The sequence below is a fragment of the Nonomuraea sp. B19D2 genome (assembly GCF_040137845.1).
Lineage (GTDB): Bacteria > Actinomycetota > Actinomycetes > Streptosporangiales > Streptosporangiaceae > Nonomuraea.
Window position 1 is genome coordinate 1 of record NZ_JBEFAK010000043.1, and the last position, 55,619, is coordinate 55,619.

General features: G+C 70.0%; 55 protein-coding genes and 1 pseudogene (1 of these 56 running past the window's edge). 28 read left to right on the top strand and 28 right to left on the bottom strand.

The genetic code is table 11. The features are described 5' to 3' along the window. Positions 1-109 precede the first annotated feature (109 nt). On the bottom strand, positions 110-541 hold the full coding sequence (tnpA, locus tag ABN273_RS46315; protein WP_349455971.1) for an IS200/IS605 family transposase: 432 nt from the start codon (positions 539-541) through the stop codon (positions 110-112). 150 nt (positions 542-691) lie between these two features. Here tnpA and ABN273_RS46320 point away from each other — a divergent pair, with 150 nt between their 5' ends. After that, entirely contained in the window at positions 692-949 is a 258-nt protein-coding gene (locus ABN273_RS46320; RefSeq protein WP_349455972.1) for an SbtR family transcriptional regulator, read from the top strand. Here the strand turns inward: ABN273_RS46320 and ABN273_RS46325 are convergent. The 5 genes from ABN273_RS46325 to ABN273_RS46345 form a co-directional block, all read right to left on the bottom strand. After that, entirely contained in the window at positions 937-1,851 is a 915-nt protein-coding gene (locus tag ABN273_RS46325) for a CU044_5270 family protein (RefSeq protein WP_349455973.1), read from the bottom strand. The genes ABN273_RS46320 and ABN273_RS46325 overlap by 13 nt on opposite strands. 3 nt (positions 1,852-1,854) lie before the next feature. Next, entirely contained in the window at positions 1,855-2,469 is a 615-nt protein-coding gene (locus tag ABN273_RS46330) for an RNA polymerase sigma factor (RefSeq protein ID WP_349455974.1), read from the bottom strand. Between the two features lie 151 nt (positions 2,470-2,620). Further along, the gene (locus ABN273_RS46335; protein WP_349455975.1) at positions 2,621-3,373 is read right to left on the bottom strand and encodes an AraC family transcriptional regulator; all 753 of its coding nucleotides are present in this window, start codon (positions 3,371-3,373) and stop codon (positions 2,621-2,623) included. Between the two features lie 46 nt (positions 3,374-3,419). Beyond that, positions 3,420-3,722 (bottom strand): putative quinol monooxygenase, encoded by a 303-nt coding sequence (locus tag ABN273_RS46340; protein WP_349455976.1) that lies wholly within the window; start codon positions 3,720-3,722, stop codon positions 3,420-3,422. A gap of 440 nt (positions 3,723-4,162) precedes the next feature. Beyond that, positions 4,163-5,242 carry a serine hydrolase domain-containing protein gene (locus ABN273_RS46345; protein WP_349455977.1) on the bottom strand — a complete coding sequence of 360 codons (1,080 nt, stop codon included), beginning with the start codon at positions 5,240-5,242 and terminating at the stop codon, positions 4,163-4,165. A gap of 531 nt (positions 5,243-5,773) precedes the next feature. Between ABN273_RS46345 and ABN273_RS46350 the strand changes: the two genes are divergently transcribed. The 3 genes from ABN273_RS46350 to ABN273_RS46360 all read left to right on the top strand — a co-directional run bounded on the left by ABN273_RS46350 (position 5,774) and on the right by ABN273_RS46360 (position 7,817). After that, a complete protein-coding gene (locus ABN273_RS46350) occupies positions 5,774-6,376 on the top strand; it encodes a hypothetical protein (protein WP_349455978.1) in 603 nt (200 codons plus the stop codon). 263 nt (positions 6,377-6,639) lie between these two features. Beyond that, positions 6,640-6,852, top strand: coding sequence for a hypothetical protein (locus tag ABN273_RS46355; protein WP_349455979.1), 213 nt, complete (start codon positions 6,640-6,642; stop codon positions 6,850-6,852). A gap of 266 nt (positions 6,853-7,118) precedes the next feature. After that, a complete protein-coding gene (locus tag ABN273_RS46360; protein WP_349455980.1) occupies positions 7,119-7,817 on the top strand; it encodes an alpha/beta hydrolase in 699 nt (232 codons plus the stop codon). 303 nt (positions 7,818-8,120) lie between these two features. On the opposite strand, the gene ABN273_RS46365 is transcribed toward ABN273_RS46360, so the two are convergent. Together ABN273_RS46365 and ABN273_RS46370 are read right to left on the bottom strand one after the other, a co-directional pair. Next, positions 8,121-8,591 carry an MFS transporter gene (locus tag ABN273_RS46365; RefSeq protein WP_349455981.1) on the bottom strand — a complete coding sequence of 157 codons (471 nt, stop codon included), beginning with the start codon at positions 8,589-8,591 and terminating at the stop codon, positions 8,121-8,123. Positions 8,592-8,705: 114 nt separating this feature from the next. Continuing rightward, positions 8,706-9,395, bottom strand: a complete 690-nt coding sequence (locus ABN273_RS46370) for a 2'-5' RNA ligase family protein (RefSeq protein WP_349455982.1) — start codon at positions 9,393-9,395, stop codon at positions 8,706-8,708. A 221-nt stretch (positions 9,396-9,616) separates the two neighbouring features. Here ABN273_RS46370 and ABN273_RS46375 point away from each other — a divergent pair. Both ABN273_RS46375 and ABN273_RS46380 read left to right on the top strand, forming a co-directional pair. Then, positions 9,617-9,940 (top strand): annotated as a pseudogene (locus ABN273_RS46375) (transposase); the annotation flags it as partial. 183 nt (positions 9,941-10,123) lie between these two features. Beyond that, on the top strand, positions 10,124-10,639 hold the full coding sequence (locus tag ABN273_RS46380; RefSeq protein WP_349456058.1) for a DesA/ISL3 alpha bundle tail domain-containing protein: 516 nt from the start codon (positions 10,124-10,126) through the stop codon (positions 10,637-10,639). 309 nt (positions 10,640-10,948) lie between these two features. Here ABN273_RS46380 and ABN273_RS46385 read toward each other — a convergent pair whose 3' ends face one another. Together ABN273_RS46385 and ABN273_RS46390 are read right to left on the bottom strand one after the other, a co-directional pair. Then, positions 10,949-11,806 (bottom strand): protein kinase family protein, encoded by an 858-nt coding sequence (locus ABN273_RS46385; protein ID WP_349455983.1) that lies wholly within the window; start codon positions 11,804-11,806, stop codon positions 10,949-10,951. A 581-nt stretch (positions 11,807-12,387) separates the two neighbouring features. Further along, positions 12,388-13,743, bottom strand: coding sequence for a dipeptidase (locus ABN273_RS46390; RefSeq protein WP_349455984.1), 1,356 nt, complete (start codon positions 13,741-13,743; stop codon positions 12,388-12,390). Positions 13,744-14,026: 283 nt separating this feature from the next. Between ABN273_RS46390 and ABN273_RS46395 the strand changes: the two genes are divergently transcribed. After that, complete coding sequence (locus ABN273_RS46395; protein WP_349455985.1) at positions 14,027-15,409, top strand: aspartate aminotransferase family protein; 1,383 nt, start codon at positions 14,027-14,029, stop codon at positions 15,407-15,409. A 72-nt stretch (positions 15,410-15,481) separates the two neighbouring features. Beyond that, entirely contained in the window at positions 15,482-16,591 is a 1,110-nt protein-coding gene (gene ald / locus ABN273_RS46400; RefSeq protein ID WP_349455986.1) for an alanine dehydrogenase, read from the top strand. Between the two features lie 30 nt (positions 16,592-16,621). On the opposite strand, the gene ABN273_RS46405 is transcribed toward ald, so the two are convergent. Both ABN273_RS46405 and ABN273_RS46410 read right to left on the bottom strand, forming a co-directional pair. Beyond that, positions 16,622-18,007 carry a tetratricopeptide repeat protein gene (locus ABN273_RS46405; protein WP_349455987.1) on the bottom strand — a complete coding sequence of 462 codons (1,386 nt, stop codon included), beginning with the start codon at positions 18,005-18,007 and terminating at the stop codon, positions 16,622-16,624. Positions 18,008-18,133: 126 nt separating this feature from the next. Further along, positions 18,134-19,102 (bottom strand): Lrp/AsnC family transcriptional regulator, encoded by a 969-nt coding sequence (locus ABN273_RS46410; RefSeq protein WP_349455988.1) that lies wholly within the window; start codon positions 19,100-19,102, stop codon positions 18,134-18,136. A gap of 86 nt (positions 19,103-19,188) precedes the next feature. Here ABN273_RS46410 and ABN273_RS46415 point away from each other — a divergent pair, with 86 nt between their 5' ends. Continuing rightward, complete coding sequence (locus tag ABN273_RS46415; RefSeq protein ID WP_349455989.1) at positions 19,189-20,019, top strand: NAD(P)H-binding protein; 831 nt, start codon at positions 19,189-19,191, stop codon at positions 20,017-20,019. On the opposite strand, the gene ggt is transcribed toward ABN273_RS46415, so the two are convergent. Beyond that, the gene (ggt, locus tag ABN273_RS46420; RefSeq protein ID WP_349455990.1) at positions 20,016-21,737 is read right to left on the bottom strand and encodes a gamma-glutamyltransferase; all 1,722 of its coding nucleotides are present in this window, start codon (positions 21,735-21,737) and stop codon (positions 20,016-20,018) included. The genes ABN273_RS46415 and ggt overlap by 4 nt on opposite strands. Before the next feature lie 94 nt (positions 21,738-21,831). Between ggt and ABN273_RS46425 the strand changes: the two genes are divergently transcribed. Then, positions 21,832-22,938: a sensor histidine kinase gene (locus tag ABN273_RS46425; protein WP_349455991.1), complete on the top strand. Its 1,107-nt coding sequence runs from the start codon at positions 21,832-21,834 to the stop codon at positions 22,936-22,938. Further along, positions 22,935-23,582: a response regulator gene (locus ABN273_RS46430; RefSeq protein ID WP_349455992.1), complete on the top strand. Its 648-nt coding sequence runs from the start codon at positions 22,935-22,937 to the stop codon at positions 23,580-23,582. The genes ABN273_RS46425 and ABN273_RS46430 overlap by 4 nt, the downstream gene beginning before the upstream one ends. A 1-nt stretch (position 23,583) precedes the next feature. Here the strand turns inward: ABN273_RS46430 and ABN273_RS46435 are convergent, their stop codons facing one another. Further along, on the bottom strand, positions 23,584-25,038 hold the full coding sequence (locus ABN273_RS46435; RefSeq protein WP_349455993.1) for an FAD-dependent monooxygenase: 1,455 nt from the start codon (positions 25,036-25,038) through the stop codon (positions 23,584-23,586). A 52-nt stretch (positions 25,039-25,090) separates the two neighbouring features. On the opposite strand from ABN273_RS46435, the gene ABN273_RS46440 reads away from it, so the two are divergent. Genes ABN273_RS46440 through ABN273_RS46450 form a run of 3 tightly spaced genes read left to right on the top strand, consistent with a single transcriptional unit; the run spans position 25,091 to position 26,566 of the window. Continuing rightward, positions 25,091-25,294 carry a hypothetical protein gene (locus ABN273_RS46440; protein ID WP_502911239.1) on the top strand — a complete coding sequence of 68 codons (204 nt, stop codon included), beginning with the start codon at positions 25,091-25,093 and terminating at the stop codon, positions 25,292-25,294. 10 nt (positions 25,295-25,304) lie between these two features. Beyond that, a complete protein-coding gene (locus ABN273_RS46445) occupies positions 25,305-25,760 on the top strand; it encodes a Clp protease N-terminal domain-containing protein (protein ID WP_349455994.1) in 456 nt (151 codons plus the stop codon). Between the two features lie 47 nt (positions 25,761-25,807). Further along, positions 25,808-26,566 carry a class I SAM-dependent methyltransferase gene (locus ABN273_RS46450; protein ID WP_349455995.1) on the top strand — a complete coding sequence of 253 codons (759 nt, stop codon included), beginning with the start codon at positions 25,808-25,810 and terminating at the stop codon, positions 26,564-26,566. Here ABN273_RS46450 and ABN273_RS46455 read toward each other — a convergent pair. Beyond that, positions 26,560-28,008, bottom strand: a complete 1,449-nt coding sequence (locus ABN273_RS46455) for a flavin-containing monooxygenase (RefSeq protein ID WP_349455996.1) — start codon at positions 28,006-28,008, stop codon at positions 26,560-26,562. The genes ABN273_RS46450 and ABN273_RS46455 overlap by 7 nt on opposite strands. A 162-nt stretch (positions 28,009-28,170) precedes the next feature. Then, positions 28,171-28,344: a hypothetical protein gene (locus ABN273_RS46460; protein WP_349455997.1), complete on the bottom strand. Its 174-nt coding sequence runs from the start codon at positions 28,342-28,344 to the stop codon at positions 28,171-28,173. Between the two features lie 103 nt (positions 28,345-28,447). Here ABN273_RS46460 and ABN273_RS46465 point away from each other — a divergent pair, with 103 nt between their 5' ends. Then, positions 28,448-29,230: an SURF1 family protein gene (locus tag ABN273_RS46465; RefSeq protein WP_349455998.1), complete on the top strand. Its 783-nt coding sequence runs from the start codon at positions 28,448-28,450 to the stop codon at positions 29,228-29,230. 2 nt (positions 29,231-29,232) lie between these two features. Then, positions 29,233-29,550: a DUF3817 domain-containing protein gene (locus tag ABN273_RS46470; RefSeq protein ID WP_349455999.1), complete on the top strand. Its 318-nt coding sequence runs from the start codon at positions 29,233-29,235 to the stop codon at positions 29,548-29,550. A 40-nt stretch (positions 29,551-29,590) separates the two neighbouring features. On the opposite strand, the gene ABN273_RS46475 is transcribed toward ABN273_RS46470, so the two are convergent. The 3 genes from ABN273_RS46475 to ABN273_RS46485 form a co-directional block, all read right to left on the bottom strand. After that, positions 29,591-29,785, bottom strand: a complete 195-nt coding sequence (locus tag ABN273_RS46475; protein ID WP_349456000.1) for a tail-anchor membrane protein — start codon at positions 29,783-29,785, stop codon at positions 29,591-29,593. Between the two features lie 104 nt (positions 29,786-29,889). Further along, positions 29,890-30,960: a protein kinase domain-containing protein gene (locus ABN273_RS46480; RefSeq protein ID WP_349456001.1), complete on the bottom strand. Its 1,071-nt coding sequence runs from the start codon at positions 30,958-30,960 to the stop codon at positions 29,890-29,892. Between the two features lie 27 nt (positions 30,961-30,987). Continuing rightward, positions 30,988-31,842 (bottom strand): arylamine N-acetyltransferase family protein, encoded by an 855-nt coding sequence (locus ABN273_RS46485; RefSeq protein WP_349456002.1) that lies wholly within the window; start codon positions 31,840-31,842, stop codon positions 30,988-30,990. A 72-nt stretch (positions 31,843-31,914) separates the two neighbouring features. Here ABN273_RS46485 and ABN273_RS46490 point away from each other — a divergent pair, with 72 nt between their 5' ends. Genes ABN273_RS46490 through ABN273_RS46515 form a run of 6 tightly spaced genes read left to right on the top strand, consistent with a single transcriptional unit; the run spans position 31,915 to position 40,235 of the window. After that, on the top strand, positions 31,915-32,598 hold the full coding sequence (locus tag ABN273_RS46490; RefSeq protein WP_349456003.1) for a response regulator transcription factor: 684 nt from the start codon (positions 31,915-31,917) through the stop codon (positions 32,596-32,598). Then, entirely contained in the window at positions 32,595-35,927 is a 3,333-nt protein-coding gene (locus tag ABN273_RS46495; RefSeq protein WP_349456004.1) for a DUF4153 domain-containing protein, read from the top strand. The genes ABN273_RS46490 and ABN273_RS46495 overlap by 4 nt, the downstream gene beginning before the upstream one ends. 8 nt (positions 35,928-35,935) lie before the next feature. Continuing rightward, on the top strand, positions 35,936-37,522 hold the full coding sequence (locus ABN273_RS46500) for an N-acyl-D-amino-acid deacylase family protein (protein WP_349456005.1): 1,587 nt from the start codon (positions 35,936-35,938) through the stop codon (positions 37,520-37,522). Between the two features lie 48 nt (positions 37,523-37,570). Next, the gene (locus tag ABN273_RS46505) at positions 37,571-38,650 is read left to right on the top strand and encodes an alanine racemase (RefSeq protein WP_349456006.1); all 1,080 of its coding nucleotides are present in this window, start codon (positions 37,571-37,573) and stop codon (positions 38,648-38,650) included. 10 nt (positions 38,651-38,660) lie between these two features. Continuing rightward, complete coding sequence (locus ABN273_RS46510; protein WP_502911240.1) at positions 38,661-39,041, top strand: RidA family protein; 381 nt, start codon at positions 38,661-38,663, stop codon at positions 39,039-39,041. 9 nt (positions 39,042-39,050) lie between these two features. Next, the gene (locus tag ABN273_RS46515) at positions 39,051-40,235 is read left to right on the top strand and encodes a hypothetical protein (RefSeq protein WP_349456008.1); all 1,185 of its coding nucleotides are present in this window, start codon (positions 39,051-39,053) and stop codon (positions 40,233-40,235) included. A 4-nt stretch (positions 40,236-40,239) separates the two neighbouring features. On the opposite strand, the gene ABN273_RS46520 is transcribed toward ABN273_RS46515, so the two are convergent. Both ABN273_RS46520 and ABN273_RS46525 read right to left on the bottom strand, forming a co-directional pair. Next, positions 40,240-40,779, bottom strand: coding sequence for a TetR/AcrR family transcriptional regulator (locus ABN273_RS46520; RefSeq protein WP_349456009.1), 540 nt, complete (start codon positions 40,777-40,779; stop codon positions 40,240-40,242). Positions 40,780-40,783: 4 nt separating this feature from the next. Beyond that, positions 40,784-41,398 carry a LysE family translocator gene (locus ABN273_RS46525; protein WP_349456010.1) on the bottom strand — a complete coding sequence of 205 codons (615 nt, stop codon included), beginning with the start codon at positions 41,396-41,398 and terminating at the stop codon, positions 40,784-40,786. 102 nt (positions 41,399-41,500) lie between these two features. Here ABN273_RS46525 and ABN273_RS46530 point away from each other — a divergent pair, with 102 nt between their 5' ends. Then, positions 41,501-44,239, top strand: coding sequence for an ATP-binding protein (locus ABN273_RS46530; protein WP_349456011.1), 2,739 nt, complete (start codon positions 41,501-41,503; stop codon positions 44,237-44,239). Between the two features lie 134 nt (positions 44,240-44,373). Here ABN273_RS46530 and ABN273_RS46535 read toward each other — a convergent pair whose 3' ends face one another. Together ABN273_RS46535 and ABN273_RS46540 are read right to left on the bottom strand one after the other, a co-directional pair. After that, a complete protein-coding gene (locus ABN273_RS46535; RefSeq protein WP_349456012.1) occupies positions 44,374-45,174 on the bottom strand; it encodes a hypothetical protein in 801 nt (266 codons plus the stop codon). 364 nt (positions 45,175-45,538) lie between these two features. Further along, the gene (locus ABN273_RS46540) at positions 45,539-46,474 is read right to left on the bottom strand and encodes an AraC family transcriptional regulator (RefSeq protein WP_349456013.1); all 936 of its coding nucleotides are present in this window, start codon (positions 46,472-46,474) and stop codon (positions 45,539-45,541) included. 123 nt (positions 46,475-46,597) lie between these two features. On the opposite strand from ABN273_RS46540, the gene ABN273_RS46545 reads away from it, so the two are divergent. Next, positions 46,598-47,158 carry an NADPH-dependent FMN reductase gene (locus tag ABN273_RS46545; protein ID WP_349456014.1) on the top strand — a complete coding sequence of 187 codons (561 nt, stop codon included), beginning with the start codon at positions 46,598-46,600 and terminating at the stop codon, positions 47,156-47,158. Positions 47,159-47,277: 119 nt separating this feature from the next. Continuing rightward, positions 47,278-48,219 carry a sulfite exporter TauE/SafE family protein gene (locus ABN273_RS46550; protein WP_349456015.1) on the top strand — a complete coding sequence of 314 codons (942 nt, stop codon included), beginning with the start codon at positions 47,278-47,280 and terminating at the stop codon, positions 48,217-48,219. Between the two features lie 162 nt (positions 48,220-48,381). Here the strand turns inward: ABN273_RS46550 and ABN273_RS46555 are convergent, their stop codons facing one another. From ABN273_RS46555 to ABN273_RS46575, 5 genes are all read right to left on the bottom strand, one after another. Next, positions 48,382-48,840, bottom strand: coding sequence for a hypothetical protein (locus ABN273_RS46555; protein ID WP_349456016.1), 459 nt, complete (start codon positions 48,838-48,840; stop codon positions 48,382-48,384). Between the two features lie 61 nt (positions 48,841-48,901). Further along, on the bottom strand, positions 48,902-49,657 hold the full coding sequence (locus tag ABN273_RS46560; protein WP_349456017.1) for a MauE/DoxX family redox-associated membrane protein: 756 nt from the start codon (positions 49,655-49,657) through the stop codon (positions 48,902-48,904). Positions 49,658-49,668: 11 nt separating this feature from the next. Continuing rightward, positions 49,669-50,265 carry a cell wall protein gene (locus tag ABN273_RS46565; protein ID WP_349456018.1) on the bottom strand — a complete coding sequence of 199 codons (597 nt, stop codon included), beginning with the start codon at positions 50,263-50,265 and terminating at the stop codon, positions 49,669-49,671. 9 nt (positions 50,266-50,274) lie between these two features. Then, positions 50,275-50,724: an RlpA-like double-psi beta-barrel domain-containing protein gene (locus ABN273_RS46570; protein WP_349456019.1), complete on the bottom strand. Its 450-nt coding sequence runs from the start codon at positions 50,722-50,724 to the stop codon at positions 50,275-50,277. An 88-nt stretch (positions 50,725-50,812) separates the two neighbouring features. Continuing rightward, complete coding sequence (locus ABN273_RS46575; RefSeq protein WP_349456020.1) at positions 50,813-52,177, bottom strand: amidase; 1,365 nt, start codon at positions 52,175-52,177, stop codon at positions 50,813-50,815. 263 nt (positions 52,178-52,440) lie between these two features. Here ABN273_RS46575 and ABN273_RS46580 point away from each other — a divergent pair, with 263 nt between their 5' ends. The 3 genes from ABN273_RS46580 to ABN273_RS46590 form a co-directional block, all read left to right on the top strand. Continuing rightward, the gene (locus ABN273_RS46580; protein ID WP_349456060.1) at positions 52,441-53,316 is read left to right on the top strand and encodes a siderophore-interacting protein; all 876 of its coding nucleotides are present in this window, start codon (positions 52,441-52,443) and stop codon (positions 53,314-53,316) included. 175 nt (positions 53,317-53,491) lie between these two features. After that, complete coding sequence (locus ABN273_RS46585) at positions 53,492-54,877, top strand: family 2B encapsulin nanocompartment shell protein (protein ID WP_349456021.1); 1,386 nt, start codon at positions 53,492-53,494, stop codon at positions 54,875-54,877. Positions 54,878-54,892: 15 nt separating this feature from the next. After that, on the top strand, positions 54,893-55,619 hold the 5' portion of the coding sequence (locus ABN273_RS46590) for a family 2 encapsulin nanocompartment cargo protein terpene cyclase (RefSeq protein WP_349456022.1). 440 nt of this gene lie beyond the right edge of the window; 727 of the gene's 1,167 nt are visible here — the first part of the coding sequence; its start codon is at positions 54,893-54,895; the stop codon falls past the right edge of the window.

Consider the following 55,619-nt stretch of genomic DNA (forward strand, 5'->3'; position numbering starts at 1 on the left):
AGACTGCCCCCAGCTTCTATCGGGCCGCTGCGACGACCCAACGGTGCAGGTCTTTCACCTCACTCGACAATCCAGCGCCTCGTGGCGCACCAGCAGGAACTTGAACGACCTACGCACCCTCGCCCCCACTCCTGGCCTTGCCAGCGCGCTCGTACTGGGTCTCGATGTACCGCTGGACCGTGACCGCGCTGACCGCGCCCACACTCGCCACAAAGTACGAGCGCGACCACAACGTCGGCAGCCGGGAACGCAGGTGACCGAACTCGGCCCGCAGGTGGCGGGAGGTATAGCCCTTGAACTGGTTGGCCACGTACGACGGGGAGTCCTTCGGATGCGGCTTGACGAACAGATGCACGTAGTCGGGCATCACCTCCAAGGCGATGATCTCCCAATCGTGCTCAGCGGCCTTGGCGCGCAGCAGTTCCTCCAGCCGGGTCTTGACCCGGCCGCCCAGAACAGGCCGCCGATACTTGGAGCACCACACCACGTGGTAGCCCAAGTCATAGGCAGCGCCGGGGGAAGTACGCACCTGACGAGACACACGATCAGTATAACGATGATGCTCTTATAGCACCGGTGTTCACCGGAACCCGCACGGACCCGCGGTACAAGGCACGCTCAGGCGCTAGAACGCCTTCCCGCCCGCCATTCCCCCGCCCCCTGAAGGGAGCAGTCCCCTGCCTTCGACCTGATGGACCACATCACCACGAAGCGCGACCTGGCCCTGTCGGTCACCGACGACCAGGGCATCTCCGCACTGGTGGCGGAGTGGCACGCGTCCATGCTCGCCACCGCCTCGACCCTGCTGGACGCGGCCAAGCAGGCGGGCGCCGTCCGCGCCGGCCTCGACGTGCGCGACCTGCTGACCCTGGTCAAGGGCATCGCCCTGGCCGCCTCGGACCGCGCACAGGCCGAGCGCCTGCTGAGCCTGATCGACTACGGCACCTGACCCGGCTCGTCCACGATCCCGGAATCGAGCACGGACATGGACACAGTCTGATCGTCGTTCACGATCTTCATCCCGAGATAGTGGTAATCGCCGGGATCGAGGATGTAGTACGCCTTGCCCGATTCCCCGGTATCGAGCACGACACCGATCCCGGTGCGCCCGTCCCCGTCCGTGACGTTCTCCTCGACCGCCACGTTCGGGATCATCGCCAGCGCCCGGTACATCGCCGCGGCCGTGTCCGGCGGGATCATGGGCCCGAACTTCATGTACCACCCGATCGCACCGAACACCTTGACGCTGTCCGCGATCTCCGGCGGGCAGTGCGGCTGGCAGATCGACAGCGGGACCCGCTCCTGCTTGAGATCGCGGAAGTGCCGCAGCAACGCGCCGGGCTCGGCCGGCAGGCTCTCGATCTCCTCCTGGGTACGCCCGGCGTGGGTAAGCCCCTTCTCTGCCTTGCCGACCCGGAGCTCGCCCTTCACCCGTACCGCGTCCTTGGTCCCGTCCATCTTGCTCCAGTGCTCGAACGTCGGCAGTTCCCCACCCAGGTGCTGTGTCTCCTTGAGGTAGAACCACTGGTCGGGCCGGATCTCGACGGCCTTGCTCCGGTCGGCGACCAGCGCCGCGCTTTCCAGCACCGCCGCCGCACTGCGCGCCTTCCCCGCCAAGGTGCGGGCGTGCGGCGCCTCGCCGCCCCTGGCCTGGATCACACCCACCGCCGCGACGGCCAGCGCCCCGGCCCCCGCCAGCGCCAGACCCATCCGCAACCGGTACGCGCGCCGCGGGTGCCGCACCGTCGACCCCGCCCGGATCTCGGCCAGCCTGCGTTCCACCCCGGTCAGCTCGGTTTGCGCGGGCACCTCGTCGCGCATCGTCCTGAGCAGCTCGATCTCGTTCATCATTCGCTACCCCTCGTCCGCGGCGGTTGGATCGATGTCACCGAGCGCCCTGCGTAATTTGCCCCGAGCCCGGTTGACCCGCGACCGCACGGTTCCCACGGGCACGCCGAGCGCCGTCGCGGCCTCCTCGTACGTCAACTCCGTCCACGCCACCAGCAGCAACGTGTCCCGATGTTTCCTGGACAGCCCGGCCAGCGCCTTCGCCAGCCGCCTGCGGGCCCCGTCCGCGCTCACCCGTTGCTCGACCTCGTCCGTGAACGGCTCGATCACCGGGTCGGCCCCTGTGCGGATCAGCGCCTTGTAAAGGCCGATCTCGCGGCGACGGTGCCGCCCGATGAGGTTGGTCGCTATGCCGTACAGCCACGAGCGCTCGTCGCCCCGGCTCACGTCGTACGACTCCAGCCGCTGCAGCGCCACTGCGAATGTCTCGGCCACGATGTCGTCCGCCGGCTCCACGCCCAGGCGGCGCACGACGTACCGCTTGAGCTCAGGAGCGTGGAGCCTGAACAGGGTGGCGAACCGCTCGGACGCACGCCGGGATGGCGCGACCGCCGCGACCCCGCCGCCCGTGCCGAGGACGTCGGGCCGCGACAACGCGTCCGCCCGGCTCTCGTGTCGCATCTGTTGCCTCTCGGGTTTCTCCTGTCATGACACGAGTAATTGCCGCGAACGGCGCCGGCGGTTCCAAAAATTCTGACAGCCGTGCACGCGCGCCCCTCGTCGCCGAGTTCGCGCACCATATCCGGGCGCGAAAGGCGCGAGCCCGCCCCGGTCAGGGGTGGAAGCTGGCGCGGTACTCCGTGGGCGTGCGGGCGGTCAGCTGCCGGAACGCGGCGTTGAACGCCGACAGTGAGGTGTAGCCGACCGTGAACGCAATCTGGGTGATCGGGGTATCGCCCGCAGCCAGTTCTTCGATCGCACGCAGCACCCGCATCCGGCGCAGGACCGCCCTCCACGTCATGCCGGTCTCGTCCTCGAAGCGCCGGGCCAGCGACCGTGGCGCCAGGCCCACCTCGTCTGCCACGTCCTCGAAGCGGATCTCGCCGCCGAGCCGCTGCTCGGTCAGCTGCAGGGCCCGGCGTAGTTCCGGTGACCGCCCCGACGGCACGACGACCGGACTCGGCCGCTCGGCGAGCCGCCAGCTCACTGCGGCGAGCGCGGTGAAAAGCGTCTCCGCGTACGCCGTAAGAGGTTCGTCGCTCTCGCCCCAGGCGCCGCATTCGGTCACCAATGCGCGTGCCAGAGGACTGAGGTCGAAGACGGTCAGCGGCGCCGGCGGGGCCGGGGTGAATCCGGTGTCGAACAGCACCGACGCGGTGGTGGCCGGCTGCGGGATGCTCACCCGTATCGCCTCGCCCGCTTCGATCAGGGCGGCCCGTGCCGGCGGTAGCAGCCACGCCTGGCCATGCGCCTCGAGCCGGAGGGCACCGGCCGAGGCGCAGAGCAGGTAGTGGCGGTCCACCTTGAGCGCACGAGCGGGCTCCCGCGGAAACGTGCGGACGAAGCTGTACGCCTTCCGGGTCATCCACGGCCTCGCATGAACCAATCGTAGGGGGCCGCCACGACGCCGGTCAGGCGACGGTCTCCAGCAACTCCGCGCGAAAGCGCCGGCTCACCGGCGACCCGGTCATCATCGGCCGAATCACCTCGCCCGAGCGTGTGAAGGACTCCGACTTCTGGTAGCCGGCAAACGACTCCCAGTCGTCCCACTCGTGGATGATGGTCACCCGGGTCTCGTCCTCCCGGGAGGCGTACACCCGATAGGCAACGTTACCCGGCATCGCGCGCACCTCGTCGCGCACGCTGTCGAGCTGGGCCAGGGCAGCCGCACGGTCGGCGGCGGCGGTGTCGAAGTCGACAATGGCAATGATCACAAGGACCTCCTGGATCGGGGCGGCGACTGCCGCGAGGGGATGTCCCGATCCTCACGCAGACCCGGCCCGGCCGGCTTCCGCGAGTCGGACGCGTTCACGCTTCCAACGGACACGCCCACTCGCGGCATCCGGCATCTTGCCTTTCCGCAAGGCTCCGTCACCACCGAAAGAGAGGCAGAGCCGTTAACTTGAACACACCCGCTTCCGGCTGCGCCGGTGGCAGGGTGCGGAGCCGGCTCACCGGAGAGATGACGAGCCGATCACTACGGCGGCCGAGCCGATGGCCGCCATCCACCCAGACCTGCTAGCGGATTGGCGTCGAGTTCGGCGATGGTGGCGCGTAGGAAGCGCCGCAGCGCGTCGCGGGTGTCGGTGCCGCGGCGGAGCCCCGCGGCTATCACGCGTCGTCGGCCTCGAGGCCGCCACCTGGCCGCCCGGACTCAGCGGTCGCACATGGCGGCGACGAAGGCGTCGATCAGGTGCTGCCGATTCTTGGGCACGCCAGTGACGTAGACGGTGGCGGCGCGCCCGGCGGGGTGCCGGCCGCTGATCACCGCGGCCCCCGGCATGTCGCCGGCGACGAAGTAGGCGTAGCCGCAGCTCGACTTCATCCGGATCACGCCGAAACCGTAGCGGGCGTCCGCGGGCCAGCCTTCCTCCTCGACCTGCACCGGCCGGGCCATCATCTTGCCCAGCGGGGCCTTGCGCCAGAACCGGTTGAGGTCTTCGGGAGTGGAGACCAGGCCGCCGCTGGGACCGAACTCGTAGGTGGGCAGCTGGTCGGTCAGGTCCACCTCGCCGCCCTGCGGCCGGCCGGGGTGCACCCCGTAGGTGTGGGCATGCGGGCCGCGGATGCCGTAGTCGCCCTTGGCCGGCCAGTACGTGTCCCGCATCCCGTACGGCTCGAGGATCAGGTCCCGGCTCACCTGGCGGAAGTCCTTGCCGGTCACTGCGGTCACGATCATGCCGAGGACCAGATAGTTGGTGTTGGCGTAGGCGAAGGAGCCGCGGGGCGTGGGCTTGAGCGTCAGCGCCACCTTCAGGAAGTCCGGGAAGGGCTCCTTCCACTTGATCGCGTTGAGATACTCGGGCAGGCCGCTGGTCTGCTGCAGCAGCATCCGGACGGTGATCTTCCGACCGTCGATCCCGGCGCCGTCGCCGGTGCCGCGCAGCACCCCGGGCAGGTAACGCTCCACACTGGCGTCCAGGTCGATCTTCTGCTGATCGACCAGCCGCAGCACGGTGGCGGCAATGATCGGCTTGCTCCCGCTGGCGATCCTGAACCGGCCCTGGGGGCCGATCATCGGCTTCCCGGTGCCCCGCTCGGCGGTGCCGGAGCGCCGGGTCACGGTCGCGTCGCCCGGGCTCCGCACCTGGCTTAACGCGCCCGCCATGCCGTCCTCGGTGGTGAGCAGGTCAAGGCGGGACTGCGGTGAGGGCGTTGCGGTGGTGGCGAAGGCGGGGGCGACAGGGGCGAGGATCAGGGAACCGGCGACAGCAGCAGCGAGCAATTTCGTCATGCCTCCAATGTCGCGGGAAGATCATTCAGGATCAGTCACGCCTGCCTGCCTGTCGGGGTGGGGTCCTCCCTACCACCGAGGTGATCGCCAAGCCATGACCAGGCGAGATCATCTTCTCGGTTCGGTGGCCGTGAAGACGAGAAACGCCAGGTCAGAGGAGTGTGATACAACGCCGCCGGCAGATCATCGACGCGGCCAGAGCGGCAGGCGCATTCGTGATCGAGGGACGACTTCGCGCGGCACCTCGGCCACGGCACGCCGGTGCCGCCGCTCCTGCTGGCCGGCGATCATGACGGCACCGTCGTCTACCTGACCTCGCTCACCAAACCGGCGGCGCCGAGCCTGCGCATCGGCGCCCCGGTCGTCCGCCGCCACTGCCGACCACACCGAGCTGATCGAAGCCGCACGCCGGCTCCCATCCGCCCACGAGCCACGGCGCGTCAAGGGTGGCGTCGAACAGACCACCCTTCGACCACTTTGAGTGGTCGGTTCGTTACGCTGGGTTCAGTCGCAGGCAAGGAGTGCAGACACGTGGACAACGCAGGAACAACCCACGGCGAGCGCAGACCTGGCGTCCCACTCGGGATCGGCATGCTGCGCCGGCTGATCGCGGCGGTGCTGGCGGGTGGCACGTTGGTGCTGGCCGGGTGCGCGTCGGGTGGCGACACCTCGCCGGATGCCGCGTCGCGGAGCGAGTCTCCGAGCCCGTCCGACCCGACGGCAGCCGCGGACGGCGCCGAAGACGGCGCCACACCGGACACCTCGTCGCAGAGCGAGCATTCGAGCTCGTCCGACCAGCAGTCGGCCGCGGACGGCACCGATCTCGCCGCCTGTGCCGACGGACGGTGCGAGGTGCGGGTGAGCCCGGGGGCGGACATCACTGTGCCACGCCGCCTGGGGATCGCTTCGGTACGGGTGCAATCGGTCGACTTCGACACCGTCACGGTTGTCGGGCGCTACCTCGGAGACTCGCAGCGCGGATTCTGCACCGGCACCAGCTGCAACTCCTCCAGCTCAGGGAGCAGGTTCAAGGTCGTTCTGGGCGCCGACAGCACCGCCACCCAGAACGGCCTGAGCATCACGGCGGTGGCCGTCGACGGTGAATCCGCGGTGTTGCAGCTCGCCCCGGAATGACCCGATAGGCCAGGGTGCGGACGACAACTCGATCTCTGCTTCTCGGGGCTGTAAACGGCTGATTTGTTGTCGGCGGGGTCGACGCAAGGCGTTCCCTTGTCTCGACCAGGTGACCCGCGACTACAAGTCGTGTGTGCTGGAGTCGCCCGACCTCGGGCACGAGCGTGACCGTGCTGGACATCGGGTACGGCCCTGTTGTTCTTGGTGGCGTCGAGGCTTCCGAACGATGAACATGTCCCTGGTGTGGGCACACTGGAACCTCTGTGAAGCTCGCCATAGACTCTTTGGTGCAGGTTTTCTGCGCCAAAATAGCTCTGGCATGGCGTGAGGACACTTCAAAGGGGCCTGGGGTGCTGATCCGATTCCGGTTGGCCAATCACCGGTCGATCCGCGACGAGCAAGAGTTGTCACTGATCGCGACCGAGTTCAACGAAGGCGCTCGTTTGGTATCACCTCCCTCAACGGGTGGTGTGTGAATTCATCGCTCTTTCTGGCATTCCTCCTCCCTCGTAAGAAAGGTGCGCGATTGTCCCTGTGGACGTTCGCAACCCGACGAATAACCCCTTAACGGATCATGCTGAGCCGACGTCCCGGCATGGTCAACCATGTTGGTCCGTATGGATATCGCACAGGGTCGCCCCGCGATAGGCCCTGTGCGGCTCCAGAGAGCGCCGATCGACCTTCAGCAGGGGTGAGTTGGCCGGGCGAGCCGTCCAGGCTGTGGATACGTATGCTGCTGTGTGTGGCTTCGATCGCTCGCGAAATCGTCTTCCGCTCCCTTGACGGGCTGAACCTTCGTGGCACTCTGGTCGCTCCTGACGTGCCCCCAACCACACCGGCAACGGTATTAGTGCATGGTGGTGGCGTCACACGTGAGGAAGGCGGATTCTTCAGCCGTCTAGCGCTTGGCCTGGCGGATGCTGGCCTGCCCTCGCTGCGCTTCGACTTCCGCGCTCATGGCGAGAGTGAGGGACGGCAAGAAGACCTGACGATTGCAGGTGTCGTCAACGACATCCGGGCGGCAGCCGAGTATGTATACGCTGAACTTGGATGCGAGCAGGCGAACATTATCGGCGCAAGCTTCGGCGGTGGCATCTCGGCCTTTTACGCGTCACGTTACCCGGAAGCTGTGCGGCGGCTGGTCCTGATCAATCCGCTACTCAACTATAAAAAGCGCTTCGTGAACGACAAGCCATATTGGCAAGGAGACCACATCAACGAAGACGCCGGACGGGAATTGACTACACAAGGACTTGTGTCACACTCGCCGACCTTCAAACTGGGGCGAGGTCTGCTCAATGAAGTGTTCTACCTCCAGCCACATCAGGAGTTGGGCAATATCCATGCGCCGACGCTGCTCGTGCATGGCACCGGCGACACGTTTATTCCGGTTCAGTCGTCGCGGATGCGGTGGGCCGGTTTGGAGGTAATGCTCGACTGATCGAAATCGAGGGTGCCCAACACGGTATCGCCGTTCACGATGACCCTCAGTATGCCAATCTGCAGACACAGGAGTGGCAAGCCTATGTCATTCGTGCCGTGGCCGAGTGGCTAGGCAAGGATAGCGTGGCGTAGTTCGCGTACGCTGTCCATGTGCTGCCAAAGTCGCAATTGTCCAACGAGGCGCAGAACTTCCTGATGGGTACGGGCTGAATTAGTGTCTTGTGCCAGAGTCAAGGCTTCAAGGCCATGCATTGCCGCCTTGTCCGGCTGCTGGGCAGCGCGCCACAGTGCGGCTGGAGTACTAAGCTTCGACTCGCCCGTTGACGGCCTGGAACCACGCGTTGCTGTTCGGCCGGAACTGCAACACGATTGCGGGGACGACGAGCAGGGCGGTCCAGATACCGAGCAGCATCACAGCCCCCAACACGGTCAGCGCGATTCGGGCGCCAGTGCTCCCTTGCCGCATGAGCTTGGCAAGGACGATTACGGCCACGCCAACACCGAACCACAGGGCCAGAGATAACCAACCGGTGCTCAAAGGGACCGATCCCGGGCCGAAGAATTCATAGATCATGGCGAAGGCCAGCAGCACGCCTAAGCAGATCCAGAGCGTCGAAGCGACCGTCACAGCTCGGGGTGGAGGTGTCCAGTACACGCTCGCGTCCTGTTCGGACGGGTCGGACAGCTGGTCCTGCGGTGGCGTATCGCGCCCGTTGCGCGGAGTACGTTCGCTGCCCTCGTCGGACGGCGTGGCCCCCTGCTCACTCGTCATGTTCAGAGCCTTCCACATTTTCTGGGGACCGGTCCCGAGAGGAAGGCGATGACCTCCACCTGAGGGCGTCCTCCCAGGCCATGGCGTCACGGTCGTGAAGCGCGGCTGTAGTGTTTAGCCCTCGACGTATTGTCCAGAAAGCGGTATGCGGGAGATCTCCTGCCATGCATAGGTGCGCTGGCGACGCTCAAGCAAAACGAGCGAACTCTCCTTGACCGCGACGTCTGCGGAGGGGAGAGTGCGCAGTCTCTCGACCATTGCAATAGCCCGCGCTGCGGGAATATCGGCAGAGTTGCAATAAGCTATTGTCAGATGTGGATGGAATTTGGCATCTTTAATGGGTGCTTTTGGATGGACCGAGAGGGTTGCTTCGCGAAGGGCGTCGCGAAGATGTCTGATTGGCTCGCTCGGTGACGCGCTAAATCCGAGTGCGCCGGGGGTGCCGCCCAGGGAGCCGATGGAAATGTCGAAAGGCGTTATTTGTGCGCAGGCGTGTATCGCGGCAGCTTCGATTGAACGTAGTTGAGTCGGCGTTATGTCATCTTCGAATGCAATTCTGTCGAGCGTAAGATGCAAGTCGCTTTCGGGGATCAAATCATAGTAAGGAAAGGAGATCGCTGCCTGGCATTGCTTGACGAGCGATTGCAGCTGCGGCGACGGCTCGAACGTCAGATACCAGTAGTAGGTGCGCGGGGTGGCGCTGCGATTCCAGTGGTTAGCGAGGTATCGAAGCCTTCGGAAACGCTCGTCGAGTCCATCGTTGTTGAAAGAATTGGGAAGAATCTCACGGCGTGGTTCGCTCATCAACATACTTTCCGTGCAGATACGGCGTGGTGAATGTCGCTGAATCGACTCGCTTCACCCCATCGTTGAGTAGCTTTGTGAACAAGGTCCATAGCGCGCTGTTGAATCGATATTATCGGACGATCTGCCGAAATGTTTAGCGCATCAAGGAGGAGATCGCTGACGTGCTCTGGATCGGCTTCTTTGGAGGGAATCAGTGAAACCGCGTAGGACAGAGCTACGCGACCATCCTGGTCGATATGGACACCCACCAGCCGGTCGATGTGTTGGACGGCTGGGAGGCCCAGATGTTGGCCGACTGGCTGATCGCGCACCCAGGGGTACGGGTAGTGTGCCGCGATCGCGCCGGCGGCTTCGCCGAGGGCACCCGTCTGGGAGCACCCGATGCCCAGCAATGCGCAGACCGGTGGCATCTGTATCAGAACCTATGTGTGGCGGTCGACAAGACGATCCACGCCCACCACGCTGACCTGCGTGAACCCACGCTGGACCCAAGCGAGCATGAGCAGAGCGGAGTGATGATCGTGATGAAGGAGACCCCGGTCGTGGAGCGGACCCGCCACCGTCACGCTGAGATCCACAAGCTCCTCGCCGAGGGCTACAACCAGACCCAGATCTGCCAGATCCTCGGCCTGGACTTCAAAACCGTGCAGAGATACCGGCGTGCCTCCACCGCCGAGGAATTGCTGTCCAGCGGTATAGACAAGCCCCGCCACTTCCGAGGATTCATGCCTTACCTGCGGAAACGCGTCCTGGACGACGGCTGCGGCAACGCCGCCCAGCTCTGCCGAGAGTTACGTGAGCAGGGCTACCGTGGCAGCGTCCGCACGATCCGCCGCTACATCGCACCGCTGCGTGCCGGACTACACGTCCCCGAGCTGCCGCCCAAACCACCCTCCATCCGGGAGGTCCGCCGGTGGATCACCAGCGACCCCGAGCACCTCACCGACACCGACAAGCAGCGGCTCGGTGAGGTCACCACCCGCAGCCCTCGCCTGGAGCGCCTCCACCGCCATGTCACGGCGTTCGCCAAGATGCTCATCCACCGCACTGGTACCCACGACCTGGACCGATGGCTGGCCACCGTCGACGCCGACGACCTGCCCCACCTGCATTCCTTCGCCAACGGCCTCCGTCGCGACCACGCTGCCGTCCTCAACGGCCTGTCCCTGTCCCACTCGTCCGGAGCGGTCGATCGAGGGCAGAAACTGCAAGATCAAGCACCTGAAGAGAATCATGTATAGCCGGGCCAACCACGACCTCCTCCGCGCCATGATCCTGCACAACTGACAGTCACCATCCGTAGTCCCACCCCATGGAGTGAGACAGAGCCGAGGTTTTCCTGATGGCGGCCAACGTGATCCAGGTTGGCGGCCGTCAAACTCCCGCTGGGTGGCCAGGTAGCTTCTTGGCGGGTGGCTTTCGTGGGTGAGAAGTAGGTCCGCTCGCCGGTCGGTTCCGGGGCGGGCCCTTCAGTCGAAATCGACGTCACCGCGTTTCGGAACCGCTTTCCGAAGCCGGCGAGCTCGTCGTTGCTCCCGTGGCGAAGGAATCTATGGGGCGGTCAACGCCGTTTCGATCGCCGCGCCGTTTCGCTCCAACCACGCCTCCTGCCGCTTGATCTGATCGCCGACGCCCTCCTGCCACATCCGCGCCCAACCCCCGCCCTGCGCCTCGGCGATCTGCTTCATTGAGAACCACGCCCGCCTTGACCGCAGCACGGCTACCTCGACGAGCCGGGAACGATCCGTATCCGACATCCCGTAGGCGTCGGCGAGGATCCGGCAGCGGCGCGGCGCATCGACGTCCTGCAGCAGCGGATCGGCGTCGACGGGATCATCCAGCGGAGCCCAATAGAGCATCGCGTTGCACACCTCGTCGACTCTGGAGACCGGCTTGGCCAGGTCGAAGTCGATGAGCGCAGCGGCCTCGCCGTCCCGGAACACGATGTTGTCAGGCGTGAAGTCCATGTGCCCGACCAGTTCGGCCGGATAGGGCGGTGCGGGTGGCATGTCCGGCTGCTCGGTGAGCTCGGTGAGCCCTGAGAAGGGCCGGACCCCTTCGGGGAGGACGAAACCGGTGGCCGCGTCGTCGTAGGCCCGGACGAGGCGGCCGACCGAAGCCAACCGAGCCTCGTCGGCGATCCACGCGGGCCTCGGCCGTCCGGCGACCTCGCCGGCGACGAACGTCAGCACCTCACGTCCGGCCGCGTCAATGCCGAGAAATCTCGGCGCGCCCGCGAACCCGACCACCTCCAGGTGGCGGAGCAAGGCATGGACGAGCGGAGCGTTGAAGCCGACCGGACGCCGCACTGTGTCGCCGACGCGTACGACGCCCTCGGTGACGTCACCGCCGACCAGCGCGATCTCGGGTTCGGATTCAGCAGGTTCGATGTAGGTGGCGGAGCTCATTACGGTTCTCTCTTCAATCCGGCCAAGTGTCAGACCGTACTGCGGCACATGGGCATGATCGAGTGATTTCCTTGGCCATCTACCAAGATTTTCATGGCCGCTTACACCGGAACTCGAACACGCCTCACCGGGCTTGGATCATGGGCCCTTCAGAGCTCGGAGACTCGCCACTGGTTCGGGGTTGAGGAGTGCGGTTCCCGCTGGGGTGAGGGTGTGCCACGCCGTGACCAGGACGTTTGATCCGACAGCGTGTCTCTTCCCAGAGAAATCATGCGACCTGGGTAGCCACGATGCGCAGGCGAAGCCTGCGCCTTGATGAGGGCGCCTGAGCGAAGCGAAGCCCTCCAGGGGTCGGGGCTTTGGCCCGACTGGAAGCGGCGCCTGAGCCCACGTGCGCGAAGCGCCCCCTGGCGAAGACCTTTGCGCGCCGTCAGGCGCGGCCCGGGACGAGCGGAGCGAGGCCCGTCCGGGGCGGGGTCCAGCAGGCCCACCACCCAGTCGGGCAACGGGTGGGTGCGCGTCGGCCCACCTACTCACCGCCCAGTCGGGCAACGAGTGGGTGGGCCTGCGCAACCTACTGCCTAAACCCCCAGCGCCGAGGGGAGGCTGAGTTCGTGGAGGAACAGGGCCTCGGTCGTCGCCACGCGCTGTAGCTCCTCCAGGTCCACCCGCTCGTTCGGCGCGTGAATGGCGGCGTCCTCGTCCTCCGCCCCGAACAGCAGGATCTCGGCCGCGGGGAACTGCTTCAGCAGCGTGTTCACCAGCGGAATCGAGCCACCCGCGCCCACGTCGCGGGGCGGGCGGCCGAAGGACCACTCCATGGCGCGGTTCAGCGCCGTGCGGGCCTTGCCGCCCGAGTCCGCCTGGAAGCCCGAGCCCACCGTGAAGTCCTCGAACGACACCTGGACTCCCCACGGCGCCACCTTGCGCAGGAACTCCACCACCGCGTTCACCGTCGTCTTCGGGTCCCCCGCCGGAGGGACGCGGACGGTCACGCGTGCCCGTGCGGAAGGCTGTACCGCGTTCACCGCGCCCGAGACCGACGGCACGTCCAGGCCCGTCACGGTGATCGCGTACGACGACCAGAGGCGGTCCGCCAGCGAGCCCGAGCCCACCAGGGAGACCCCGTCCAGGACGCCGGCCGTCTTCGTGAACTCCTCCTCCGACGGCCCCTGGCCCAGGAACCTCCCGCGCGGCAGTCCGGGCACGCGGATGTCGCCGTTGTCGTCGTGCAGCGAGGTCAGCATGCGCATCAGGGCGGCCAGCGCGTCGGGGGCGGCGCCGCCGAACGAGCCGCTGTGCACCGCCTCCTTCAGCGTGCGGACCTCGATGGTGAACGCCGCCATGCCGCGCAGCGACGTCGTGACCGCCGGGTCGCCGACGCGCGGGTTGCCGCAGTCGGCCACCACGATGGCGTCGGCCCGCAGCAGGTCCGGGTTGCGCTCGACGAACGCCTCCAGGCGCTCGCCCGCGTACTCCTCCTGGCCCTCGATGATGACCTTGATGCCCACGGGGAACCGGCCCTGGAAGGCACGCAGGGCGGTGACGTGGGAGATGATGCCCGACTTGTCGTCCGCGCAGCCCCGCCCGTACAGGCGGCCGTCGATCAAGGTCGGCTCGAACGGCGGGGTGCGCCACGCGGCCAGGTCGCCTGCCGGCTGCACGTCGTAGTGCGCGTACAGCAGGACGGTGGGAGCGCCGGGCGGCGCCGGCGCCTCGCCGTAGACCGCCGGGAAGCTGCCCTCGACGGGCACCTGCTGCACGCGCGGCAGTCCCGCGGAGCGCAGCAGTTCCTCCGTCAGCGCGGCGGCGGCGAACACCGGCTCCTCCGGATGCCCGGGGAAGGCCACGGAGGGTATGGAGGCCAGTCGCTTGAGGTCCTCGACGGACTGGGGCATCGCCGCGGCGACAGCGCTCTTGATCTGGTCAGGAGTCACGGAAGGTCCCCCGGTGGGTCATTCATCGTCAGTGGGTGGTCTACATCAACAGGTCTCAGCCGGTGCGGGCTGGTATAGACGCGTTGCTCTCATTGGATCACAGAACGTCCCAAGTTCGGGAACGGGCCTGACCCGCGCGTCAATGTACATGCGGATTTCGTCGCCGTTACAAAGCGGTTCTGCGGATCTCGATTTTCTTGCATAGTGCTGCGACCGATTCGCTTGGCAAATCCGCAGGTGAGCATGCACACTGTGGGGAGTTCAGACACGAGGGAAGATAACCATGACGCAGCCGGAAAACGACGTCCTCAAGGCCGCGCAAGACAACCTGTGGTTGCACTTCACCAGGCACAGCGCCTATCAGCAGTCCGAGATCCCGACCATCGTGCGCGGTGAGGGATCGTACGTCTACGACATCCACGGCAAGCGCTACCTCGACGGTCTGGCCGGGCTCTTCGTGGTCCAGGTCGGCCACGGACGCCAAGAACTCGCCGAGGCTGCCGCCAAGCAGGCTCAGGAGCTGGCGTTCTTCCCGCTGTGGTCCTACGCCCACCCCAAGGCCGCCGAGCTGGCCCAGCGCCTGGCCTCCTACACCCCCGGCGAATTGAACCGCGTCTTCTTCACCACCGGCGGCGGCGAGGCGGTGGAGACCGCCTGGAAGCTCGCCAAGCAGTACTACAAGCTCATCGGCAAGCCGCTCAAGCACAAGGTCATCAGCCGCCAGATCGCCTACCACGGCACCCCGCAGGGTGCGCTGTCGATCACCGGCATCCCCGCGTTCAAGCAGATGTTCGAGCCGCTGGTGCCCGGCTCGATCAGGGTCCCCAACACCAACCACTACCGCGCCGACGAGATCACCGGCGTCAAGGGCATGACCCCCGAGGAGTACGGCCTCTGGGCGGCCGAGCGCGTGGCCCGCGCCATCGAGATGGAGGGCCCCGACACGGTGGCCGCAGTCTTCGCCGAGCCCGTGCAGAACGCCGGCGGCTGCTTCCCGCCGCCCCCCGGCTACTTCCAGCGCCTGCGCGAGATCTGCGACGAGTACGACGTGCTGCTCGTCTCCGACGAGGTCATCTGCGCCTTCGGCCGGCTGGGCACGATGTTCGGCGGCCAGAAGTTCGACTACGTGCCTGACATCATCACCTGCGCCAAGGGCCTGACCAGCGGCTATTCGCCCATCGGCGCCATGATCGCGCATGAGCGGCTGTTCGAGCCGTTCAAGGACGGCGACACCATGTTCGCCCACGGATACACGTTCGGGGGTCACCCCGTCTCTTCGGCCGTTGCACTGGCCAACCTTGATATCTTCGAACGTGAGGACCTGCTCGGTCACGTCACAAGGAACGAGCCGCTGTTCAAGCAGACCCTCGACGGCCTGCGCGACCTGCCCATCGTCGGTGACGTGCGCGGCGCCGGCTACTTCTGGGGCATCGAGCTGGTCAAGGACAAAGCCACTAAGGAGACGTTCGACGCTGAGGAGTCGGAGCGGCTCCTGCGTGGCTTCCTGTCCAAGGCACTGTTCGACGCGGGCCTTTACTGCCGCGCCGACGACCGCGGAGATCCCGTCATCCAGCTCTCGCCCCCGCTGATCGCGGGTCCGGAGGAGTTCGCCGAGATCGGGTCGATTCTCCGTGACGTGCTCACCCGAGCGTGGGCGCGCCTATAACACGCCTGTAACCGGGCGCATAACACCGTCATCCCGGTACGACGGCGTGCCGGTTCGCGAAAGGATCAACCCATGAAGATCGGCGTTCCTGCCGAGGTCAAGAACCACGAATATCGCGTCGCCGCCACCCCCGCCGGAGTTCACGAGCTGGTGGGCAACGGCCACGACGTCCTCGTCCAGCGAGGCGCGGGGCTGGGCTCGTCCATCACGGACGAGGAGTACCTCGCGGCGGGCGCGAAGCTCCTCGACAGCGCCGACGCCGTGTGGGGCGAGGCGGACATGGTGCTCAAGGTGAAGGAGCCGATCGCCGAGGAGTACCACCGCCTGCGTGAAGGGCTGGTGCTGTTCACGTACCTGCACCTGGCCGCCTCCCGCTCCTGCACCGACGCGCTGCTCGGCGCCAGGACGACCGGCATCGCGTACGAGACCGTCCAGGTCGGCAACGCGCTGCCGCTGCTCGCCCCCATGTCCGAGGTCGCGGGCCGGCTCGCGCCGCAGGTGGGCGCCTACAACATGATGCGCTTCAACGGCGGCCGCGGAGTCCTGCCCGGCGGCGTGCCCGGCGTGGCCCCGGCGAAGGTGGTCGTCATCGGCGGCGGCGTCTCCGGGCTGAACGCCGCGCAGATCGCCGTCGGCATGGGCGCGGACGTGACGGTGCTCGACACCAACATCGACCGCCTGCGCTACATCGACGCCATCTACCAGGGCCGGCTCAAGACGCTGGTCTCCACGTCGTACGCGATCGAGCAGGAGGTCCTGCAGGCCGACCTGGTCATCGGCGCGGTGCTGATCCCCGGGGCCAAGGCCCCGACGCTGATCTCCAACGACCTGGTCTCGCGCATGAAGCCGGGCTCCGTGCTCGTCGACATCGCCATCGACCAGGGCGGCTGCTTCGAGGACTCGCGTCCGACCACGCACGCGGAGCCGACGTACAAGGTGCACGAGTCGGTCTTCTACTGCGTGGCCAACATGCCGGGCTCCGTGGCCAACACCTCCACGTACGCCCTGACGAACGCGACCCTCCCGTACGCGGTCAAGCTGGCCAACCTGGGCTGGCGCGACGCGCTCAAGGCCGACGCCGGCCTCGCGGGCGGGCTCAACACCCACGACGGCAAGCTGACCAACCAGCCGGTGGCCGAGGCGCTCGGGCTGCGCTTCACCCCGGTGGCGGAACTGGTCTAGTCACCCTGCCGGCGTCCGGGCGTGCGCTGATCAGCGCACGCCCAGACGCCAGCGCAGGTCGCGGGCCGTGGCCAGGACGTACTGGATCTCGCTGGGGCTGGGCCACGGCGCGCTCCCAGGGCGCAGCAGCGTGCCGCGCACCGACGCCAGGTGCTCGATGGCGCTCCGGTGCACCCCGCTCCGCTCCACCAGCCACCCGATCACGTCCGAATGGTCGTGCAGCGGCCTGGTCACCAGATCCCACGTGCCCAGCACCTCGGCCAGGTCCGACACGGAGAGCGGGAGGCCGCCCCTGCGCCCGGTCGCGGCCGCGGCCAGCTCAGCCCTGGCGGCCAGCTCCGGCTCGGCGTGCCGCCCCCAGGTGGCGGGCGGTGGGTCGGACAGCCAGGTCTGCGCCTCGCCCAGCTCGCCGGTCACCGACAGCAGCCCGCCCAGCTCGACGGCGGCACCGCGATGCCCGGCCTGCGCCGCCTGCCTGAACCAGTGCTGCCCGCCCGCCATGTCGCCGAACTCGGCGATCAGCAGCAGGCCGAAGTTGAAGGCCGACTCGGCGTCCCCGCCCGCGGCCGCGCGGCCGAACCAGTGGCTGGCCGCCGCGCAGTCGCTCAGCTCCACGCACACGAACCCGGCCATCCGCTGGTCGTAGACCCGCCCCGTCCCGGCCGCCTGCTCGAACCAGCCGCGGGCCGTACGCAGGTCGCCCCTGGACAGCGCGACGCCGCCGAGCCGGGAGGCGGCGCCCGGGTGCTCGCTCTTGGCGGCCAGCCGGTAGTACGCCTCCGCGCCCTCAGGGTCGCGGCCGGCGTCCAGGTAGAGGCCCATGCAGTACGCCGAGTCCGCGTGGCCGCCCCTGGCAGCGTACTCCCACCAGCGCACGGTCTCCTTGTCATCGCCCGAGGCGTAGGCCAGGAAGCCCAGGTCGTGTGCCGAGATCAGGTCGCCGTCGGCTGCCGCCCTGCGGTGCCACTCGCGTGCCGCTCCCAGCTCGCCCTCGTCCTCGCACATCAGCGCCAGCCGGCGGGCCGCCGCCCTGGACCCGCCGAGTGCCGCCCGCTCGTACCAGCGCTTGGCGTCCTCGGTGTCGCCGCGCTGCTCCAGCAGAAGCGTCGCCAGGTTGGCCGCGGCCTCGGCGTCGCCGGTGCCGGCCGCGAACTCGTACCAGGTGACCGCATCCTCCAGGCTGCCGTGCTTCTCGTGCCAGACGCCCAGGTTGTAGGCGCTGTCGACGTTGCCGGCGGCAGCCGCCCGCTCCCACCAGTGCTTGGCGGCCGCGCGGTCGCCATGCTGGGCGTAAAGCTTGCCGAGCCGGTGCGCGGCCTGCGCGTCACCCGCACGCGCGGCGGCCAGCAGCTCGGGCTCGTCTCCCACCCGCGGCGCCGGTACGGACGGCGCCGCCACCTCTCCTTGCCAGGCCATGGCGACCAGAGTGGCACGTGATCACGCGATTGCGAACAGTAATCGCCGACGCGGCCCTACAAGAAGTCGATGAAGCGGGCAGGGGGTACGCGACGTAACGCTGCGTCTTGGACGCGGACAGTGAGTTCAGGCGGGCCGCCCGTACGCCTGCGGGGGTAGGAGGCCGGTGCGTTTCATCGTCCGCAGGACGGGGGCGGTCTCGAGCATCTGGACGGCGTCCAGGGCGCTGACCCGTTCGGTGAGGTAGCGGTAGAGGTCGGCGTTGTCTCGGCAGATGGCGGCGGCGAGCAGGTTCGTCGGGCCGGTGGTGACGCCCGCGAAGGAGATCTCCGGGTGGCCCGCGAGGGTCGTGGCCACGTGGAGCAGCTCGGAGGGGCGTACTGACATCCACAGCCTGGCCTCGGCGCGGTGGCCGAGCAGCTTGGGGGAGTAGTCGAGCTGGATGTTGAGCGCGCCCGCGGCCCTGAGCTGGTGGAGACGGCGCTTGGCGGTGGACTCCGACCAGCCGGTGGCCCTGGCCAGCTCCGCGTACCCGGCCCGGCCGTCCCTGGCCAGCACGTCCACGAGGCGGTGGTCCTCCTCCTGCAGGACGATGCCGTCCACGCCGGTACGCGGCTCGAGGCGCAGCCGGCCGGCCTGCTCCTCGGTCAGCCAGGCCAGCCCCCGCCAGCCGCCCGGCAGGGCGAAGCCCCGCAGGAGCGAGTGCGCGGTCATGCCCAGGACGCGGCTCGTCCTGGGCAGCTTCTCCAGCAGGACCGCGTCGGGTGACTGGGTGAAGCAGGAGATCTCGGTGCCGCCCGACAGCAGGTGCACCCAGTACGTGTCGGGCCGCCTGGCCAGGGCCTCGGCGATGGCCGTGCCGGCGTCGGGCGTGCAGCGTACGCGGATGGTCCAGGGCGAGTAGCCGAGGAGCGCGCCGTCCAGGCCGCCCACCACGCTGATCACCCCCGCCGCGGTGAGCCTGCGGTAGCGGCGGGCCACGGTCTGCTCCGAGACGCCCAGCACGTCGGCGATCCTGGCGAAGGGGGCCCGGCCGTCGAGCTGGAGCGCGTGCACCAGACCGCGGTCGACGCCGTCGAGGTCGGAGGATTCCATCTCGTCAGGGTAGGGCGATGGAGGAAAATCACTGAAATGCCGTAGAAAATTGGGGGTATGTGGGTGGGCGGGCCAGCCTTGGACGCATGATTCTCGTAACAGGAGCCACCGGGAACGTCGGCCGCCAGGTCGTCCACCAACTCGTCGAGGCGGGCCATCCCGTACGCGCCATGACCCGTGACCCGTCCTGGGCGGCCCTGCCGGAGGGCGTCGAGGTGGTCAAGGGCGACCACGAAACCATCGGGCGGTGCCTGGACGGCGTCGAGTCGGTCTTCCTCATCTGGCCCTTCCACACCGCCGACCTCGCCGCCGCCGTGGTCGGCGCGATCAGGCGGCACGCCCGCCGCGTCGTCCTGCTCTCCTCGGGAGCGGTACGCGACCAGCCCGACTCCGCCGTCGGCCGCTCGCACCACGAGCTCGAGCAGCGGGTGGAGCAGTCGGGCCTGGCCTGGACCATGCTCTGGCCCAGCACGTTCGCCGCGAACGCGCTCTGGTGGCGCGACCAGATCCGCTCCGGGGACGTGGTGCGGGGTGCGTTCGGCCAGGTGAAGATGGCGATGCTGCACGAGCGCGACATCGCCGCCGTGGCCGTACGGGCGCTGACCTCGGACGGCCACGACGGCGCCCGCTACGTGCTGACGGGGCCGGAGGCGCTGACCCAGGTCGAGCAGGTACGGATCATCGGGGACGCGGTCGGGCGCCCGCTGCGCTGGCAGGAGCGCAGCCCGGGGGAGGAGCGGCAGCGGCTGCTGGCCGACGACTCCTTCCCTGACTCCTTCGTGGACGCGCTGCTCGACGGCTACGCGCAGATGCTCGACGGGCCGCCGCCGGTGCTGACGAACACGGTCGCGGAGGTGACGGGACGGCCCGCGCGGTCCTTCGCCGAATGGGCGAAGGACCACGCGAGAGACTTCTAGGGCACCACGACCATCGCGCTGCCGCCGCCGCGGCGGGCGGGCTCGGCGACGGCCTGGATCCGGCCCCTGCCGACGAACTCCAGCGCGGTGGCCGCCCCGATCTCCGGGTTGAGCGCGAAGCTGTGCCCCTTGGCCTCCAGCTCGGCCCGGTACTTGTCCAGGAACGCCGGCTCCGCCTGCGTCTGCGCGGTGTTGCGCTGCGTGGCGCGGGGCGCGGCGAGCGCGTCCGGCAGGTTCATCCCGAACTCGTACCGGTTGACCAGGATCTGCAGCGTGGTCGTGATGATGGTCGAGCCGCCCGGCGACCCGACCGCCAGCACCGGCCTGCCGTGCTCGAACACCAGCGTGGGCGCCATCGACGAGCGCGGACGCTTGCCGGGGCCGGGCAGGTTGGGGTCGCCGGGCGCCGGGCCGAACGTGAAGTCGGTCAGCTCGTTGTTGAGCAGCACGCCGCGTCCCGGCACCACGATGCCGTTGCCGCCGGTGGACTCGATGGTCAGGTTGTAGGCGATCACGTTGCCCCAGCGGTCGGCGACGACGAGGTGCGTGGTCTCGGGGCCCTCGTCCGCGATCGGGGTGGCGCTGCCGGTGGGCTGGGCGCAGGGCTCGTAGGAGCCGTCCGGGCTGCCGGGCGCCGCCGGGTGGGCCGTCGCCCGGTCGCCGATCAGGCAGGCCCGCTCCTTGGCGAAGCCGTCGGACAGCAGCTCCTTGAGCGGCACGCCGGGGATGTCGCCGACGTACTTGCCGCGGTCGGCGAAGGCCAGTCTGGACGCCTCCAGGTATTCATGCACGCCGACCTGGGGAAGGGACTCGAGGATGTTGAGGGCCTCGCCGACCGTCGAGCCGCCGGAGGACGGCGGCGCCATGCCGTACACGTCCTTGCCGTCGTAAGAGATCTTGGTGGGTTCGCGCAGGAGCGCGCGGTAGGCGCGCAGGTCGGACAGCTCCATCAGGCCCGGCCTGACGTTGCGGGTGCTGCCGGGGGTGACCGGTGGCTGCTTGACGGTGGCCACGATCTCCTTGCCGAGCTGCCCGCCGTACAGCCAGCCGGGGCCGCGCCTGCCCAGCTCCCGGTACGTGGCCGCGAGCTCGGGGTTCTTGAACACCGAGCCGACGGGCGGCGGGGCGCCGTTCGGCAGGTACAGCTTGGCCGTGGAGGCGATGTCCTTGAACCGGGCCTGGTTCGCGGCGGTCTGGTTGTGGAAGGTCTGGTCCACGACGAAGCCCTTGGAGGCCACCTCGATCGCGGGCCGGAGCGCCTCTTTGAGCGAGATCGTGCCGAATCTGCGTAAGGCGAGGTCCCAGTTCGCGACCGTGCCGGGGATGCCCGCCGACAGGCCGCTGGTCACGCCCTCGTCGAACGGGATGCCCTCCAACGAAGTCGAGGTCATGGCCTGCGGGGCGGTCTCGCGGCCGTCGATCGTGAAGACCTTGCGCTGCCTGGCGTCGTAGTACACCATGAAGCCGCCTCCGGCCAGGCCCGAGGAGTACGGCTCCGTGACGCCCAGCACCGCGCCCGCGGCGACGGCGGCGTCCACGGCGTTGCCGCCCTTCCTGAGCACGGCGATGGCGGCCTTGCTGGCGTCGTGGTCGACGGTGGCGACGGCGCCGCCGTACCCCTCCGCGACCGGGACTTTCTGCTGGGGCTCGGCCAGCGCGGGCGGTGCCGGCACGAGCGAGATGAGGACTGCTGCTGCGGGGACGATCACTCGGCGCATGGTCCTTACGATCGCTCACGTACGCCCGTCGTGGTAGGGCCCCCTCACACGCAGGGATGATGCGCTGGTCAGGAGGCTGATCTAGCGTAGGGCTGTGCGTGGGAAGTACGGCTTCGACCCCTATCTGGCCCTCATCGTGGCAGCAGCCCAGTTCGTCATCGGCAAGGGCGCCTCGTGGGGGCAGCGGGACTTCCGGGAGGCGCTCGACCCGTACGCTTACGGGCTGCTGCTGGTCGGGCCGCTGGCGATCCTGCTGCACCGCCGCTTCCCGCTGCTCACCACCGCCGCGGCGCTCGGCGCGTGCGACCTCTTCCTGGCCGGCGGGTACGCCTACGGCCCCAGCTTCATCAGCCCGGCGGTCCTGCTGTTCCTGCTGGTCATGCGCGGGAAGAGGCTGATGGCCTGGTTCATGGCGACGATGACGCTGCTGTCGTTCGTCACCTACGCCTGGATCGACGGCCACCGCGACCTCTTCCACAGCGTGTGGATCCTCACGTTCATCATGCTGCTCATGGTCGTGGCCGAGCTGGTCAGGATCGTCAGGGAACGCCGGGCCGAGCGCGAGCGCATCGCCGAGGAGGAGGCCAGGCGGCAGGCCAGCGAGGAGCGCCTGACCATGGCGCAGGAGCTGCACGACGTGCTCGCGCACAACATCTCGCTCATCCACGTCCAGGCGTCCACCGCCCTCCACCTCATCGACGACAACCCGGAACAGGCCAGGACCGCTCTGTCCACCATCAAGACGGCGTCCAAGGAGGTTCTGGGCGAGATGCGCTCGGTCCTGAACGTCCTGCGCGAAGGCGCCCCCCGTTCCCCCACGGCCGGGCTCGACCGCCTCGACGACCTGGTCGAGCGCTCGGGCATGGACGTGACGCTCAAGCGCGTCGGCTCGCGCCCGCTGCCGCCGCAGGTGGAGCGGGCCGCGTACCGGATCGTGCAGGAGTCGCTCACCAACGCCGCCAGGCACGCCCCCGGGTCGGCGGTCAGCGTTCGACTGGAGTACGGCGAGCACGAGCTGGCCATCCAGGTCGCCAACACCGGCGCGACGACCACTCCCGTGCTGTCCGAGGCGGGCAGCGGCAACGGCATCCCCGGCATGCGCGAGCGGGCCTCCGCGCTGGGCGGCACGCTGGTCGCCGGCCCGTCCGGCACGGGGTTCCAGGTCGAGGCCCGGCTGCCACTACCCGAGGAGACTTCATGATCAAGGTGCTGCTGGCCGACGACCAGGCGCTGGTCCGGGCGGGCTTCAAGGCGCTGCTCGACGCCCAGCCGGACATGACCGTGGTGGCCGAGGCCTCCGACGGCGCCGAGGCGGTCCGGCTGGCGGGCGAGCACCAGCCGGACGTGGTGCTGATGGACATCCGCATGCCGGGCACCGACGGCCTGACCGCCACCCGCCAGATGCCGCCGGGGCCGCACATCATCATCCTGACGACGTTCGAGCTGGACGAGTACGTCTTCGAGGCGCTGCGCGGCGGGGCCAGCGGCTTCCTGGTCAAGGACACCGAGCCGGCCGAGCTGATCCAGGCGGTCCGGGTGGTGGCAGCGGGCGAGGCGCTGCTGTCGCCGAGCGTGACGCGCCGCCTGATCGCCGAGTACGCCTCCCGCGCCAAGGAGCCGGTCGCCGCCGCCGGGCTCGACCAGCTCACCGAGCGCGAACGCGAGGTGCTCGGCCTGGTCGGGACCGGCATGACGAACGACGAGATCGCGGCCAAGCTGTTCATGTCGCCGGCGACCGCGAAGACGCACGTGAGCCGGACCATGATGAAGCTGCACGCCCGCGACCGCGCCCAGCTCGTGGTGATCGCCTACGAGTCGGGCCTGGTGAAGCCCGGCTGGCTCTGAATCATCCGCTCGCCGGAACCCCGAACAACTGCTCGGCCGCTTCCGCGAGCCCGTCCTTGCCTGCCCAGGCGACGTACCCGTCGGGGCGGATCAGCAGCGCGTCGGCGGGCGGGTCGTCGGCGCGGGCCCTGACCACGTCGATCCAGTCGTCGTCGAGCGCCGCGCCGCCGCCCAGGTCGAGCAGCACGGGCCTGCCCGCCCGCATCAGCTCCGCGAGCCGCCGCCCGTCGGCCAGCGCCAGGTCGGGAGCGAACCGGCCGACCAGCGGGTGGTCCGCCGAGCCGGAGCCCCCCGAGCCGGTGTGCGGGCCGGGCTCCGCGCCGTACCGGACGCCCGAGTCGCGCAGCAGCGCGGCCAGGTGGCGCAGCGGCTGCTCGAAGGCGAACACCTCGGTGAGCAGCTCGCGCAGCGCCCGGCCGTCCTCGCCCTCCACCCGGTCGATCACCGCCTGCGCCCGGGTCTGCATGAGGGCCCGCTCGGCCACCGGCCGCCGCTCGGACTCGTAGGTATCCAGCAGCTCGTCGGAGGCCCGGCCGCGGAGCACGGCGGCCAGCTTCCAGCCGAGGTTGGCCGCGTCCGTCATGCCCACGTTGAGCGCCGAGCCGCCCGCCGGGAACAGGTGTGCGGCGTCCCCCGCGAGGAACACCCGGCCCGCCCGGTAACGCTCGGCGAGCCTGGCCTGGGAGACCGTGTTCGACAACCAGATCGGCTCGCCCAGCGGCAGGTCCCGGCCCACCACGCGGCGCACGGCCGCGCGGAAGTCCTCGATCGTCGCGGGGCTCTCCGGCGGCTCTCCCTTCTCGCGCACCCCGGCGACGAGCACGCCGCGGTGGAGCGACGTGAGCAGCAGGCGGCCGTGCGGGGTCCGGGTCCAGCCCGGCTCCAGGCCGTCGAACTGCGGCGACTCGAACACGCCCACATCCGTGCGGAAATGTCCGAGCCGCAGCGGTTCGTCGTCGGTGGTGCCCGGGAAGCCGATCCCGGCCAGCTCCCTGACCAGGCTGCGCCCGCCGTCGCAGCCCACGACGTAGCGGGCCCGCAAACCGCCGTTGAGCGTCACCCCCTCGGCGTCCTGGGCCAGCGAGCGCACCTCGTAGCCCCGCCTGATCTCGACACCCAGCTCGGCTGCGCGCTCGGTCAGCAGGCGCTCGATCTGCGGCTGCTGGATCAGCAGCAGCTGTAACGGCAGGTCGTCGATGCCCGCGAAGCGCAGCGGCACCGAGCCGAACGGGAACCCGGGCGCCCGCCCCGCGAACGGACTGCCCGCGCTGAAGCGCTCCAGCAGGCCCCGGTGGTCGAGGAACTCGATGATCTGCCCGCCCAGGCCGTTGGCCCTGGGCAGCTCGCTCGGCTCCGTCCTCTTCTCCAGCACGATCGGGCGGGCGCCGGCAAGTCCCAGCTCGCACGCGAGCATGAGCCCGACGGGCCCCGCCCCCACGATCAGCACATTCTCCATGCCTGTCAGGCTAGATTGACAAAATTTTGCTTGTCAAGCTAGCCTGACAAGCGTGGACGTAACAGAGCTCTCCGAGCGGATCAAGTCGAACGATCCGGCCATGGGGCTTCGGGCGGTGGGCGCGCTGCACCGGCTGGCCGAGCAGGTCGAGGCGGTGTCGGTGACGCTGGCCAGGGAGCAGGGCTGGACCTGGGAGCAGATCGGCGACGCGCTCGGCATGTCACGGCAGTCCGTGCACGCCAAATACGGGAAGTGAGGTTTTCGCGATGTTCGGCTTCGAGAAGAGCCGGTTCGGGATGATCGTCAAGGCCGCGTTCGAGGAGGCCAGGCTGCGGGGCGACCGCCGGCTGGGCACCGAGCACCTGCTGCTCGGCACCCTGCACGACGCGGACCTCGCCCGGTCGCTCGGCGTGGACGTGGCGGGCGCGCGGTCCGCCCTCGACGAGCTCGACCGGGCGGCGCTGCGCATGCTCGGCCTGGAGGTCGGTGACATGCCGAAGACGCCGCGCAAGCATCCGCCGGTCCCCAGCACCGCGCTCACATCGAGCGCCCGCGCCGTCATCAACCAGGCCATCAAGGCCACGACGATGAAGACCAGGGCGGCCCAGGCGCCGCGGCAACTGGTGCTCACCCTGCTCGCGCAGGATCGGCCCGATCCGGTCGCGCAGCTGGTCGACCAGCTCGGCATCGACCGGGCGGCGGTGCGTGGCCGCGTCGCCTGAGCGAAATTTGGTTGAACGTCCGGCGGGCCCGCTGACAAGGTCGAAGGATGCGCCGCACGTACGACGACCTCGTCCAGGAGGCCGCCACGGTCTCCGTGGACGGCTGGGACTTCTCCTGGCTCGACGGCCGGGCCAGCGAGGAGCGACCCTCCTGGGGCTACGCCCGCCAGCTCGGTGAGCGCATGGCCACGGCCGAGGCCGCGCTCGACCTCCAGACCGGCGGGGGCGAGATCCTCGCCGGCGTGCCGAAGCTGCCGCCGGTGGCCGTGGCCACCGAGTCCTGGCCGCCCAACCTCGCGCTCGCCGCGTCCCGGCTGCGACCGCGGGGAGCGCGGGTGGTGGCCGACGACGGCGGGTCGTGCCTGCCGTTCAGGAGCGGGACCTTCGACCTGGTGACCAGCCGCCACCCCGTGCGGACGTGGTGGGACGAGATCGCCCGCGTGCTGCGGCCCGGCGGGGCCTACTTCGCCCAGCAGGTCGGTCCCAGGAGCGTCTTCGAGCTGGCCGAGTTCTTCCTGGGGCCGCTGGACGGCTCGGCCCGAGATCCCGAGGCTGCCAAGGAGGAGGCGGAGGCCGCCGGGCTGGAGGTCGTGGACCTGCGGTTCGAGCGGCTGCGGATGGAGTTCCACGACATCGGGGCGGTGATCTACTTCCTGCGGAAGGTGATCTGGATCGTGCCCGGGTTCTCGGTCGAGCGCTACGCGGACAGGCTGCGCGAGCTGCATGACCGGATCGAGGAGGAGGGGCCGTTCGTGGCCCACTCCTCACGGGTCCTCATCGAGGCCAGGCGGCCCGCACCTCAGTAGATGAGCTCGTACGCCTCCGGCTTCACCTTCCTGGTACGCGCCCAGTACTCGAAGGTGAAGCCCGGCCAGATCGTCCGGTTCACGCCATGCTCGTCCAGATACCAGGAGGTGCAGCCGCCGGTGTTCCAGACGAGCGGGTCGAGCCGTTCGCGCAGGCGGCGGTCGAACGCCCGCTGCACCCCCGGTTTGACCTCGATGGCTCTGGCCTGGGTCCTGGAGAGCAGGCGCAGGCAGTCGATGACGTAGCGGACCTGCGACTCGATCATGAACACGACCGAGTTGTGCCCGAGGCCCGTGTTGGGGCCGAGCAGGAAGAACAGGTTGGGGAAGCCCGCCGTGGTGATGCCGTAGTAGGTCTCGATGCCGTCCTGCCAGGCGTCCTGCAGCTTCAGCCCGCCCCTGCCGATGATGTGCTGGTCCTCGATCGCGTCCACGACCTTGAAGCCGGTGCCGTAGACGATCACGTCGGCCTCGTGCTCGGCGCCGGAGGCGTCCACGATCGAGTGCGGCCTGATCTCGGCGATCCCGTCCGTCACCAGCTCGACATTTTCCCTGTTCAGGGCCGGGTAGTAGTCGCTGGAGATGAGGATGCGCTTGCAGCCGATCAGATAGTCGGGGGTGAGCCTGCGGCGCAGGGCGGGGTCGGGGATCTGGGCTTCGAGGTGCCTGCGGGCCAGCTTCTCGTGGACCTTCATGAGGCGCGGGTCGACCGCGAAGCCGAGCGCCCGCGACTCCAGCGCCCAGTAGATGGCGCCGCGCATGGTCCTGGCCAGGCCGGGCGCGCGCAGCATCCGGCGCATGGCCGGCGGCAAGGCGAAGTCCGGCTTGGGGTGGATCCACGGGGGAGTGCGCTGGAAGACGGTCAGGCGGTCCACGGCCGGGGCGATCTGGGGGACGAACTGGACGGCGGAGGCGCCGGTGCCGATGACGGCCACGCGCTTGCCGGTGAGGTCGATCGAGTGGTCCCACTCGGCGGAGTGGAAGGCCGGGCCGGCGAAGGACTCGCGTCCCGAAATTTCGGGGAATTTCGGGATGTGTAGGGCGCCGATGGCGGAGACCACGGCGTTCGTGCGGAAGGTCGCGCCGTCGTCCGTGGTGATCGACCAGTCCCGCCGGGCGTCGTCGTATTCGAGGGAGATGACGTGCTTGCCGTACCGGATGTGCGGGGTTACGCCGTACTTGTCCGCGCACGAGCGCATGTAGTCCCAGATCTCCTCCTGCGGGGAGAACATCCGCGACCAGTCCGGGTTCAGCTCGTACGAGTAGGAGTACATGTGTGAGGGCACGTCGCACGCGCAGCCGGGATAGGTGTTGTCACGCCAGGTGCCGCCCAGCCTGTCGGCCTTCTCCAGGATGACGAAGTCATGGAACCCCGCCTCCTTGAGCTTGATGGCCATGCCGATCCCGGCGAACCCGGACCCGATGATCGCCAACCCTGGCATTGAACCTCCCGGGGCGCTTATTGGACGCTCAATCCAATGTAATGAGCGCTTCCCCGTGGGGTCCATAGTGAGCCCCGTCACGCACTCGCCGCACCCGCCCTGCTCCGAGGAACGCCGAAAACCCGCCACGGCCCCCGCGGCGGGTCGATCCTGTTCTGTGGCCTACTGCAGGAGGAGGAAGGCGGCGACGCCGACGATCACGATCGCGGCGACGACCGCGATGATGGGCACGAGGGGCGACTTCTTGGGCGGGGTGGCGGCTTCCTGCTCGCGGCGCTGCGCGAAAGCCTTGAACTGCTGGGTGTTGCCCGCCGGGTCGATATGCTGGTCAGACATGGCCAGCAGCCTAGCGTGAGTGCCTGTGCCATTTGCGTCGTTTGGCGGGATCCAAAGCCGGGCTGATTACGGGACCACCCCACCCGGCGGATAGCTTTGATGCATGCTCAGGACCCTGCTCTCGCCTCGTGTCATGGCGTTGCACCTGCTCACGGCAGTGGTCCTCGTCGCGTTCATCCTGCTCGGGCGCTGGCAGCTGGGCGTCTTCCAGGACTCCGGCAAGCCGCAGGCCTCCACGGATCCCGGCCCCGTCGCGGTCGGCACGCTCGCCCAGGTGGGGCCGCAGCTGAGCGGTGAGGTCGTGGGGCGCAGGGTCACGGCGGAGGGCGTCTATGAGCCCGGCCGCCAGCTCCTGGTCGCCGACCGGCGGGCCGACGTCGACGCGCCGGGCGGCAACGTCTCGCGCGATCGCGGCTACTGGGTGCTCACGCCGCTCAGGCTCGACGACGGCACGCTCATGCCGGTCGTACGGGGCTGGACGGCCAAGGCCGACGACCCGGCGATCGCCGCGGTGCCGCAGGGCAGGGTGACGGTGCCCGGGCGGCTGCGCCCGCAGCAGGGCACCGACAGCGTGCAGCGGCGCGCGGAAGGGCTGCCTGCCGGCCAGGTGCAGACGGTGTCCACGGGTGAGCTGGTCAACTTGTGGAGCGGTCAGAAAGTACGCACGGGTTACGTCGTGGCGCAGCCGCCGTCGGGCTCGTTGACGCAGGTCAAGGTCCAGCCGCCGGTGGTGGGCGGCACGCTGACCTGGCGTAACCTGGCATACGCCGCCAACTGGTGGATCTTTGCTGGATTCGCCGTGTTCATGTGGTTCCACTTCGTACGCGACGCCGTACGAACCGATCGGGACCGTGCAAAGTCCCCTGAGATGGTTCTGGAAGGTTAATCGTGGAATCGGCTCTGAAGCCCTTCCGGGTGCTCGCGTACGTGGTGGGCGTCATGCTGCTCGTGCTCTGCGTGGCCATGGTGATCCGTTACGGCTTCGGCAACCCGGCGATGTCGAAGGTCATCGCCCCCATCCACGGCGGGCTCTACATGATCTACCTGGTCGCGGTCATGAACCTGGGCATGAAGGCGCGCTGGACGTGGCCGTACATGCTCGGCGTCATGGTCGGGGGCACGGTGCCGTTCCTGTCGTTCTACGTCGAGCGCAAGGTGACCCAGCGCGTGCAGGTGGAGCAGGCGGCGGCGACCGCGGAGGCCTGAGCGCGGCGGAGGCCCGGCCCGGGCCCCCGCCGCCGGTGACTCAGCGGCCGATGCCGCGCCTGCGGGCCCGCTTGAGCCGCTCGCGCTGCGACGGGTCGAGCATCAGATAGCCGACCACGGGGGCGGCGATCACGCCGAGGATGACCAGCAGGGTGACCCATCCGGCCCCGAAGAAGATCAGCGAGAGCAGGACCGCGGCGCCTGCCCCAATGGCGTACTTCTGGACTGGCGACATACTCAACTTCCTCCGAACACGGAGCGCACGCCCCGCCTCTCCCACATTCTGCGTCGCCTGACCAACGAGTGAACCCATCACCTTGGTTCCGTTCGCGATGTATCTCAATCTTTACGCGGTTGCCGTACCGGCTCGAGGTCGTGGCGGAGCTCGTCCGGGGTGGGACGTTCCAAGGGGTTGCCGGACAGCAGGCGGAACAGGACGGGAGCCAGCGCCCCCGCCCTGGCCAGCGGCGCGCCAGGCGCGGGCGGCACGCCCTCGACGGCGGTGAAGAGCGTGGCGCCCAGCGACCACATGTCGGCGGCCATGGTGGGGGCGGCCTCCGGGGCCGTGTAGGCCGGGAGCGTTCCCGATCTCAGCAGCGGGATCAGCCGCGCCCGGCCCTGGGCGTCGATGAGGACGTTGCCCGGCTGCACCCCGCCGTGGAACGTGTCGGCGGCCTGGAGCTGGTCGATCAGGGCGAGCCCGATCGCGGCCACCTCGGGGACCGGCAGCGGGCCGGCCGTCTCGACGATCACGTCCAGCGGGCGGTCCACCGCCAGGAGGTCCAGGGTCTCGCGCACCACGGCAGGCGGCGGCGGGCCCGACGGGTGGAGCATGGCTCTGAGCAGCGACCTGAGCGGGTCGGCGCCCTCCGCGGGCACCTGTCCCGGCGGCCTGCCCTCCACCGCGAAGTGCAGCGTGGCGGCCAGGGACCACAGGTCGGCGGAGGGCAACATGCTGAGGCTGGGGAAGCCGAAGCCGGTCAGCACCGCGCGACCGGTCGGGGAGAGCAGGACGTTGCCCGGCTCGACGCGCCCGTGCACGATCCCGGCCTCGTGGGCGACCGCCAGGGCCGACAGGAGGCAGACGCCCACCCTGGCCACCTGCGCCATCGGCAGCGGCCGGCGCGAGCGTACGGTCTGCTCCAGCGACGCTCCGGACACGAACTCCATGACCAGCCACGGCGTGCGGTCCTCGATCACCACGTCCAGCACCCGCACGATCGAGGCGTGCCGCAGCCCGGACGCCCTGCGTGCCTCCTGCAGCGCGACGTCGCGCAGCTCGGCCGGGACCCGTAGCTCCCTGACCGCGACGTCACGGTGCTCCGCCTCGTCGAAGGCCAGGCGGACGGATCCCGTGCCCAGGTGGTTCAGCAGCCGGTACCTGCCGGCCAGCTTCCTGGTCTCACCCATGTCGAGGTGCACGATAGCGCACGGCCGTCACGAGGGGTCACCGGCCAGCCAGGCCTCGTGCGCGTCGTTCAGCTTGCGCCAGAGCTTCTCCTTCTCCTGGTCGCTCACATCGGTGAGCGGCAGGACGAAGACGTCCGCCAGCGCCGTGAAGTAGTCCCGCGCGTTGTCCAGGGTGAGCGAGTGGGCACTGCCGCCGAGGCGGCTCAGCACGAGCCCGCGCAGGAGGTCCACGCCGTACGCGTCCCGCCGCAGGACCGAGGCCGTGCGCACGAAGCCGGACGTCGGCGAGGTGGTCAGATGCCGGTGCATATCGACGAACGCTGACATGTCCGTGGGGGCCGGGTCGAAGTCCATGCCTTCGAACGAACCACTCGGATCGTGCTCGAATCGCCAGCCGCCCGGCGCGACCTCCGACGGGCGCAGGCCGTACTCGAAGGGACCCTGCCGGTACGTGCCCGCGACCAGGGGGAGCGGCGCGTGGAGCCCGTCGCCGAGCCCGAGGTCCACCAGCCACTCGCCGCCGGGATTGTCCTCGGACGGGAGGCCGCGCACGGTGAGCACCAGATGGTTGGCGGTGATGCCGGGCTCGCTGCCGCGGTTCTGGACGCCGCCGACGTGCCTGGTCACGTCGTACCCGAGTGCCTTGAGCAGCTCGGAGAACGCGCCGTTGAGGTGGTAGCAGTAGCCGCCGCGCCCCCGGATGATGCGCTCGGCCGACTCGAGTGGATCGACGGTGGTGGTGCGGTCCAGCCAGATCTCGAGCGCCTCGTACGAGACCTTCTCGATGTGCGCGATATGGAGGGCTCGCAGGTTGTCCGCGCTGGTGGGGGCGTTGATGAGGCCGGGCAGGCCGAGGCGGCTGAGGTATGCGGCGGTGTTCACCAGGTAAGTCTGCACTGTTTGTGCACAGATTTAGGAGTGTCGTCTGCACAGGGCGCTTCTAGGCTTTCGTACGTGGCAGAGCAGCGACGCATCCTCGTGGTCGAGGACGATGAGACGATCGCGCTGGCCGTACGGAACCGGCTGGCCGCCGAGGGCTTCGATGTCAGGGTGGCCGGCGACGGGCAGGACGCCTTGGTCCAGTACGGCAGGGCGGAGCCCGACCTGGTGATCCTCGACCGGCTGCTGCCGGGGCTCGACGGGTTGGAGGTGTGCCGGAGGATGCAGGCGGCCAGGCCGGTGCCCGTGCTCATGCTGACCGCGCTCGGCGAGGAGACCGACGTGCTGGTCGGGCTCGGGGTAGGAGCCGACGACTACCTGGCCAAGCCGTTCAGCATGCGCGAGCTGGTGGCCAGGATCCACGCGCTGCTGCGCAGGGTCGAGCGGGCGTCCCAGCTCGCGGCCGAGGACACGGTGATCAGGGTGGGCGAGGTGGAGATCGACACGGCGGCCCGCCGGGTGTTCGTGGGGGGTGCGGAGGCGCAGCTCACCAGGACCGAGTTCGACCTGCTGCGCCGGTTGGCGGAGCGGCCCGGTCAGGTCTTCGAGCGGGACCGGCTGCTGTCGGACGTGTGGGGCTTCTCGGAGGCCGCGGCGACCAGGACCGTGGACAGCCACGTCCGGGCGCTGCGCCGCAAGCTGGGCTCCGACGTGGTGCGCACGGTGCACGGCGTCGGCTACGCCCTGGTCCGCCGATGAGGCCGCTCGACTTCCTCGGCCGGATCAAGGTCAAGCTCGGCATCGTGATCGTGCTGGCGGTGGGGACCGCGTTCGTGGTCAACGAGGTCGGGATCGCCTCCGGCCTCTCCCGCGAGGTGCGCATCGCGGTCGCCGTGGTCCTGGCGTTGATCATGGTGCAGCTCCTGGCCATGGGGATGACCAAGCCGCTGCGCCAGATGGCCAGCGCCGCCCAGACGATCGCCAAGGGCCGGTACGGGCTGCGCGTGACCGCCACGTCCCGCGACGAGGTCGGGGAGCTGGCCAGGGCCTTCAACGCGATGGCGGCCGACCTCGGCGAGATGGACCGGCAGCGGCGCGAGCTCATCGCGAACGTCAGCCACGAGCTCCGCACCCCCATCACCGGCCTGCGCGCGGTCCTGGAGAACGTCGTGGACGGCGTCTCCGCCCCCGACCCTGTCACCATGCGTACCGCGCTCTCCCAGACCGAGCGCCTCGGCCGCCTCGTGGCCCAGCTGCTGGACCTGTCACGGCTGGACTCCCGCGTGCGGCTGATCGAACCGGAGCCGATCGAACTGGCGCCGCTGATCGAGCAGGCGGTCCGCGAGGCGTCGCTGGCCCGCGAGGACGTCGCGATCCGGCCGTCGGCCCCCGCCGGCCTGGTGGTGCGCGCCGACCCCGACCTGCTCGCCCAGGTCCTGGCGAACCTCCTCGACAACGCGGTACGGCACAGCCCGCCGGACGGGGTGGTGACCGTGCGGGCCACCCCTGAAGGGGCCGGAGTACGGGTGACGATCGCCGACCAGGGGCCGGGGATCCCGGTCTCGGCCAGGGGACGCGTGTTCGAGCGCTTCTCCCGGCTGGACGCGGGGCGGGCGGCCGACTCCGGGGGCGCCGGGCTGGGGCTGGCCATCGTGAAGGAGATCGTCGAACTGCACGGGGGTTCCATTCGCATCGACGATTGTGCGGGGTGCCGCATGGTCGTCGAATTACCAGGGAGGACGACGATGGCGGACGTGCCGTTGGAGGGCGGGGCTGCCGGAGGGGATTTGGTGGCGGGCCACGTGGCTGCTGAAGGGGATCTGGCGGCGCCCGCCGATCGCGAGGGTGAGTTGGTGGTCGGAGCCGCCGCCGCGGTGGGAGGCGGCGCCCCTGAGGGCGACGCTTCTGCGGCAGGTCAAGCGGCGGGTGGATCTGCGCCGGGTCAAGCGGCGGGCGGTGACGCCGCTGCCGGGCTCGTGGCGCTGGCGGCCTTGGCGACGGCAGGCGCGCACGGCGGCGACGCGGCGGCACAACCCACGCCCGTTGGTGGTCCTGGTCCGGGGGTCTCGGGTGGAGGCGCCGGCATGGGGCCGCCGCCGGCGGCGCCTGCGAGTGGCGGATTCGCCAGGATGATCGGTGGCGGCATCATCGGCGTGCTGATCGGGTTCCTGGTCGGCTTGTTCGCCGCCGTGCTCGTCAGCGTGACCCTCGGCGACGGGATGGCGCTGGTCACGTTCATCCTGTGCATCGCGTTCATGGGTGCGGTCGGCGCGGCACTCGGTGCCGGTTCGGGACGCCGTGCCGCCTATCAGTCGGCGCAGGTCGCGGCATACCAGGCGTATCGGTCGATGTCCCAGGCAGGCGGTCCCGGCGCCCAGGCCCAGCCGGGCGGCCCCGTGGCGCAGGCCCACGGGGGCGGTTTCGTGGCGCAGGCCCAGGTGGGCGGTTCGGTGTCGTACGGACAGGTAGGCGGTTCGGTGTCGTACGGACAGGTAGGCGGTTCGGTGTCGTACGGACAGGTAGGCGGTCCGGCGGCGCACGGTCAGGTGGGTGGCCAGGCGGCGCAGGTCCAAGGGGCGGGGCCGTACCGGCATCAGGGGGGGCCGCCCCCGTACGTGCCGCCGCCGCTCTTCCCCAAGCCCGACCTGCCCGAGCCGCCCCGCTGGCTGCTGCCCGCGGCGGGCGGGGCCGGGGTGTTCGCGGCGGTGGCGCTGCCGGACGCGCAGATCGGACTTGGGATCGTGCTGGTCGCCATGGTGCTGGGGGCGGCGGCGCTGCCTGCCGTGATGAGGCGGATGACGCCGTGGACGGTGGCGTTCGGGCTCACGGCGTACTTCCTGATCTCCATGGCGGCGGTGCGCGACGCCGACTGGCTGGTCGCGATCCTGCTCGTGGCAGGGGCCGGGCTGGGTGCGCTGGCCGTGTCGGGAGCGGGCGCCGGATGGCTCGGTGTGATCAGGGGAGGCGTGTCCGTGCTGCTCGCCGCTCTGGGACCGGTGGCGTGGTTCCTGGCCGAGCCGTTCAAGAAGAAGTCGCCCAAGCGGCGCGTCATGCCGACGCTGGCCGCGCTGGGCATCACCGCGGTGCTGCTGCTGGTGTTCGGGCTGCTGTTCGCATCGGCGGACGCGGTGTTCGCCTCCTTCCTCGAGCGGCTGACCACCGCGCCGGACTGGGCGGACTCGGCGCCGCTGCGGATCGTCCTCTTCGTGCTGTTCGCCGTGCTGCTGGGCGCCGTGGTGCTGGTCGCGCTCAGGCCCGTGGTCGACCCGGTGGGGCCCGACACGAAGTTCAAAGTGAGCAGGAGCGTCTGGATGGTGCCGCTCACGGCGGTGAACCTGCTGTTCGCCTTGTTCGTGGCGGTGCAGATCACGGCGCTGTTCGGCGGCAACACCTGGGTGCTGAAGACGTCCGGGCTGACCTACGCCGAGTACGCCAGGCAGGGGTTCTTCCAGCTCGTGGTGGTCAGCGTGTTCGTGCTGGGCATCGTGGCGGTCGCCAGAGGGCTGCTCAAGCTCGAGCGGCGCGAGCGCCTGCTGCTGGCCGCGCTGCTCGGGATGTTGTGCGGGCTGACCATGGTGGTGCTGGCCTCGGCCATGCATCGCATGAACCTCTACACCGACGCCTACGGCCTGTCCAGGCTGCGTCTGTCCGTGCAGGCCACAGTGTGGTGGCTGGTGGCGTTGTTCGCGCTGGTGCTGGTGGCCGGTGCGGTACGGCTCCTTGGCCGCGGCTCCGGCTGGCTCCCGCGTACGGTCGTGCTGGTCACCGGGCTGGGCCTGGGCGCGTTCGCCATCGTGAACCCCGACCTCCAGGTCGCCCGCACCCAGGTCGAGGTGCGCGGCGTCACCAAGATGGACTCCGACTACCTGGGAGACCTGGGCGCGGAGGCGGTGCCGGCCCTGGACAAGCTGCCCGAGCCGCAGCGCAGCTGTGTGCTCGCCGACGTGGTCGCGGCCAACGGGCTCGCCCGCGCCGACCCCTGGAACGGCTGGAACCTGGACCGGGCCCGCGCCCGCGACGTGCTGGCCGCGCGACCCATCGACAAGTCCGCGCAGTGCGCCCCGGCGTACTCGCGCGGCTCTGATTGAATCTTGGTGTGAGCTTCGACGTAGTCATCAGTGGCGGCCGGGTGCTCGACGGCACGGGCGCCCCGCCGTACCGGGCGGATGTCGCGGTCGTGAGCGGCAGGATCGCGGCGGTCGGGAGGCTCGGCGGCGCGCAGGCGGAGACCGTGATCGACGCGACGGGACGGTTCGTCGCGCCCGGCTTCGTGGACTGCCACGCCCACGGGGACGCGGCCGTGTTCGACCCGGCGGTGCAGCAGGCGGCGCTCCGGCAGGGCGTGACCACGTTCGTGCTCGGGCAGGACGGCCTGTCCTTCGCCCCCGGCTCCGCCGCGACCGTCGCCTACGCCTCCCGCTACTTCGCCGCCGTCAACGGCCCCCTGCCCGGGAGCCCGCCGTCCAGGGGCGCACTGCCCGGCAGTGCGCCGTCCGAGGGCGTCCCGTCCGATGGGCCGCTGACCGTGGGGGAGCTGCTCGACGGCTACGACCGCGCCGTGGCGCTGAACACCGCCTACCTCCTCCCGCACGGCACCATCCGCTACGACGTCATGGGGCCCTCGCCCGACCGGCCGTCCCGCGACGGCCTGGCGGCCATGCTGCGGCACGTCGAGCGGGGCCTGTCCGAAGGCGCGGTCGGGCTGTCGAGCGGGCTCGAATACCTCCCGGGCCGCTACGCCACCGCCGAAGAGCTGGCCGCCCTGTGCGCCCCGCTCGCCGGGCTCCCGTACGTCACGCACATGCGGGCCTACGGCGCGCAGGCAGGCGTGGGCATGGCCGAAGTCATGGACATCGCCGAACGATCCGGCGCCGCCGTCCACGTCTCCCACCTGCACGGCCCCGCGGACGTGCTGCTGCCGCTGGTCGAGGAGGCGCTCGGCAAGGGAGTGGACCTCACCTTCGACACCTACCCCTACCTGCGCGGCAACACGATCCTGGCCATGGTCGTGCTCCCGGACTCCGTGCCCGGCGCCGAGACGGACCGGGCGCTGGAGATGATCGCCTCCGACGAGCTGGACGCCTGGTGGCCGACGCTGGAGGCCGCCTGGCCGCGGCTGACCGTCTCGCACGCGCCCGGGCTGGAGTGGAGCGAGGGCCTCACCATGGTCGCGGCGGCCGAGCAGCTCGGCGTGGCGCCCGCCGAGTTCTGCCGCCGCCTCCTGACGGAGACGCGGCTGGAGGCCGGGGTCGTGTCCGCCCGGCCCGACGAGGGACCGGAGGGCGAGGAGTCGGTACGCAGGGTGCTGCGGCATCCCTCGCACACCGGCGGCTCCGACGGCATCTATGTGGGCGGCCATCCGCATCCGCGCGGTTTCGGGGCGTTCGCCAGGTTCCTCGGGCGGCACGTGCGGGAGCTGGCCGACTGGACGTGGGAGCAGGCCGCGGTGCATCTGGCCTCCCACCCGGCCAGGCGCTTCGGGCTGCTGGACCGGGGGCTGGTGAGGAACGGGTTCGCGGCCGACGTGGTGGTGTTCGACCCGGCGGCCGTGGGCGACCAGGCGACCTATGGGGCTCCGCGCACGCTCGCGACCGGGGTCGACGACGTGCTCGTGTCAGGGGTACGCGTACTGGCCGGGGGAGAGCTCACCGGCGCGACTCCAGGGCGTGCGCTGCGGCCGTGATCCGCCAAACCGTCTGAGATAGGGTCGGACGCGGATGAAAGGGGTGTTGTGCCCGGATACGACCACTGCCAGCAGGTCTTCGCGGGTGGGCTCGACTTTCCCCTCATGGTGGTGCACCAGGACGCGCTGGAGCACAACGTCGCCACGATGGCGGCTTTCGTCCGCGACCACGGGATGGAGCTGGCACCGCACGCGAAGACCCACATGTCCGCCGAGATCGCCGCACGTCAGCTCGGCGCGGGCGCCTGGGGGCTCACAGTCGCGACGCCGCGGCAGGCGCGGGTGGTCCGCGGGTTCGGGGCAGGCCGCATCATGGTGGCCAATCAGGTCGTGGATCCGGCGGGGCTCGCCTGGGCGGCCGCTGAGCTGGAGCGTGATCCCGGGTTCGAGTTTCTGAGCTTCGCCGACTCCCGGGCCGGAGTGGACATTCTCGCTCGGCATGCCGCATCCAGGCCGTTCCGGGTGCTGGTGGAGCTGGGGCACGAAGGCGGACGAGCCGGGTGCAGGTCGCTGGACCAGTTGCTGGAGCTGGCGTCATACGTGCAGGCGGTGCCCGGTGTGGAGCTGGCCGGGGTGGCCGGGTACGAGGGCGCGCTGAAGACCGCCGACGATGTCCGGAAATATCTGTACTCGCTGCAGGATGCCGTCGAGCACGTCCGGATCAAGAGCCCGATCCTGACCGTGGGCGGCAGCCAGTGGTTCGACGTGATCGGCCGGGAACTCGTCGCCACCCAGGCGCGGATCCTGCTGCGCAGCGGCGCGTACGTCACCCACGACGACGGCTACTACCGCGAGCGCACCCCGTTCAACCGCATCGACGGAGAGCTGCGCCCGGCGCTGGAGGTGTGGGCGCACGTGCTGTCCACGCCCGAGCCGGGGCTGGCGATCGTGGGCATGGGCAAGCGGGACGCGCCCTACGACGAGGGCCTGCCCATCCCGCGCCGCGACGGCGTCACGATCGTGAAGATGCAGGACCAGCACACCGTCGTGCGCGCCGACGGGCTCAAGCCCGGTGAGCTGCTGGGGTTCGGCATCTCCCATCCATGCACCGCGTTCGACAAGTGGCGCGTGCTGCCCCTGGTGGACCGGGACTACCGTGTCGTAGGCACCATAAGCACCAACTTCTAGGGAGTGATTGGTGAAAAAGGAGCTCAGGACCGCCGAAGGTGCTGCCCCGATCGGCGCCTACTCGCAGGGTCTCGTGGTCGGCGACTTCGTCTACACCTCCGGCATGGGCCCGCTCGACCCGCAGACCGGTGAGATCGTCGGCGACGACGTCGCGACCCAGACGCACCAGGTCATGCGCAACCTCGGCGCCATCCTGGCCGCCCACGGGCTCGGCTTCGACGACGTGGTCAAGTCCACGGTCCACCTGCAGCACCTCGAACGCGACTTCGCGGCCTACAACGAGGTTTACCAGTCCTATTTCAGCCAGCCGTACCCCGTGCGCACCACCGTAGGATCCCAGCTGTTGGGCATCCTGGTGGAGATCGACTTCGTCGCTCACAAGAGCGCTTAAGGTCTGGTTGTGGACAGTTCGGTGTACGTCTTCGTCGAGGACCTGCGCGGCGAGGGCGTCGAGCGGGTGCTCGACAGGATCAGCGCGTACGGCGTGAACGGCATCACCGTCGGAGCCGTGCACCACGCCTCCCGCGACGTCACCCCGCACGGACTGTCCCGGCTGACCATCCGCCACGACGGGGCCCACTTCGTCCCGCCGCCCGATCTGTTCGCCGGGCTCCGCCTTTCTCCCGTGCCCGGCTATGTGAACGCTCTCGACGGGCTTCGCGAGGCGTGTGCGAAACGGTCCATGAAGCTCCATGGATGGACGGTGTTCCTGCGCAACGCCACGCTCGGCACGGAGCATCCAGATGTGACCGTACGCGACTGCTTCGGCGACCGCGGCTCGCTCGCCGACCTGTGCCCCGCCCACCCCGACGCGCGCGAGTACGCGGTCGCGCTGGCCAGGGCGGTGGCCCGGCTCGGGGTCGACAGTGTGGTGGCCGAGTCGCTGCACTTCAGGCCGCTCAAGCCGCAGCGCTCGTTCGTGCCGCTCGGGCCGATGGACGCGTACCTGTTCGGGCTGTGCTTCTGCGACTACTGTATGCGCCGCGCCACCGACCTGGGCGTGAACGCCGAGGTGGCCCGGGACGAGTGCGCCAGGATCGTGGGCGGCGTCTTCGACGGCGACCCGCCCGCGCAGGGCGAGGTGACCAGGGCGGCGCTGACCGCGTACGCGGGGCCCGACGTCGTGGCCTACGCCCGGGCCCGGTCCGAGACCGTCACCACGCTGGTGTCGGAGGTGGCGTCGGCGGTGGCCGATGAGGGGTCCAAGCTGGTGTTCATCGATGCGACCGGCGCGGTCAAGGGCTACACGGACGGGCTGCCCACGCCCGGGCTCGCGGCCCATGACGCCTGGCAGCTCGGGGTCGATCTGGTGGCGCTGGGCGATCTCGTGCCCGCCTTCGGAGTGCTCGCGTACGCGCGGGACGCGGCCCGGGTCGCCGACGACGTGGGGGCCTACCTGCGGTCGGTGGGCAAGGACCGGGAGGTGCGGGCCGTGCTGCGGCCCGGCTACCCGGACAGCGACTCCACGGACCGGCTGGTGGCCAAGGCCCGGGGGGCGAGGGCGGCGGGGGCGCACGCCGTCGACTTCTACGCGTACGGGCTGGTGCCGCACCCGGTGCTGGACCGCATCCCCGCCGCGCTGTAGCGGGTCAGACGCCGTCGAGGAGGACCGAGACCGCCTCGGCGGGGAAGTCGTCCGCGACGTGCAGGCCCCTGAAGACCGCCCGCATCCATACGGCCCCGGCCAGCAGGTCGACGATCAGCATCGGGTCCGCCGACTCCTTGAGCTCGCCCCGCCGCACCGCGCGCTCGAAGATCTCCCGCTCGCGCGCGAACCGGTCGGCGAAGAAGCGCCGCGCGTCCAGCTCGGGGTGGCGGACGGCGGCGGCGAGCGCGGCGACGGCGATGTCGCTGGCCGGCGGCTCGGTGAGCAGCCGCCTGACGCCCTCGGCCAGCGCGACCAGGTCACCGCGCAGGCTGCCCGTGTCGGGCGCCTCGAACCCCAGCACGTCGGCCTCCACCAGGGCCGCCCCCAGCAGTGCGGCCTTCGACGGCCACCAGCGGTAGATCGTGGTCTTGTTGACGCCCGACAACTCGGCGACCCCCTCGACGGTCAGCCCGTCGTAGCCCTTCTCCGCCACGAGCCGCAACGTCGCGTCGAAGATCTCCTGCTGCTTCCTGGGCGCCATGAGGTCATTTTCTCCCGGCGAACGCCGTGGCCACCCCAAGTCCCAGGTAGACGATGCCGCTGACGTACCGGAGGGTCCTGGCCCTGGCGTTGAGCCGGGTGCCGAGGGCGCCGGCGGTGCACGCGTACACGATGTCCGAGATCAGTCCCAGGAGCAGCAGCGTCAGGCCGAACAGCACGACCTGGAGCGCGGGCGAGCCCGCGTCCGGGTCGACGAACTGCGGCAGGAACGCCAGGAAGAACAGGGCCACCTTGGGGTTCAGCACGTTGACCAGCACGCCTTCGAGGAAGACCTTGCGCAGCGGCTGCGGCGGGGGTGTGACGCCGTCCGTCTCCTTGCCGGTGAACGCGCGGATGCCCAGGTAGACGAGGTACGCGACACCGGCCCACTTCACGACCGCGAACAGCGTCGCCGACTGCGCGATCACGTACGAGAGGCCCGCGGCGGCGGCCGCGATGTGCACCAGCGTGCCGGCCTCCACGCCGAAAGCGCTGGCCAGGCCCGCCGCCCTGCCCTGGGCGAGGCCTCTGGCGGTGATGTAGAGGTGGTTCGGGCCCGGGATGAGGACCAGGGCAAGCGAGGCCGTCACGAAGAGCGCGAAAGTCGTTGGATGGATCACAAAACAGCAGCGTAAAATACCTTTGGTATGGCGATAAAGGCCAATCTCGTATTGATTTTCTGAACCAATAGGTTGTCGGTGGAGCGTGGGATAGTTGCTGGCGTGAACGGTCTTCTCGTCGGGCGCTCTGTTGAGCTGGCCAGACTCGTGCGGGTGCTCCAGTCCGCAGCGGAGGGCATGGCCGGGGTGGCGCTCGTCGGCGGAGACGCGGGCATCGGCAAGACCCGGCTGGTCGCCGAGCTGGTCTCGGAGGCCCGCGAGCGCGGCTTCCACGTGCTGGTCGGCCAGTGCGCCGAGCTGGGCGACTCGCTGCCCTACCTGCCGCTGGCCGACGCGCTGCGCGGCGCGGAGCCGGCCGTGCGCGCGGCCGCCGCGGCCCATCCCATGCTGGGCCAGCTGCTGCCGGGCATGGAGAGCGCCCCCTCGACCGGGCTCACGCAGCAGCGGCTGTTCGGCTCGCTGCTCGGGCTGCTGGCCGACGTCCAGCCCGTGCTGTTCGTGATCGAGGACCTCCACTGGGCCGACCGGTCCACCCGTGACCTGCTGGTCTTCCTCAGCCGCATGGTGCAGAGCGAGCGGGTCTGCGTGGCCGGCACATACCGCACCGACGACCTCCACCGCCGCCATCCGCTCCGGTCCGTGCTGGCCGAGCTGAAGCGCCTGCCCACGGTGACGGGCGTCGAGCTGGGCCCGCTGGCCTCCGGCGACATGTCCGACTATGTGGCCACATTGGGAGAGGTGGGCGCGCAGGAGCTCGGCCTCATCGTGTCCCGCGCCGACGGCAACCCCTTCTATGCCGAAGAGCTGTTCGCGGCCATGGCCGAGGGCGACAGCCTGCCCGACGGGCTGGCCAGCCTGCTCATGACCAGGGTCGAAGTGCTGTCCGAGGCGGGGCAGGGAGTGCTGAGGGCCGCCGCCGTGGCGGGACGGCGGGTGGAGGACGAGCTGCTGCGGGAGGTGTCGGGGCTGCCGCTGGCGGAGTTCGAGGAGGCGGTCAGGGAGATCGTCTCGCGCGGGCTGCTCAGGGTCGACGGCTACGGATACGCCTTCCGTCACGCGCTGCTCCAGGAGGCCGTCTACACCGACCTGCTGCCCGGCGAGCGCACGCGGCTGCACGTCGCCTTCGCCCGGTTGCTGACGTCACCCGCCGAGCTGGCCTACCACCACCTCGCCGGTCACGACCTGGCCGGGGCGCTGTCGGCGTCGGTCGAGGCGGGCCGCCTGGCCGAGCGGCTGGGGGCTCCGGCCGAGGCGCACAGCCACTACGACCGGGCGCTCGGCCTGTGGGAGCGGGTCGAAGGGGCGGCCGCGCTGGCCGGGGAGAGCCGGGAGCGGCTGGCGTTCCGCAGCGCCGTCATGGCGGCCGACAGCGGTGACAACCATCGCGCGATCATCCAGCTCCGGGCACTGCAGCCGACGTCCGAGGTCAACGAGCGGCTCGCCTACTACCTGTACGAGGCCGACGACCAGCCGGGCGCCATCGCGGCGGCGGAGCGCGCGGTCGAGAGCGCCGAGGACCAGCCGGCGCTCGCCCGCGCCCTGGCGACCCATGCCCGCACGCTGCTCTGGAGCACCCGTCATCGTGACGTCGAGGCCCTGACCGCGCGGGCGCTGGAGATCGCCCGCGCGGCCGGGGTCCGAGACGCCGAGGTGGGCGCGCTCCTCACGCTGGCCACCTATGTGGAGCACCGGGGTGACCTGGCCAGGGCACACGAGCTGATCGAGACCGCCTCCGCCGAGGGCAGCGGCGACCTGGCGATGGACCTGCGCGCCCGCTTCCACCACGCGCGCATCCACTACGAGCAGGGCCTGCTGGCCCAGGCCGCCGAGGTGGCCGACGACGGCATCCGCGTGGCGTTCGAGACCGGGCTCAAGTGGAGCACCTACGGCACCGATCTGCGGTTCCTGCGGTTCCTGATCCACTACGTGGCCGGCGAGTGGGACCAGGCGGAGGCGGTCGCGTCCAGTTTCGGCACGCGGGTGGGCACGCTGCCGGAGGCGATCCTGTCGTCGTTCGCGCTGTTCATCGAGGTGGCCCGGGATCTGCCCGCGGTCGGGGCGCGGCTGAGCCGGCTGCGGCCGTTCTGGCACGACGAGCTGGCCGCGTACATGTCCCGTGGCCTGGCCGCCGAGCACGCGCTCTGGCACGGCGACCCGGCGGCGGCGCTCGGCCACGTGCGGGCGGTCATGGCGACGATGGACGGCTACCCGGGGGCGCTGCGGCTGGCCGCCATCGGGCTGTGGGCGCTGGCCGAGCTGGGCACGACCGAGGGCGCCGACGAGCTACGCGCCCGCGCCCGCCTCTCCGTCGACTCCGGGCCCACCGGCGAGCCCGGCCATCTCGGGCCCGAAGGGTTGGCCTGGGCGCTGCGCGTGGAGGCGGAGTGGCATCGCGTGCACGGGCGGCTCGACGTGGAGTTGTGGCGCCGGGTGGTGGAGGCGTTCGACTTCGGGTTCGTCTACGAGGTGGCGCGGGCCCGGTGGCGGCTGGCCGAGGCGCTGCTGGCGGCTGGCGACCGGGAGGGGGCGCAGGCCGAGTGGGCCCTTGCCCAGGAGACGGCGGCGAAGCTGCGGGCGGCGCCGCTGGAGAACGCGCTGCTGGAGTTCGGGCGGCGGGCCCGGTTCGGCGGTGGCGGGCAGGGCGACGGCGGGTTGACGGCTCGGGAGGTGGAGGTGCTGCGGCTGGTCGCCGAGGGGCTGACCAACCGGGAGATCGCCGAGCGGCTGTTCATCGCGCACAAGACGGTCAGCGTCCACGTGTCCAACATCCTGGGGAAGCTGGAGGTCTCCACCCGCACGCAGGCGGCCGCCGCCGCCCGGCAGCGGGGGCTGCTGGCCTGAGGCGGTGCTCAGCCGGGACAGGTGAGGTGGTCGATCCTGTCCTGCTGCTGCTCGGCGGGGGTCCGGCGGTCGTGGGCCAGGGTCGCGAGGCCGTGCAGGGCGGCCCACACCGCTTCGGCGAACATGCCCGTGCTCTAGTTCGGGGTGGACAGGTCGCGGAAGAGGAAGTAGCTCGCGTGGTCGCTCTGCAGGTAGGAGTGGTAGCGCGCGGCCCGCGACTTGGCGGTCTTGTCCGCGGTGAGGACCGTGACGACCACGTACTGCTTGGCGTGGCCCGTACGGATCTTGCCGTAGGCATAGTCGCTGTGCGCCTTGTCCTTGCGCCACTTCACGGCGTCCGAGTTGAGTGAGGCCAGCCGGTCGGCGGTCTTCTTGGCCGCCTGCTCGCTGGGGAAGGACATCATGACCTGGACCGCCTTGATGTGCCCGCCGTCGGCCGAATATGCGAGCTGGACGGCGCGCTGGCAGTGGTTCTGGGCCAGCACGCCTCGGCCGTCCACCGGGTCGCAGCTGTTGTACGTCCAGCCGCCGACCTTGTCGGCCTGCAGCTCCACGTCTCCCAGCTTGAAGTCCCAGTCGCCGAACTCGCCGGCAGTGAGCGGCGAGCCTGGATCGACGCGTCTCGAGGAGGGCGGGGTGTCGCTGGGGGTCCGTTCCGCGGGCTCGGTGGTGGGCGGGTCCGACGGCGAGGCTGATGCCGATGGACTGTCGGACGGCGACGGCGACGGCGTCGTGTTCGTGGTCGTCGGGAAGGGGTCGGCGCTCGGCAGGGTGACCGTCGTCGGCTCCGAGCCGGAACCGCGTAGGTAGAGGAACGCGCCGACGCCGCCGCCGCCCAGGAGGAGCACGGCCAGGCCGGTGACGAGGCCGATGATCAGGGCGTTGTTGCTCTTCGGGGGTGGGGCAGGGAGCACCAGCGTCCGCTGAGGCTCCATCTGGTTCCCGTACGGCCCTGAGCCCGGCCCCGGCGGCGGGCCATAACCGCCCTGCCCGGCCCCGTAGCCGCCTTGCCCGGGTGGTGGGGCTCCCTGTCCGGGTGGCGCGCCGTATCCGGGTTGGCCGTAGCCCTGCTGCGGCGGAGCCCCTTGGCCGGATGGCGGGCCGTAGTGCTGAGGAGGGCCGTCCCCTTGGCCGGAGGGCGGTCCATAGCTCTGAGGAGGGCCATACCCTTGCCCGCCCCACGGTCCTTGCGGTTGAGGCTGGGGCTGTGGGGGCTGAGGAGGATAAGCCATCCCTCCATTGTGGTGTAATCACTCCTCATCTGCCCCAACTAGCCCTTAATCCCCATCTGGCGCAGTATCAGGAGGCTTTGGCGCAGGTCTGCCGGCGGTACTTGCCGGGCGACACCCCGAACTGCCGCTTGAACGCGTTCCCGAACGCGAACTCCGACCCGTACCCGACCCGCTGGGCCACCTCCGCCACCGAGGCGTCGGACTCGCGCAGCAGGCGGCCGGCCGTGGCCAGGCGCCACCACGTGAGGTATGCCAGCGGCGGCTGCCCGACGAGGCCGGTGAAGCGGCGGGCGAAACCGGCACGGGAGAGGCCGGCGTGGGCGCCGAGCGACTCCACCGTCCAGCGGCGGTCGGGGGCGCGGTGGATGGCGTCGAGCGCGCGGCTGATGGCCGGGTCGGCCAGCGCGGCGGCCCACCCGGACTCGTCGCACGCCATCGACTCCTGATCGAACCAGGCGCGCAGGATATAGAGCTGGAGCACGTCGAGCAGGGACGTCACGACGGTGTCGGCCCCCAGCCGGGGATTGTCGATCTCCGCGGCCAGCAGGTCGACGGCGGCCTTGAGCTCCGGGCGGTGGCCGAGCGTCGTCGGCAGGTGGATCACGTCGGGCAGCGAGGCCAGGATCGGGTGGATCCTGCCGGGGTCGAGCTGGTAGCCGCAGCACAGGGTGACCGTCTCGGCCCCGTCGCCGTCGTACGTCGCCGAGGTGAACAGCTCGAAGTCGAGGTACGGGTTGCAGGCCGGCCGGGCGAGCGGCGTGCCGGGGCTGTCGGCCAGGCCGTACCCGTCGCCGTGCGGGAGGAAGACCACGTCGCCTACGCTGAGCGGCACGGGCTCGCCGTCGGGCGGGATGAGCCAGCAGGACCCGCGCAGCACCATCTGGAACCCCGCGGATCCGGGCACCGCCGGAAACTCCTGCCCCCACGGGGCACGCCAGGTGATGCGGGCGGAGTTGAGCCGGCCGGTGCTCATGTGGGCGACGACGTCGCTCAGCACGTCCATGGAGTCGAGTCTAGCTGCTGAGACTCTCGCGTAAAAAGTATAGACATTGGCGCATTGGTTATCTCAGCTACGGCCCATACGGTGGTTCGCGTCCCTTTCTGACCGACTGTGAGGACAGTTGACATGATCAAGGTAGGCATCATCCTGGGCAGCACCCGTCCCGGCCGCAACGGCGAGGCCGTGGCGCAGTGGGTCCACGACCTGGCGGCCAAGCGCGGCGACGCCGAGTATGAACTGGTGGACCTCAAGGACTACGACCTGCGCCACCTGGACGAGCCGAACATCCCCGCCATGGGCAACTACGCGCACGAGCACACCAAGCGGTGGTCCGAGAAGATCGCCTCCTTCGACGCATTCGTCTTCGTGACGCCCGAGTACAACCACTCCATCCCGGGTGCGCTCAAGGACGCCGTCGACTTCCTGTACGCCGAGTGGAGCAACAAGGCGGCCGGTTTCGTCGGGTACGGCGTGGACGGCGCAGTCCGGGCCGTCGAGCACATGCGCCAGATCCTGTCCCAGATGGGCGTGGCCACCGTGGCGCCGCAGGTGGCGCTCTCGCTCTTCACGGACTTCGAGAACATGGCCGACTTCAAGCCCGCCGCCGTCCACGAGGACAAGCTGGGCGCCGTGCTTGACCAGGTCCTCGCCTGGGGCGGCGCCCTGCGCCCGCTGCGAGCGGCCTGAAGTCCGGGGCCGGCCGGCCCCGGCCCCACACGCAGAGCGCTCCAGGGCTTGACTCGATCTTGGAACTCATTAATCCTTAATCCTACTTGTAAAGTAGGAAAGATAGGAAAGGGGCGGTTGTGCGAGCGCTCATCCTGCTCGGGCTGGTCGGTCTCGCGGCCCAGCTCGTCGACGGAAGCCTGGGCATGGCCTACGGCGTCACGTCGACCACGCTTCTGCTGGCCATCGGCACCAACGCGGCGGCCGCCTCGGCGACTGTCCACCTCGCGGAAATCGGCACCACGCTGGCCTCGGGCATCTCCCACTGGCGCTTCGGCAACGTCGACTGGAAGGTCGTCGCCAAGATCGGCATCCCGGGAGCGATCGGCGCCTTCGCCGGCGCGACGTTCCTGTCCAGCCTCTCGACCGAGGTCGCCGCCCCGGTCATGTCGCTCATCCTGCTCGCCCTCGGCGTCTACATCCTCATCCGCTTCACCGCCTTCGGGCTGCCGCGCGGCAACCTGGGCAAGCCGCTGCGCAGGCGCTTCCTCGCCCCCCTCGGCCTGCTGGCCGGCTTCGTGGACGCCACCGGCGGTGGCGGCTGGGGCCCCGTCGGCACCCCCGCCATCCTGGCCAGCGGCCGCCTGGCGCCGCGCAAGGTGGTCGGCTCGGTCGACGCGAGCGAGTTCCTCGTTGCCATCGCCGCCAGCGTCGGCTTCTTCGTCGGCATCGGTTCCGAGAACATCAACTTCGCCTGGGTGGCCGTGCTGCTGCTCGGCGGCGTCATCGCCGCGCCGATCGCCGCCTGGCTCGTCCGGCACATCCCGCCGCGCATCCTCGGCTCGGCCGTGGGCGGCGTCATCGTGCTGACCAACGTGCGCAGCCTGCTGCGCAGTGACTGGATCGAGGCCTCCGGCGGCGTCCAGGCGGTCGCGTACATCGTCATCGCCGTCATCTGGGTGGCCGCCATCGCCTGGTCCCTCCGCGAGTACCGCCGTGACAAGGCCAACGAGTCGGTCGAGGCGGTCGAGTCCGAGCTGCAGGTCCGTGCGACGGCAGAGGAGGAGACGGCCTCCGCCTGAGGCCACGCGCGCAGGCTCGGCCTCCCCTGGGGAAGCCGAGCCTGCGCGAAGGGCCCGGAACCTGCGCTGGAGGCGGTGCTCGACACCCTCTGGGCACGGTGACGCTGCGCTGACCCGGCCCGTGCCCGCCCCCGCCGGGCGGGCACGGCGCGGTCGCACGGCTCAGGGCGCCTTGTACTCGGCCACCCTGCCGCAGTAGCTGATCCCGACCGGCGTACTGCTGAACCGGCACACCTGCACCACCACGCGGTCGATCGCCGTGACCCCCGTGGGGTCGGAGAGCGCGAACGAGAGCGCGACCTTGCCGTCGTCCGCCTTGGCGGTCTCGGAGTCGACGAGGGAGCTGCCCTTGTAGGCGGAGAAGGTGGCCGTGGAGTACATCCCGTCGGGGGCGCAGGAGGAGTTGGCCGCGTCGTCGGCCAGCGATCCGTCGACCTTGACGGTCGGCCGGACGACAGGCCCCTCGACCCACTCCAGCGTGCCCTCGGTGACTCCGCGTACGCATTGGTCGCCGGAGTCGGCGTAGAACGTGACCACGGACTGGGCCGCCATCGCGGGTTGAGTCGTCAGCAGAGCGGCGGCGGCCACCGCCCCTGACACAAGCCAGGAACGTAAACGCATGGCATCGACCTTCCGTTCGATGGGATTCGAGCCCCCATCGTGAACCACGGGCCGCGATCTGTCATGACCCCACGAGGGTGACCAGGACGGCCGAGGGGTCGTTGCCGGTGAGGGGGACGGCGAAGACGGCCGTCCGCTCGCGGGCGCCGTATACGACGAACCGCAGGCCGTCCTCGTCCCAGGTGTCCTGGACGTCCGAGGTGAGCTGCGCCGACGCCGAGCAGTACGCCGGGCTCCGGTAGAGCAGGTGCAGCGAGGTGCCCAGCGGGACGTGCTCGGACGGCGGCACGGCGAGCGGACGGCGCAGCCGGACGAGGAGCTGCCGCAAGGGGGTGAGCCAGTGGCGGTCCAGCTCGGCCGAGAGAGCCAGGAGGGCCACGGCCTCCGCCAGGCCGAGCATGACGAGGGGAGCGTGCGGATCCGCCGGGATCGCCAGGAGGCTCGCGGCCAGGAGGAGACCCGCACGGGTGAAAGCACGCAGGTCGACCGGGCGGGAGTGGGCGCCCAGGCAGCCGCACGACGCCGTGGGCGCGGCCACGTACGAATAGGTGAGATACGCCAGGAATCCGGCGGAGAGCAGCGCGGCGGTCACACCCTCCCACGGGGAGAGAGGCGGCGCCAGCAGCGCGGCGGCCACCGCGAGCTCGAGCAGTCCGACGAGCCGGAGCGCCGGGACCGCGCGCGCCGCGCCGACCAGCCGGGCCAGGGCGGTCTGCCCGGCCCTCGCCCGCATCCTGCGGCTGAACAGCTTCATCAGGCCCGCCCAGACGAGGAACAGGGCGATCACGTACGGCTGCGTCGCGGCGATCCCGTGCATCTGGCTTGCTCCTAGTGAGGGGAGAAGACGGTTGCGATGTCGACCTCGTTCGTGTCCGGCCGCCAGGCGCCGAGGATCTGAACGTGCTGGGCCACCCTCAGCATGGACAGGTCCGCGGTGGGCGGCGACTCGGAGTGGACGGCGACCGACTTGCCGGCCACGACATGGCACAGCACCTCTTGCCCGTTGTGATCGAGGTGAAGGGTCTTGTCGGTGATGTTCTTGATGTGCCCCTTGATGTTGACGATGTTGAGCCACACCGACTCGGCGGCCAGCACGCCGTCCGGCATCCGCACGCCGCGGGCGTACAGGCCGTCTCCCGGCTTGGCCTCGTCGAACGGCACGGGGCCGAGCTTCCACAGGCTTGTGCCGTCCACGATCTTGATGCTGTGGAACACCATGTTCGAGCCCAGGACGAGGAGCGTGTTGTCCTTGATCGAACGGATCCTGCCCTCGGCGAAGTTGGGGTCAGGGGCGCCCGGCTCGACGTCGGGCGCCGAGCGGGCGAAGGCCGCCTCCGGGCCGAGCGAGCCCAGCGCGGTCGCGGCGACGACCGTGGCACCGCCGCCGAGCAGGGCGGACTTGAGCATGTCTCTTCTGCTGGTCATCGTCGCCCCTCACGCTGTGTCGATCGAGCAGGGACGAAGACCGGTGGAGAGGCTGGCGATCTTGCTGTACGCCGCGGGCGTGAGGTCGATGATCCGGTCGGTGGCACAGGTCGAGCCGCAGCAGCTGCGCTCGCCGCAGAACAGGTCGGTCTGCGGGCCGCAGTCGGCGATGGAGGTGACGACGCTGACGCCGCTGCACAGGTTGGTGGTGCGGTGCTGGAAGCCGCAGGTCCTGCGGGAGAGGTTGAAGCCGCAGGTGTCGGGGTGGGTGATGGCCCAGCAGGCGTCGGAGGTGTTGGGCCACGCGTGCTGCAGGCTTCCGGAGTTGCAGGTGCCGCAGGCGCCCTTGCCTGTGGTGCTGCACGGTCCCCAGGCGGTGCCGCAGCAGAACCAGGAGACCTCTCCTCGGACTGCGGCGTATAAGTCGATGGGGGTGTCGGGGGGCTGGGTGCGCGCCATGCGCGTCCTCCTAGGGTGAGCTCTGGACGATCTGGAGGGTCCTGAAGCTTTCCGACTTGATCTATGAGTACCATGTAAGGATTTTTCGTCAATGCCCCTTTTGGGCGGCGACGCGGAAGAGCAGATGCTCGTGCCCGGGGCGGCAGATGAGCTGGAGCCCGACCGGCAGGCCGTCCACCGTTCCCGCGGGGACGCTCAGCGCGGGCAGGCCAAGCAGGCTCCACGGGCTGGTCAGCGAGAGCAGGGCGTCCCGTACGGAGACGAGCGTGCCGTCCACCTCGACCTCCCTGCGGCCGAGGGGCGGGGCGGTGATGGGGACGGTCGGCATCGCGAGCACGTCATAGCGCTCGAACAGCGCGGCGACCGCTTCGGCCAGCCGGGGCCTGGCCCGCATGGCGCGTACGTACCGCCAGCCGGGGACCGTGGCGGCGGCACGCAGGCGTTCGAGCACCTCGCTGTCGAACAGGGCGGGCTTGTCCGCCATGCGCTCCGCGTGCACGGCCGCCACCTCGCTGCTCTGGATCGCGGTGAACGTCTCGTGCAGCTCGCCGGCGTCCTCCGGCGACAGCCGGCGCTCCTCCAGCGGGCCGGTCCCGGACTCCAGCGCCTCGCGTGCCGTACGGACCACCTGCGGTTCGCAGGGGAAGAAGGCCGTCGGATCCAGCCAGCCCGCACGTGGGGCGCCCGCGCCCGTGCCGTCGGGTACCAGGGACCGGTAGGCGATGAGGCAGTCCTCCGCGTCTCCCGCGAGCAGGCCGACATGGTCCAGGGAGCGCGCCAAGGGGAAGACGCCGTCCGCCGGGATCGCCCCGTACGCGGGCTTGAAGCCGGCGATTCCGCACAGCGCCGCGGGGATGCGGGTCGAGCCGCCGGTGTCGGTGCCGAGGGCGAGCGGGACCATGCCCGCCGCCACTGCCACCGCGCTGCCGCTGCTGGACCCGCCCGGCATGCGGGAGGTGTCCCGCGGGTTGAGGCACGGGCCGGCGGCCGAGCGGTCGCCGGTCGGGCCGTAGGCGAATTCGTGGGTGTTGGTCTTGCCGACGATCACGGCCCCGGCCTGGCGCAGAAGGGTCACGCAGGCGGCGTCGGCGTCCGGGACGTAACCGGCGAAGTGCCGCGAGCCCATGGTCGCGGGCAGGCCCGCCACCATGATGACGTCCTTCACCCCGGCGGGCAGCCCGTGCAGCGGGCCCCGGTCGACGCCGCGCGCCAGCTCGCCGTCGGCGTGGCCCGCCGCGGCCATCGCGCCCTCCACGTCCACGGAGATGAACGCGTTGAGCGCCGGGCCGAGCGCCGCGACGGCCTCGAGCGCGTGCCTGGTGAGCTCCACCGACGTGATACGCCCCGCGCGCAGCTCCTGCGCGAGCTCGGAGATCGCACGACCGGCGAAGTAGCCGCGCTGTCCGAAGTAGGGCGGCCGCCGGCCGGTGCCGGGGCCGGTAGGTGTCGGCATGAAGTCCTTCCTGGTCCGGCAGCCGCCGGGAACGGAGGCGCGACCACGGCGCCCAGCACGGCCTCACCGTCCGCCCCATAGGAGTACCCCGCAGGCGGCCGTCAGCACCTGCGCCGCGAGGAGCCGAAGGAGCAGCCCGCTGCCGTAGGCGGGTGCGGCTGTCCGCACCTGCGGCCTTTCCGGACATGGCGTTGGCGGGCGCAATGAGTTAGGTTAGCCTCACCTAATAGGCTTGGAGGCCGGTGTTGGTTGAGCCCTTTCGCATGTTCGACGTCCGCGTAGCCAGACTGGAACGGTTGAGCCCGACCTTCCTCCGGGTGACCTTCACCGGAGCGGACCTGCACTTATTCGCCGACAACGGCTATGACCAGCGCATCAAGCTCATCCTCCCCCTCCCAGGCCATGGCCTGGCCCACCTCCCCACCGGCCCCGACTGGTTCCCGAGGTGGCGCCAGTTGGATGACGACAAGCGCAACCCCTTGCGGACGTACACGGCGAGGCTGGTCAGGCAGGCCGATCGCGAGGTGGACGTCGACGTGGTCATGCACCCCGGCGGCGACGGGCCGGTCGCGCGGTGGGCGCAGGTCGTGCGGCCGGATGACGTCGCGGTGCTGTTCGGGCCAGATGTGCGCCACCAGGGGAGTCACGGGAACATGGTGTTCCAGCCCCCGGAGGGCACCAAGACCGTGCTGCTCGTGGGGGACGAGACCGCCGTGCCGGCCATCTGCGCGACGCTCGAACGGCTCCCGGCGCACTTCGAGGGCACGGCGCTGATGGAGGTCCCCGGCGAGGAGGACTTCCTCCGCGTCGAGACGGCCAGCCAGGTGAAGGTGCAGTGGCTGGCCAGGCACGACAGAGAGCGCGGAGAGCTGCTGGAGCCGGCCGTACGGGCGGCCGCCGACCGCCTGCTGCCGTCCCTGGCCGCGCCGGACACCTTCGACGACGTGGACGTCGATGCGGAGGAGCTCTGGGAGGTGCCCCAGGAAGGATGCGACGAGCCTCTGTACGCCTGGCTGGCCGGCGAGGCGGCGGTGATCAGGGCCCTGCGGCGGCACCTGGTCGCCGACCGCGGCATGGACCGGCGCGCGGTGGCTTTCATGGGCTACTGGAGGCAGGGCCGGGCAGAGCACAACGAGTGAGGAGCGCCCCTCGACGCGCACGCTCCTGTGGCTCCTGACCCGCGCCCCGCCGCCGCTAGATCACTCTCGCACCAAGGTTAGCGCTAGGTGACCTTCAGGCAACTCTACGTAATGAGCCGGGCTGATTACGTTCAGTTGTGCACCACCTGTCACAGGCGAGTGATTGCGAGGGAACATGTCTACCGAGCCGCGGTTGAGCCTGGACACTCGGGCCGCGCGCAACCTGGCCACCACCACCAAGACGCGCCCGCAGATGCAGGCCATCACCTCCCGCTGGCTGCTGCGCAGGCTGCCGTGGGTCGATGTGCGCGGCGGAACGTACCGGGTCAACCGCAGGCTGACGCACCGGGTCGGGCACGGCCGGGTGAGCGTGGTGCTGAACGGGGCGGACGACGTGCGCATCCTCCCCGAGACGCTCCCGGAGCTTCCTCCGCTGCGCGGCTTCGACGACCTCGACGTGCTGACCGCGATCGCCTCGACGTTCGCGCCGCGGGAGGTCCAGGCAGGCGACGTCATAGCCGAGGCCGGCACCCCGATCACCGAGACGTACGTCATCGCCCACGGCCGGCTCAACCGGATGGCCGTCGGCGATTACGGGGAGACGCAGCTCCTCGGCGTCACCACCGACGGCGAGCACCTGGGCGACGAGGTGCTCGAGCATGAGAACCCGCGCTGGCCGTACACGGTCAGGGCCGCCACCGCCGGCACGATCCTGGTGTCGCCGCGGCAGGAGCTCCAGCGGCTGCTCGACGGGTCGCCGGCCCTGCGGGAGCACGTCGAGCGCTACCTGGAGGAGATGCGCAAGCCGGTCAACCGCCGCGGCGAGGCGGCCGTCGCGATCGCGTCCGGGCACGTCGGCGAGCCGGTCATCGACGGCACGTTCGTGGACTACGACCTCCGTCCCCGCGAGTACGAGCTCAACGTCACGCAGACCGTCCTGCGGGTCCACACGCGCGTGGCCGACCTCTACAACGACCCGATGAGCCAGCTCGAGCAGCAGCTGCGCCTGACGATCCACGAGATCCGCGAGCGCGAGGAGTGGGAGCTGCTCAACAACCGCGAGTTCGGCCTGCTGCACAACGCGGAGTACGACCAGCGGATCAGCACCTGGTCGGGCCCCCCGACCCCCGACGACCTGGACGACCTGATCAGCATGCGGCGCAAGACCCGGCTGCTGCTCGCCCACCCCAAGGCGATCGCCGCGTTCTTCAGGGAGTGCAACAAGCGCGGGCTGGTGCCCGGCAGCGCGGACGTGGACGGCCACGAGATCCCGGCCTGGCGCGGGGTCCCGATCTTCCCCTGCGGCAAGATCCCAATCTCGGGACACCACACCACCTCCATCGTGGCGCTGCGCACGGGGGAGGAGGACCAGGGCGTCGTCGGCCTCTACCAGACCGGCATCCCGGAGGAGCACGAGCCGGGGCTGAACGTGCGGTTCATGGGCATCAACGCCCAGGCCGTGATGTCGTACCTGGTCAGCGCCTACTACTCGGTGGCGATCCTGGTGCCCGACGCGATCGGCATCCTCGAGAACGTCGACACCGCCGCCCCGCGCGTCTAGGAAGGGGGCGGCGTCATGCCCGACATCGCAGCAGGCCCCACCGGCCTCGGGACCTCCGCGCTGCGCCTACCGCCGATGGAGCGCCATGCCGCGCCATGGCCCGCGGAAAGTGACGGGCACGAGCCCCCGAGGCCCGTCCCGGTGGACCCCGCGCACGCGCTTCGCGGCGCCATGTACCGGCACAGCCTCGCCCCGCTGCCGTGCCGGGAGCGGCAGTGGGGCGACGGGTCGTACCCGCCGCTGTACTGCCCCGAGACCGTCAGGGACGACCAGGAACTCGCCGACGAGGTGGACCGGCGGCTGGTGGCCTGGGCGGAGCGGGTCGGCATCCACGAGGGGCGGTTGGCGGAGTTCCACGCGACCGGGTACGGGCGGCTGGCCATGCTCGCCCACCCCGACACCGACGACCCCGACCTGCTGTTGGTCGCGGCCCAGATGAACGCCGCCTGGTGGGCCGCCGACGACTACTACGCCGACGAGACCGAGCTCGGCGCGACGCCGACCGAGCTCCCGCCCCGGCTCGCCCTCGTGACGTCGGCCATGGACCCGCCCCCGCCCGCCGGCGACTACACCCGCCAGCTCGAAGAGGCGATCCAGGCGGACCCGGTCCTGGTCTCGCTGAGATCGGCCGCGGGCCACGTGCGCCGCCACGCCACCCCTTCGCAGGTGGGGCGGGTCTGCAACATCACGTCCCAGATGTACGTGAGCTGGACCGCCTACGCGGCCTGGCGCTACCTGGAGA

What these genes read in the sequence shown, in the direction of transcription:
- ABN273_RS46405 (WP_349455987.1), bottom strand. Translation starts at nt 18,007, where the DNA reads ATGGCCTGGCAAGGAGAGGTGGCGGCGCCGTCCGTACCGGCGCCGCGG.
- ABN273_RS46330 (WP_349455974.1), bottom strand. Translation starts at nt 2,469, where the DNA reads ATGCGACACGAGAGCCGGGCGGACGCGTTGTCGCGGCCCGACGTCCTC.
- ABN273_RS46335 (WP_349455975.1), bottom strand. Translation starts at nt 3,373, where the DNA reads ATGACCCGGAAGGCGTACAGCTTCGTCCGCACGTTTCCGCGGGAGCCC.
- ABN273_RS46325 (WP_349455973.1), bottom strand. Translation starts at nt 1,851, where the DNA reads ATGATGAACGAGATCGAGCTGCTCAGGACGATGCGCGACGAGGTGCCC.
- ABN273_RS46435 (WP_349455993.1), bottom strand. Translation starts at nt 25,038, where the DNA reads ATGGAGAATGTGCTGATCGTGGGGGCGGGGCCCGTCGGGCTCATGCTC.
- ABN273_RS46415 (WP_349455989.1), top strand. Translation starts at nt 19,189, where the DNA reads ATGATTCTCGTAACAGGAGCCACCGGGAACGTCGGCCGCCAGGTCGTC.
- ABN273_RS46455 (WP_349455996.1), bottom strand. Translation starts at nt 28,008, where the DNA reads ATGCCAGGGTTGGCGATCATCGGGTCCGGGTTCGCCGGGATCGGCATG.
- ABN273_RS46580 (WP_349456060.1), top strand. Translation starts at nt 52,441, where the DNA reads ATGTTCGACGTCCGCGTAGCCAGACTGGAACGGTTGAGCCCGACCTTC.
- ABN273_RS46520 (WP_349456009.1), bottom strand. Translation starts at nt 40,779, where the DNA reads ATGGCGCCCAGGAAGCAGCAGGAGATCTTCGACGCGACGTTGCGGCTC.
- ABN273_RS46460 (WP_349455997.1), bottom strand. Translation starts at nt 28,344, where the DNA reads ATGTCTGACCAGCATATCGACCCGGCGGGCAACACCCAGCAGTTCAAG.
- ABN273_RS46445 (WP_349455994.1), top strand. Translation starts at nt 25,305, where the DNA reads ATGTTCGGCTTCGAGAAGAGCCGGTTCGGGATGATCGTCAAGGCCGCG.
- ABN273_RS46480 (WP_349456001.1), bottom strand. Translation starts at nt 30,960, where the DNA reads ATGGGTGAGACCAGGAAGCTGGCCGGCAGGTACCGGCTGCTGAACCAC.
- ABN273_RS46385 (WP_349455983.1), bottom strand. Translation starts at nt 11,806, where the DNA reads ATGAGCTCCGCCACCTACATCGAACCTGCTGAATCCGAACCCGAGATC.
- ABN273_RS46345 (WP_349455977.1), bottom strand. Translation starts at nt 5,242, where the DNA reads ATGACGAAATTGCTCGCTGCTGCTGTCGCCGGTTCCCTGATCCTCGCC.
- ABN273_RS46535 (WP_349456012.1), bottom strand. Translation starts at nt 45,174, where the DNA reads ATGGAGCCTCAGCGGACGCTGGTGCTCCCTGCCCCACCCCCGAAGAGC.
- ABN273_RS46370 (WP_349455982.1), bottom strand. Translation starts at nt 9,395, where the DNA reads ATGAGCGAACCACGCCGTGAGATTCTTCCCAATTCTTTCAACAACGAT.
- ABN273_RS46545 (WP_349456014.1), top strand. Translation starts at nt 46,598, where the DNA reads ATGATCAAGGTAGGCATCATCCTGGGCAGCACCCGTCCCGGCCGCAAC.
- ABN273_RS46565 (WP_349456018.1), bottom strand. Translation starts at nt 50,265, where the DNA reads ATGACCAGCAGAAGAGACATGCTCAAGTCCGCCCTGCTCGGCGGCGGT.
- ABN273_RS46560 (WP_349456017.1), bottom strand. Translation starts at nt 49,657, where the DNA reads ATGCACGGGATCGCCGCGACGCAGCCGTACGTGATCGCCCTGTTCCTC.
- ABN273_RS46465 (WP_349455998.1), top strand. Translation starts at nt 28,448, where the DNA reads ATGCTCAGGACCCTGCTCTCGCCTCGTGTCATGGCGTTGCACCTGCTC.
- ABN273_RS46320 (WP_349455972.1), top strand. Translation starts at nt 692, where the DNA reads ATGGACCACATCACCACGAAGCGCGACCTGGCCCTGTCGGTCACCGAC.
- ald (WP_349455986.1), top strand. Translation starts at nt 15,482, where the DNA reads ATGAAGATCGGCGTTCCTGCCGAGGTCAAGAACCACGAATATCGCGTC.
- ABN273_RS46395 (WP_349455985.1), top strand. Translation starts at nt 14,027, where the DNA reads ATGACGCAGCCGGAAAACGACGTCCTCAAGGCCGCGCAAGACAACCTG.
- ABN273_RS46380 (WP_349456058.1), top strand. Translation starts at nt 10,124, where the DNA reads ATGCCTTACCTGCGGAAACGCGTCCTGGACGACGGCTGCGGCAACGCC.
- ABN273_RS46495 (WP_349456004.1), top strand. Translation starts at nt 32,595, where the DNA reads ATGAGGCCGCTCGACTTCCTCGGCCGGATCAAGGTCAAGCTCGGCATC.
- ABN273_RS46575 (WP_349456020.1), bottom strand. Translation starts at nt 52,177, where the DNA reads ATGCCGACACCTACCGGCCCCGGCACCGGCCGGCGGCCGCCCTACTTC.
- ABN273_RS46450 (WP_349455995.1), top strand. Translation starts at nt 25,808, where the DNA reads ATGCGCCGCACGTACGACGACCTCGTCCAGGAGGCCGCCACGGTCTCC.
- ABN273_RS46555 (WP_349456016.1), bottom strand. Translation starts at nt 48,840, where the DNA reads ATGCGTTTACGTTCCTGGCTTGTGTCAGGGGCGGTGGCCGCCGCCGCT.
- ABN273_RS46365 (WP_349455981.1), bottom strand. Translation starts at nt 8,591, where the DNA reads ATGACGAGTGAGCAGGGGGCCACGCCGTCCGACGAGGGCAGCGAACGT.
- ABN273_RS46540 (WP_349456013.1), bottom strand. Translation starts at nt 46,474, where the DNA reads ATGGACGTGCTGAGCGACGTCGTCGCCCACATGAGCACCGGCCGGCTC.
- ggt (WP_349455990.1), bottom strand. Translation starts at nt 21,737, where the DNA reads ATGCGCCGAGTGATCGTCCCCGCAGCAGCAGTCCTCATCTCGCTCGTG.
- ABN273_RS46475 (WP_349456000.1), bottom strand. Translation starts at nt 29,785, where the DNA reads ATGTCGCCAGTCCAGAAGTACGCCATTGGGGCAGGCGCCGCGGTCCTG.
- ABN273_RS46430 (WP_349455992.1), top strand. Translation starts at nt 22,935, where the DNA reads ATGATCAAGGTGCTGCTGGCCGACGACCAGGCGCTGGTCCGGGCGGGC.
- ABN273_RS46570 (WP_349456019.1), bottom strand. Translation starts at nt 50,724, where the DNA reads ATGGCGCGCACCCAGCCCCCCGACACCCCCATCGACTTATACGCCGCA.
- ABN273_RS46585 (WP_349456021.1), top strand. Translation starts at nt 53,492, where the DNA reads ATGTCTACCGAGCCGCGGTTGAGCCTGGACACTCGGGCCGCGCGCAAC.
- ABN273_RS46410 (WP_349455988.1), bottom strand. Translation starts at nt 19,102, where the DNA reads ATGGAATCCTCCGACCTCGACGGCGTCGACCGCGGTCTGGTGCACGCG.